General features: G+C 40.6%; 59 protein-coding genes and 1 riboswitch (1 of these 60 only partly in view). Of the genes, 46 read left to right on the top strand and 13 right to left on the bottom strand.

The features are described from left to right. The 12 genes from ACFQ0V_RS02045 to ACFQ0V_RS02100 form a co-directional block, all read left to right on the top strand. Positions 1-138, top strand: a 138-nt coding sequence (locus ACFQ0V_RS02045) for a zinc ribbon domain-containing protein (protein WP_381009370.1), incomplete at its 5' end; no start/stop codon positions are given. A 293-nt stretch (positions 139-431) separates the two neighbouring features. Continuing rightward, positions 432-1,319 carry a LysR family transcriptional regulator gene (locus tag ACFQ0V_RS02050; RefSeq protein ID WP_381009129.1) on the top strand — a complete coding sequence of 296 codons (888 nt, stop codon included), beginning with the start codon at positions 432-434 and terminating at the stop codon, positions 1,317-1,319. A 145-nt stretch (positions 1,320-1,464) separates the two neighbouring features. Then, positions 1,465-2,859, top strand: a complete 1,395-nt coding sequence (locus ACFQ0V_RS02055; protein ID WP_381009131.1) for a YfcC family protein — start codon at positions 1,465-1,467, stop codon at positions 2,857-2,859. A gap of 15 nt (positions 2,860-2,874) precedes the next feature. Then, positions 2,875-4,026 (top strand): M20 metallopeptidase family protein, encoded by a 1,152-nt coding sequence (locus ACFQ0V_RS02060; protein WP_381009133.1) that lies wholly within the window; start codon positions 2,875-2,877, stop codon positions 4,024-4,026. Further along, the gene (locus tag ACFQ0V_RS02065; protein ID WP_381009135.1) at positions 4,023-5,129 is read left to right on the top strand and encodes a mandelate racemase/muconate lactonizing enzyme family protein; all 1,107 of its coding nucleotides are present in this window, start codon (positions 4,023-4,025) and stop codon (positions 5,127-5,129) included. The genes ACFQ0V_RS02060 and ACFQ0V_RS02065 overlap by 4 nt, the downstream gene beginning before the upstream one ends. A 115-nt stretch (positions 5,130-5,244) precedes the next feature. After that, positions 5,245-6,141 (top strand): EamA family transporter RarD, encoded by an 897-nt coding sequence (rarD, locus tag ACFQ0V_RS02070; RefSeq protein ID WP_381009137.1) that lies wholly within the window; start codon positions 5,245-5,247, stop codon positions 6,139-6,141. 69 nt (positions 6,142-6,210) lie between these two features. Continuing rightward, positions 6,211-7,395, top strand: a complete 1,185-nt coding sequence (locus ACFQ0V_RS02075) for an FAD-binding domain-containing protein (RefSeq protein WP_381009139.1) — start codon at positions 6,211-6,213, stop codon at positions 7,393-7,395. Between the two features lie 57 nt (positions 7,396-7,452). Next, positions 7,453-8,064 (top strand): flavin reductase family protein, encoded by a 612-nt coding sequence (locus tag ACFQ0V_RS02080; RefSeq protein ID WP_381009141.1) that lies wholly within the window; start codon positions 7,453-7,455, stop codon positions 8,062-8,064. Positions 8,065-8,119: 55 nt separating this feature from the next. Continuing rightward, the gene (locus ACFQ0V_RS02085; protein ID WP_235961024.1) at positions 8,120-8,605 is read left to right on the top strand and encodes a TspO/MBR family protein; all 486 of its coding nucleotides are present in this window, start codon (positions 8,120-8,122) and stop codon (positions 8,603-8,605) included. 99 nt (positions 8,606-8,704) lie between these two features. Further along, the gene (locus ACFQ0V_RS02090) at positions 8,705-9,634 is read left to right on the top strand and encodes an ABC transporter ATP-binding protein (RefSeq protein WP_381009143.1); all 930 of its coding nucleotides are present in this window, start codon (positions 8,705-8,707) and stop codon (positions 9,632-9,634) included. After that, a complete protein-coding gene (locus ACFQ0V_RS02095; protein ID WP_381009145.1) occupies positions 9,631-11,145 on the top strand; it encodes an ABC transporter permease/substrate-binding protein in 1,515 nt (504 codons plus the stop codon). Before ACFQ0V_RS02090 ends, ACFQ0V_RS02095 begins: the two co-directional genes overlap by 4 nt. A 12-nt stretch (positions 11,146-11,157) precedes the next feature. Further along, positions 11,158-11,613, top strand: a complete 456-nt coding sequence (locus tag ACFQ0V_RS02100; protein ID WP_381009147.1) for a GNAT family N-acetyltransferase — start codon at positions 11,158-11,160, stop codon at positions 11,611-11,613. Between the two features lie 133 nt (positions 11,614-11,746). Here ACFQ0V_RS02100 and ACFQ0V_RS02105 read toward each other — a convergent pair whose 3' ends face one another. Continuing rightward, positions 11,747-11,908, bottom strand: a complete 162-nt coding sequence (locus ACFQ0V_RS02105) for a hypothetical protein (protein ID WP_381009149.1) — start codon at positions 11,906-11,908, stop codon at positions 11,747-11,749. A 93-nt stretch (positions 11,909-12,001) separates the two neighbouring features. Between ACFQ0V_RS02105 and ACFQ0V_RS02110 the strand changes: the two genes are divergently transcribed. Beyond that, a complete protein-coding gene (locus ACFQ0V_RS02110; RefSeq protein ID WP_381009151.1) occupies positions 12,002-12,187 on the top strand; it encodes a hypothetical protein in 186 nt (61 codons plus the stop codon). Positions 12,188-12,307: 120 nt separating this feature from the next. After that, a complete protein-coding gene (locus tag ACFQ0V_RS02115; RefSeq protein ID WP_381009153.1) occupies positions 12,308-13,081 on the top strand; it encodes an IclR family transcriptional regulator in 774 nt (257 codons plus the stop codon). A 35-nt stretch (positions 13,082-13,116) separates the two neighbouring features. On the opposite strand, the gene ACFQ0V_RS02120 is transcribed toward ACFQ0V_RS02115, so the two are convergent. Both ACFQ0V_RS02120 and pxpB read right to left on the bottom strand, forming a co-directional pair. Next, on the bottom strand, positions 13,117-14,106 hold the full coding sequence (locus ACFQ0V_RS02120) for a 5-oxoprolinase subunit C family protein (protein ID WP_381009155.1): 990 nt from the start codon (positions 14,104-14,106) through the stop codon (positions 13,117-13,119). Next, positions 14,103-14,837, bottom strand: a complete 735-nt coding sequence (pxpB, locus tag ACFQ0V_RS02125; RefSeq protein WP_381009157.1) for a 5-oxoprolinase subunit PxpB — start codon at positions 14,835-14,837, stop codon at positions 14,103-14,105. The genes ACFQ0V_RS02120 and pxpB overlap by 4 nt, the downstream gene beginning before the upstream one ends. Before the next feature lie 253 nt (positions 14,838-15,090). Between pxpB and ACFQ0V_RS02130 the strand changes: the two genes are divergently transcribed. From ACFQ0V_RS02130 to ACFQ0V_RS02180, 11 genes are all read left to right on the top strand, one after another. Beyond that, on the top strand, positions 15,091-15,855 hold the full coding sequence (locus ACFQ0V_RS02130) for a LamB/YcsF family protein (RefSeq protein ID WP_381009159.1): 765 nt from the start codon (positions 15,091-15,093) through the stop codon (positions 15,853-15,855). 15 nt (positions 15,856-15,870) lie between these two features. Further along, positions 15,871-17,091: an NRAMP family divalent metal transporter gene (locus ACFQ0V_RS02135; protein WP_381009161.1), complete on the top strand. Its 1,221-nt coding sequence runs from the start codon at positions 15,871-15,873 to the stop codon at positions 17,089-17,091. A gap of 103 nt (positions 17,092-17,194) precedes the next feature. Next, positions 17,195-18,619, top strand: coding sequence for a SulP family inorganic anion transporter (locus ACFQ0V_RS02140; protein WP_381009163.1), 1,425 nt, complete (start codon positions 17,195-17,197; stop codon positions 18,617-18,619). Further along, positions 18,616-19,029: a universal stress protein gene (locus tag ACFQ0V_RS02145; RefSeq protein WP_381009165.1), complete on the top strand. Its 414-nt coding sequence runs from the start codon at positions 18,616-18,618 to the stop codon at positions 19,027-19,029. Before ACFQ0V_RS02140 ends, ACFQ0V_RS02145 begins: the two co-directional genes overlap by 4 nt. A 189-nt stretch (positions 19,030-19,218) precedes the next feature. Beyond that, positions 19,219-20,397 (top strand): amidohydrolase, encoded by a 1,179-nt coding sequence (locus ACFQ0V_RS02150; RefSeq protein WP_381009167.1) that lies wholly within the window; start codon positions 19,219-19,221, stop codon positions 20,395-20,397. Positions 20,398-20,430: 33 nt separating this feature from the next. Next, positions 20,431-21,963, top strand: a complete 1,533-nt coding sequence (locus ACFQ0V_RS02155) for an AbgT family transporter (RefSeq protein WP_381009169.1) — start codon at positions 20,431-20,433, stop codon at positions 21,961-21,963. 91 nt (positions 21,964-22,054) lie between these two features. Beyond that, positions 22,055-23,338 carry a hypothetical protein gene (locus ACFQ0V_RS02160; RefSeq protein ID WP_381009171.1) on the top strand — a complete coding sequence of 428 codons (1,284 nt, stop codon included), beginning with the start codon at positions 22,055-22,057 and terminating at the stop codon, positions 23,336-23,338. A gap of 110 nt (positions 23,339-23,448) precedes the next feature. Then, a riboswitch (TPP riboswitch) is annotated at positions 23,449-23,537 on the top strand. A gap of 123 nt (positions 23,538-23,660) precedes the next feature. After that, positions 23,661-24,680: an ABC transporter substrate-binding protein gene (locus ACFQ0V_RS02165; RefSeq protein WP_381009173.1), complete on the top strand. Its 1,020-nt coding sequence runs from the start codon at positions 23,661-23,663 to the stop codon at positions 24,678-24,680. Between the two features lie 11 nt (positions 24,681-24,691). After that, a complete protein-coding gene (locus ACFQ0V_RS02170) occupies positions 24,692-25,450 on the top strand; it encodes an ABC transporter permease (RefSeq protein ID WP_381009175.1) in 759 nt (252 codons plus the stop codon). A gap of 1 nt (position 25,451) precedes the next feature. Continuing rightward, positions 25,452-26,177, top strand: a complete 726-nt coding sequence (locus ACFQ0V_RS02175) for an ABC transporter ATP-binding protein (RefSeq protein WP_381009177.1) — start codon at positions 25,452-25,454, stop codon at positions 26,175-26,177. Positions 26,178-26,236: 59 nt separating this feature from the next. After that, positions 26,237-26,596 carry a YbgA family protein gene (locus tag ACFQ0V_RS02180; protein WP_381009179.1) on the top strand — a complete coding sequence of 120 codons (360 nt, stop codon included), beginning with the start codon at positions 26,237-26,239 and terminating at the stop codon, positions 26,594-26,596. A gap of 44 nt (positions 26,597-26,640) precedes the next feature. Here the strand turns inward: ACFQ0V_RS02180 and ACFQ0V_RS02185 are convergent, their stop codons facing one another. After that, a complete protein-coding gene (locus ACFQ0V_RS02185) occupies positions 26,641-27,879 on the bottom strand; it encodes a metal-dependent hydrolase family protein (protein ID WP_381009181.1) in 1,239 nt (412 codons plus the stop codon). Positions 27,880-27,898: 19 nt separating this feature from the next. Further along, on the bottom strand, positions 27,899-29,062 hold the full coding sequence (locus tag ACFQ0V_RS02190; protein WP_381009183.1) for a hypothetical protein: 1,164 nt from the start codon (positions 29,060-29,062) through the stop codon (positions 27,899-27,901). 337 nt (positions 29,063-29,399) lie between these two features. Between ACFQ0V_RS02190 and ACFQ0V_RS02195 the strand changes: the two genes are divergently transcribed. Then, positions 29,400-29,969, top strand: a complete 570-nt coding sequence (locus ACFQ0V_RS02195) for a hypothetical protein (RefSeq protein WP_381009185.1) — start codon at positions 29,400-29,402, stop codon at positions 29,967-29,969. A gap of 44 nt (positions 29,970-30,013) precedes the next feature. Here ACFQ0V_RS02195 and ACFQ0V_RS02200 read toward each other — a convergent pair whose 3' ends face one another. After that, on the bottom strand, positions 30,014-31,348 hold the full coding sequence (locus ACFQ0V_RS02200) for a sodium-dependent transporter (protein ID WP_381009187.1): 1,335 nt from the start codon (positions 31,346-31,348) through the stop codon (positions 30,014-30,016). Between the two features lie 285 nt (positions 31,349-31,633). Between ACFQ0V_RS02200 and ACFQ0V_RS02205 the strand changes: the two genes are divergently transcribed. Both ACFQ0V_RS02205 and ACFQ0V_RS02210 read left to right on the top strand, forming a co-directional pair. After that, positions 31,634-32,980, top strand: a complete 1,347-nt coding sequence (locus ACFQ0V_RS02205) for a cyclic 2,3-diphosphoglycerate synthase (protein WP_381009189.1) — start codon at positions 31,634-31,636, stop codon at positions 32,978-32,980. Positions 32,981-33,053: 73 nt separating this feature from the next. Continuing rightward, positions 33,054-33,497, top strand: a complete 444-nt coding sequence (locus ACFQ0V_RS02210; RefSeq protein ID WP_381009372.1) for a nucleoside deaminase — start codon at positions 33,054-33,056, stop codon at positions 33,495-33,497. 183 nt (positions 33,498-33,680) lie between these two features. Here ACFQ0V_RS02210 and ACFQ0V_RS02215 read toward each other — a convergent pair whose 3' ends face one another. Both ACFQ0V_RS02215 and purU read right to left on the bottom strand, forming a co-directional pair. Continuing rightward, a complete protein-coding gene (locus ACFQ0V_RS02215; protein WP_381009191.1) occupies positions 33,681-35,366 on the bottom strand; it encodes a methyl-accepting chemotaxis protein in 1,686 nt (561 codons plus the stop codon). Between the two features lie 194 nt (positions 35,367-35,560). Next, positions 35,561-36,442 carry a formyltetrahydrofolate deformylase gene (gene purU / locus ACFQ0V_RS02220; protein WP_381009374.1) on the bottom strand — a complete coding sequence of 294 codons (882 nt, stop codon included), beginning with the start codon at positions 36,440-36,442 and terminating at the stop codon, positions 35,561-35,563. A 226-nt stretch (positions 36,443-36,668) separates the two neighbouring features. On the opposite strand from purU, the gene ACFQ0V_RS02225 reads away from it, so the two are divergent. Then, positions 36,669-38,117 carry a tryptophanase gene (locus tag ACFQ0V_RS02225; protein WP_381009193.1) on the top strand — a complete coding sequence of 483 codons (1,449 nt, stop codon included), beginning with the start codon at positions 36,669-36,671 and terminating at the stop codon, positions 38,115-38,117. Positions 38,118-38,239: 122 nt separating this feature from the next. Continuing rightward, complete coding sequence (locus ACFQ0V_RS02230) at positions 38,240-38,989, top strand: class I SAM-dependent methyltransferase (RefSeq protein ID WP_381009195.1); 750 nt, start codon at positions 38,240-38,242, stop codon at positions 38,987-38,989. A 50-nt stretch (positions 38,990-39,039) separates the two neighbouring features. Here ACFQ0V_RS02230 and ACFQ0V_RS02235 read toward each other — a convergent pair whose 3' ends face one another. The 4 genes from ACFQ0V_RS02235 to ACFQ0V_RS02250 form a co-directional block, all read right to left on the bottom strand. After that, complete coding sequence (locus tag ACFQ0V_RS02235; protein ID WP_381009197.1) at positions 39,040-39,918, bottom strand: glycine betaine ABC transporter substrate-binding protein; 879 nt, start codon at positions 39,916-39,918, stop codon at positions 39,040-39,042. Further along, positions 39,915-40,574: an ABC transporter permease gene (locus ACFQ0V_RS02240; RefSeq protein ID WP_381009199.1), complete on the bottom strand. Its 660-nt coding sequence runs from the start codon at positions 40,572-40,574 to the stop codon at positions 39,915-39,917. The genes ACFQ0V_RS02235 and ACFQ0V_RS02240 overlap by 4 nt, the downstream gene beginning before the upstream one ends. After that, the gene (locus ACFQ0V_RS02245; RefSeq protein ID WP_381009201.1) at positions 40,571-41,698 is read right to left on the bottom strand and encodes a betaine/proline/choline family ABC transporter ATP-binding protein; all 1,128 of its coding nucleotides are present in this window, start codon (positions 41,696-41,698) and stop codon (positions 40,571-40,573) included. The genes ACFQ0V_RS02240 and ACFQ0V_RS02245 overlap by 4 nt, the downstream gene beginning before the upstream one ends. Before the next feature lie 296 nt (positions 41,699-41,994). Further along, a complete protein-coding gene (locus ACFQ0V_RS02250; RefSeq protein ID WP_381009203.1) occupies positions 41,995-42,348 on the bottom strand; it encodes a GIY-YIG nuclease family protein in 354 nt (117 codons plus the stop codon). A 304-nt stretch (positions 42,349-42,652) separates the two neighbouring features. Between ACFQ0V_RS02250 and ACFQ0V_RS02255 the strand changes: the two genes are divergently transcribed. From ACFQ0V_RS02255 to ACFQ0V_RS02265, 3 genes are all read left to right on the top strand, one after another. Next, on the top strand, positions 42,653-42,844 hold the full coding sequence (locus ACFQ0V_RS02255; protein WP_381009205.1) for a hypothetical protein: 192 nt from the start codon (positions 42,653-42,655) through the stop codon (positions 42,842-42,844). A gap of 103 nt (positions 42,845-42,947) precedes the next feature. Next, entirely contained in the window at positions 42,948-43,946 is a 999-nt protein-coding gene (locus ACFQ0V_RS02260; protein WP_381009207.1) for an alpha/beta hydrolase, read from the top strand. 111 nt (positions 43,947-44,057) lie between these two features. Then, positions 44,058-44,300: a hypothetical protein gene (locus ACFQ0V_RS02265; protein WP_381009209.1), complete on the top strand. Its 243-nt coding sequence runs from the start codon at positions 44,058-44,060 to the stop codon at positions 44,298-44,300. A gap of 105 nt (positions 44,301-44,405) precedes the next feature. On the opposite strand, the gene ACFQ0V_RS02270 is transcribed toward ACFQ0V_RS02265, so the two are convergent. Then, entirely contained in the window at positions 44,406-44,798 is a 393-nt protein-coding gene (locus tag ACFQ0V_RS02270) for a VOC family protein (RefSeq protein ID WP_381009211.1), read from the bottom strand. Between the two features lie 76 nt (positions 44,799-44,874). Here ACFQ0V_RS02270 and ACFQ0V_RS02275 point away from each other — a divergent pair, with 76 nt between their 5' ends. The 13 genes from ACFQ0V_RS02275 to hemA all read left to right on the top strand — a co-directional run. Beyond that, the gene (locus ACFQ0V_RS02275) at positions 44,875-45,381 is read left to right on the top strand and encodes a hypothetical protein (RefSeq protein ID WP_381009213.1); all 507 of its coding nucleotides are present in this window, start codon (positions 44,875-44,877) and stop codon (positions 45,379-45,381) included. A gap of 64 nt (positions 45,382-45,445) precedes the next feature. Then, complete coding sequence (locus ACFQ0V_RS02280; RefSeq protein WP_381009215.1) at positions 45,446-46,534, top strand: helix-hairpin-helix domain-containing protein; 1,089 nt, start codon at positions 45,446-45,448, stop codon at positions 46,532-46,534. Between the two features lie 13 nt (positions 46,535-46,547). Next, complete coding sequence (locus tag ACFQ0V_RS02285; protein ID WP_381009376.1) at positions 46,548-46,793, top strand: DUF3006 domain-containing protein; 246 nt, start codon at positions 46,548-46,550, stop codon at positions 46,791-46,793. A gap of 183 nt (positions 46,794-46,976) precedes the next feature. Beyond that, on the top strand, positions 46,977-47,642 hold the full coding sequence (locus tag ACFQ0V_RS02290; RefSeq protein WP_381009217.1) for a peroxiredoxin: 666 nt from the start codon (positions 46,977-46,979) through the stop codon (positions 47,640-47,642). A gap of 54 nt (positions 47,643-47,696) precedes the next feature. Then, entirely contained in the window at positions 47,697-47,927 is a 231-nt protein-coding gene (locus ACFQ0V_RS02295) for a hypothetical protein (protein WP_381009219.1), read from the top strand. A 152-nt stretch (positions 47,928-48,079) separates the two neighbouring features. Next, positions 48,080-49,102 carry an arsenic resistance protein gene (locus ACFQ0V_RS02300; RefSeq protein WP_381009221.1) on the top strand — a complete coding sequence of 341 codons (1,023 nt, stop codon included), beginning with the start codon at positions 48,080-48,082 and terminating at the stop codon, positions 49,100-49,102. A gap of 124 nt (positions 49,103-49,226) precedes the next feature. Next, a complete protein-coding gene (locus tag ACFQ0V_RS02305) occupies positions 49,227-50,192 on the top strand; it encodes a tetratricopeptide repeat protein (protein ID WP_381009223.1) in 966 nt (321 codons plus the stop codon). 110 nt (positions 50,193-50,302) lie between these two features. Next, positions 50,303-51,598, top strand: a complete 1,296-nt coding sequence (gene tig, locus ACFQ0V_RS02310; protein ID WP_381009225.1) for a trigger factor — start codon at positions 50,303-50,305, stop codon at positions 51,596-51,598. Between the two features lie 121 nt (positions 51,599-51,719). Beyond that, the gene (gene clpX, locus ACFQ0V_RS02315; protein ID WP_381009227.1) at positions 51,720-53,018 is read left to right on the top strand and encodes an ATP-dependent protease ATP-binding subunit ClpX; all 1,299 of its coding nucleotides are present in this window, start codon (positions 51,720-51,722) and stop codon (positions 53,016-53,018) included. A 233-nt stretch (positions 53,019-53,251) separates the two neighbouring features. Then, positions 53,252-55,564, top strand: coding sequence for an endopeptidase La (lon, locus tag ACFQ0V_RS02320; RefSeq protein ID WP_381009229.1), 2,313 nt, complete (start codon positions 53,252-53,254; stop codon positions 55,562-55,564). A 3-nt stretch (positions 55,565-55,567) separates the two neighbouring features. Then, positions 55,568-56,149, top strand: a complete 582-nt coding sequence (gene yihA, locus ACFQ0V_RS02325) for a ribosome biogenesis GTP-binding protein YihA/YsxC (protein ID WP_381009231.1) — start codon at positions 55,568-55,570, stop codon at positions 56,147-56,149. A 21-nt stretch (positions 56,150-56,170) separates the two neighbouring features. Beyond that, entirely contained in the window at positions 56,171-57,220 is a 1,050-nt protein-coding gene (locus ACFQ0V_RS02330) for an SDR family oxidoreductase (RefSeq protein WP_381009233.1), read from the top strand. A 263-nt stretch (positions 57,221-57,483) separates the two neighbouring features. Continuing rightward, positions 57,484-57,671, top strand: partial view of a glutamyl-tRNA reductase gene (gene hemA, locus ACFQ0V_RS02335; RefSeq protein WP_381009235.1) — the 5' portion only. Its footprint extends 1,189 nt past the window's final position; only the first 188 of its 1,377 coding nucleotides appear in the window; it begins with the start codon at positions 57,484-57,486; its stop codon lies beyond the right edge, outside the window.

The raw sequence follows: 57,671 nt of genomic DNA on the forward strand, positions 1-57,671 counted from the left end.
AGATGTTCATGTTGTGGTGCTGAAAAGAGAATGCCCTTGTCTGAACGTACATACCATTGTTCTTGTGGTTTTGTGCTAGAACGTGACCACAATGCCGCAATCAACATTAAAAATGAAGGGTTACGCTTATTAGCATAGAAACAAAAACTCTTGGAACAAGAGGGTTAGCTCGGTCATTTTTCGTTGGCTAATAAAAGCAACGATAAGTCGAGAAGCCCCCACTTCAAGTAGACCGTAAGGTTAACTAAGTGGTGGGTAGTTCACATAGAGCGTAATAAATTTCATCAGGCGAACCTAACCTATGTTAAAATGCATACAGGAGCTATTAGATACGTAGTATGACATTATAAAACGAGGAGTCTAAATGAGAATCTGCCTATGATACGTGGATATTCACGATCGAACAGGATGGTAAAGACTAGAAAGGAAGAATGACCATCGACTTACGAAACTTAAAAACATTTCACGTCGTTGCGCAATGTTTAAATTTTACGAAGGCAGCAGAATTATTAAATTATAGCCAACCGACGATCAGTCAACAAATTAAAGTGTTGGAAGAAGAACTGCATCATCCGCTATTTAATCGCATGGGGAAAAAATTATATTTAACGGAAGTTGGCAAAATGCTTTACACACATACAGGAAAGCTTTTTGCGTTCGTTGAAGAAATTGAGGAAGATTTGCGACAGTTTGATTCACCTTTTGGGCGTTTGACAGTGGCGGCATCTGAATTTTATTGTAGCTTTTATTTAGGGGCAATTATGAGCGATTTTTTGAAGGAAAATATGGATGTTCACTTTTCTCTCGTTTGTGCGACGAGTGAAACGACCGTTCAACTATTGCAGACGAATGAAGCGGATATCGGGATTACCGCAGGCTATTTTGAACTACCAGGGGTCGAACATATTTGCATCGATGAGGAAGATCTTGTGCTCGTGGCGCATGCAGAAGTGGATGCGCAGTGTGATCTTTCTTTATTGTTCGAGCAGTATCCATTCATTACATACGGAATGGTGCCGATGATTCAGCGTTGTTTAGATGAGCTAAATTGCCGGCCGAAAACGATTGTCGAAGTCGGTAGCGAAGATGCGATTAAAGAGGCGGTCATTGGAGGAGCAGGAATTGTGTTGTTGAGCGATTTAATTTTGCAAAAGGAAATCGAATCAGGAACGGTTCAGGTATTAGCTCGTTTTCCGAAACGTTTGCAAACGTATATGATGTATCCTTCTAACATGAAAGATTTTCAAAATGTGCAAGCATTTGTGCAATTAATTGAAAAACGTTGGTCGGTGATTCGACAACAAAGGAGCGTTGAGTAAGTACTCAGCGCTTTTTTAACGTTATTTTCCAACCTTTTAAATTTTTTATCGTAACGATTAGAAAAAGTAATTTCTCTTTCTCTCCGTATTCTTTTACAATGATATGTATAAATATTCAATCGGTAACGACGGAGGAGAGAGTACAATGAGTACAAAAATAAAAGAAAATGAACCACAAACAAAAGGAATTAATGTTTATGTATTAATCTTTTCGCTCATATTATTTGCAGCAGCATTAACATATATCGTACCTGCTGGACAATTTGAACGAACGGAAGTCGGCGGGCGAGATGTCATCGCACCTGGGACATTCGAATATGTTGAATCCAATCCTGTCAGTGTCCTCGGAATATTCAGCAGTATTCATTCTGGAATGTATGCAGGAGCGAATATTATTTTCTTCGTTTTAATTGTTGGCGGAACGTTTGGGATTTTAACGAAAACGGGAGCTTTATCTTCATTTATCGCTATGTTATCTGTGAAAATGGCGAAACGTGAAATGTTATTAATTCCTGTTTTAATGTTGTTTTTCGCTTTTGCCGGATCATTGATGGGCATGTCGGATGAAACGATTGTCTATGTTGGAATATTAGTTCCATTAGCGATTGCTTTAGGTTTCGACTCGATGACAGGATTTGCAATTGTAATGCTTGGAGCTTCTGTCGGATTCTCTTCTGCTGTAATGAATCCATTTACGATTGGGATTGCACAAGAAATTGCTGGATTGCCGATGTTTTCAGGAATCGGTTTGCGAATTGCTTTATTCATCGTTTTATATATACTCGCAACAACATTTGTTATGCATCATGCGAAAAAAGTGAAACAAGATCCTTCTAAAGGAATTTTTGGAACGCAAACGGCTCAAGATGTGCCAAAATTAGAAGGTAAAATGCCGATGCGCCATAAATTAGTCATGTTATTATTTTTATCGAATTTTATCGTGTTAATGTATGGGGTGAAAGTACATGATTGGTATATTACAGAAATTGCTGGGCTCTTTTTAATGTACGGGGTATTAATCGGACTCGTCGGGAAATTAGCTCCTAGTGAAATTGCGGACGCATTCATTGATGGTGCGCGCGAATTAGTGAGTGGTGCACTCATTATCGGGTTCGCTCAAACGATTTTAATTATTTTCAATGAAGCACAATTAATTGATACGATTTTATACGGTGTTGCAGCAGTGTTAGGTTCATTACCAAGTGTGTTAAATGCGGTCGGTATGTTCGTATTCCAAACAGGCTTGAACTTTTTAGTTCCTTCAGGAAGTGGTCAAGCAGCTTTAACGATGCCGATTATGGCACCTCTTTCTGAAATGTTAGGCGTTACGCGTCAAACAGCGGTCCTCGCTTATCAGCTCGGGGATGGGATGTCGAATATGATTTTCCCAACTGTCGGTTATTTAATGGCGAGCTTATCACTTGCGGGAATTTCGTGGAGCAAGTGGTTACGTTGGGTCATGCCATTTATCATTATGGAAATGATTGTAGCGATTATCTTTTTAGTCATCGCACAAATGATTCAGTACGGTCCATTTTAAAGAGGAGGAATTGAGATGATACAACAATATGTACAAGAGGCGATTGCCGATCGTCGCTATTTCCACCAACATCCTGAATTATCAGGAACGGAATATGAAACGACCGCCTATATCGCGAAGCGTTTACAACAGCTAGGTATTGAGCGATTACCTTTTAAAGAGCCTGGCGTCGTCGGCTACATAAAAGGAACGAAAGGAAGTAAAACGATTGCGTTACGAGCAGATATCGACGCATTGCCTGTTACAGAAGAAGCGGATGTGGCCTTCCCATCAAAAAATGAAGGCGTCATGCATGCTTGTGGACATGATGGACATACGGCGATTTTATTAGCAGTTGCGAAATGGCTCGTTGAACATCGAGAGCAAGTCGCTCCAAATGTCGTTCTTATTTTCCAATCCGCTGAAGAAATTACACCGAGTGGTGCAGATGCACTCGTGCGTCAAGGAGTGCTCCAAAATGTCGACGCGATATACGGTTTACATTTATGGCAAGGGATGGAGAAAGGGAAAATAGGTCTCGCTCACGGACCGATGATGGCCTCGATCGACGACTTTGAAATTACGATTCAAGGAGCAGGCGGACACGGTTCAATGCCACATGAAACGGTCGATCCAATCTATATTGCTAGCCATATTATTCAAGGACTACAAAGCATCATTAGTCGTAAATTAGATGCGGTCGATTCCGCTGTCATTTCAGTAGGTCAAATTGAAGCAGGGACGACATACAATATTATTCCAGACCGTGCGAAATTAATTGGAACGATTCGCGCACTTTCTCCGAATGCCGTTGCTCTAGCAAAACGAGAAATCGTTCAAATGAGCGAACGGATGGCGGAAGCATTTGGTGGAACAGCTTCGGTTGAATATATTGTCGGAACACCACCTTTAGTGAACGATGTACAATGTGCTCGTCGCGTTCAACGAGTCATTGAGCGAACATTTGGTGCTGCTCATTTTGAAGAAGTGAAGCCAGTCATGGGTGGAGAAGATTTTGCTTATTATACTGAACGAGCAAAAGGTGCCTTCGTCTTTGTTGGAATGGGTGGAGAGAGAAGTAAGTATCCTCACCATCATCCGAAATTTACAATCGATGAAGAGGTCATCCCTAATGCTATTCAATTCATGATTGAACTCGTTCAATCGTATGAGGAGGAAACGGAATGAACATCGTAAAAGTAGACGTGTTTCAAGCGCGTTTACCGTTAATTGAACCTTTTATTATTTCTTACGTGCGATTGGATGATATGCCGACCATTTTCACACGCATTGAATTAGACAATGGCATTGTCGGGTGGGGAGAAGCGGTTCCCGATCAAAATGTGACGGGAGAAACGTGGCATAGTACATATGACGTCATCGTTCATGAACTTGCCCCTCTTTTAATCGGCAAGAGTCCGTTTCAAATTGATGCCATTCATCAGGAATGGGATGCGCAAATTTTAGGTTCTCCGAGTGCGAAAGCAGCGCTTGATATCGCATTGTATGATGCGATGGGGAAATGTGCGAATTTACCATTGTATGAATTATTAGGAGGACGTGCTCACGATACGTTAATAGTACCGCGTGTCATCAGTATTAAAACACCGCAAGAAATGGCGGAAGATGCAAAGCGTTACGTTGCCGAAGGATATAAGCATATTAAAATAAAAGTAGGAACAGATGTAAAGACGGATATTGCACGTATTTGTCAAGTGCGTAATGCGATCGGAGAAGACGCTTATTTACGTGTCGATGCCAACCAAGGATGGAGTCGAACGGAAGCACTTCAAGTGATAGAAGCGACGCAACATTGTGCGGTAGAATGGTATGAACAACCCGTCAAAGCGCATGATTATCGCACGATGCGTCATATTCGAGAATCGGTCTCGTCCGCGATCATGATCGATGAAGGGGTACAGTCGATGCATGATTTGACGGAAGTCATTCGAGAAGAAGCGGCCGATATGCTCAATATTAAGTTAATGAAAGCAGGCGGTATCTACCGCGCACTCGGTTTAGCAAGTTTGGCGGAAAGCGCTAATATGCCTTGCCAAGTCGGGTCGATGGTAGAATCGGCGATTGCGACGATGGCAGGTGCTCATTTATCGATGAGTCGAACGATTATCGAAACGAATGAGATGGTAGGACCGCTCATGTTTACACAAGATGTCGCAGAAGTACCTTTTAATGGGGAACAGTTATTGTTAACGAAAGCTCCAGGGCTTGGTATCGAGGTCGATGAAACATATGTATCTTCCATCACGGTACAACGAGTATGTATTGAATAATAAAGAAGGAACCGTTCTGAAAAGAGCGGTTTTTTATATGCGAGTCGAATGACTCTATAAAAATTTCGGAAATTGAAATATAATAAAGAAATAGTGAAAGAAAAGAAGGGATACGATGAGTCAACAAAAAAGTGGTATTTTATTTGCAATCGGTGCGTACATCATTTGGGGAATCTTCCCGATCTATTGGAAATTAATCGAAGATGTCAACAGTATGGAAGTATTGTTAAATCGCATCATTTGGTCATTCGTTATGACATTTATTTTAATCGGTTTGATTGGAAAGCTGCCAGCGTTACGCGCAGATTGGGAGTATTTGTGGAAAAATAAAAAACAACTGTTCTCTTTATTTGCAGCTTCTTTAATTATTTCAGTGAATTGGTTTACGTACATTTGGGCTGTTCAAAACGGGCACATTTTACAGACGAGTTTAGGGTATTATATGAATCCATTGCTTTCGATTTTATTTGGCGTCTTCTTTTTCCGTGAAAAATTGTCGAAAGCAGTACTTATATCTGTCGCCATTGCGACAATTGGTGTTTTATACATGGTTTGGACGGCTGGTGTTATACCGTGGGTCGCACTCGTGCTCGCCTTTTCATTTGCGACGTACGGCGTACTAAAAAAACAAATTCAACTCGATGCATTGCGTGGTCTAGCGATTGAAACAGCACTTATCGTGCCACTTGCTTTAATCGCTTACGCATACCTCGCTTCTACAACGCCGACTTCTTTATTCCAAGTCGATGCAAAAACGAATATTTTACTCATTTTAAGTGGGATTGCGACAGCATTACCTTTGATCTTTTTCGCAAAAGGCGCGCAATCGATGCCGCTCTATATGTTAGGATTCATCCAATTTTTAGCACCAACAATTAGCTTTATGCTCGGTGTCTTTTTGTACAAAGAGCCATTTGACAAAACGCAACTCGTGACATTTATCTTTATTTGGACAGCGGTACTCCTCTTTTCAATTTCTGCGTATATGGAATCAAAGAAAAAAAGAATATAAACGGAGCGTCAGTAGCATAGTTGAAAAATGTTTACTGACGTTTTTTTATAATAATTGGAGGTTATGAATATGATTTGGATTCAAACGAAAGAAGCGATGCGGACGAGGGATAATCGGCTCGTTGCTGAGGCAATGGAACATGGGGCGATTGGATTTGTCCATGTCGTTCCAAAAAAGTGGACGATGCGGGATGTGTATGAGATGAAAATCGCCATTGCTTGGAGAGAAGAAATGAAAACATACAATATACCAGTCGTTTTCGTCTCTCATGTTCCGAAAGAGAGTGAAGTTTGGGCATACGGTCATCAAATAGAGCGTCCAAAGCTTGTCGAATGGACACAAATCGTAACAGGAGCAGGCAAGCCGTATCAAAAATTTACCCCTTTTTATAAAAAAGCGAAAATGTATCCTTTTCACGTTGAAGAAGCTTCTGTCACTTGGCGTGTCCAAAAAGAAGTGGAAATCCCTTGGGAAGAAGTCGATGTACAATTACCGAGGTGGAGTGAAACGATCACATTTCCATTACTTTGTGAAGAAGACGTGCTGACGTATTTAGCAACGATTGACTTATCTTGGTATGCAGATGCACGTGATGAAATTGAAAATGAGGCTGTGACGAGACTTAGTCCGTATTTAAGTACAGGACTCGTGACATCTCGCACAGTTATAGCATACGGTCTTCAAGAAGAGGCGTTTGTTCGGCAATTATTATGGCGTGAATTTGCCCATATGACAGCTTGGGCACAGCCTCATGTAACAGAACGTCCGCTGTATGAAAAGTTTCAAACATTTCCTTGGCGAGATGATGAAGTACAGTTTACGCGTTGGTGTCGTGGAGAAACAGGATATCCCATTGTTGACGCTGCGATGCGCGAACTTTGGCAAACCGGTTATATGCACAATCGTCTCCGCATGATTACAGCCTCCTTTTTGACGAAACATTTGCGTATCCATTGGCGTAAAGGGATGAATTATTTTATGGAAACACTCGTCGATGCGGATGAAGCATCGAACGCATTAAATTGGCAATGGGTTGCAGGAGTAGGTGTCGATAACAGCCCGTACTTCCGCATTTTCAATCCGTTAGAGCAAGGAAAGAAATATGCGAAGACCGGAGCGTATATTCGAACGTGGTGTCCAGAAGTTCAAGATGTACACCAGGAACAAAATGGCGCAATCATTATGCATGAAGAAGCGAGAAAACGAGCATTGTTTCATTATGAACAATGGAAAGAACATGACTCGAATAATTAGCATATCATTGGAAATTTCAGTACAATACACGTAATTCAAGAGAAGGGGATGAAGTCTATGTTATCAATTGATCCGAATGAGTTAAGCGAGCGAGACAACTATAAGTTTTTAGTCGGAAGTATAATTCCGAGACCGATCGCTTTTGTAACGACATTGTCAGAAGATGGAGTAGTGAATGGGGCACCTTTTAGTTATTTCAATATCGTAACATCGAATCCACCGATGATTTCCATTTCGGTTCAACGGGTGGGAGGAAAAATGAAAGATACAGCGCATCATGCGATCACGAAAGGAGAGCTCGTCGTTCATATTGTCGATGAACAAAATGTTGAACAAGTGAATGAAACAGCAGCTTCCGTTCCTTCTCATGTGAGTGAAGTACAACTAGCAGGAATGACACTCGTCGAAAGTGAGCGAGTGCAAGTTCCAGCGATTCAAGAAGCGAAAATTCGTATGGAATGTGTCTTAGAAAAAGCGATTGAATTAGGTGGAAATGGGGAAGAAATAGGATGTGACTTATTAATTGCGCGCGTCGTTCAATTTCATATTGATGAAGCATTGTATCATAAAGGGCGAATCGATGCTAAACAACTGAGAGCCGTTAGTCGTTTGGCAGGCGCTTCTTATGCTAAAATAGGAGAACACTTCGAAATGAAACGCCCTAAATAATGTAGACGTTTAATCAAGGAAAGAACGGGGAATTATGGTAAAAGAGGTGATGGATATGAAATGGACAAAGTGGGCATGGACGATTGCGGTACCTGTAGTAGGCGGAATGGCATCAGGATATATTGCAAATCGTTTAAATGCTAAAAATGAGCAAACGAAAGAACAGTATGAACAGATGAAACAGCCACCCTTTTCACCACCGACTGTCGTTTTTCCAATCGTATGGCCTATTTTATATACGACGATGGGCGTCGCACACGGACTTGTAAAGCAAAAAGAAGAGAATGGACCAGCATCTAAATTGTACTATAGTCAACTTGGATTAAACTTTTTATGGTCGTATTTATACTTCGGTAAACAAAATAAGGAAGCAGGTCTTGTCGATATCGCCATGCTGTTAGGACTTGTAGGTGCAACGACTTCTTCATTTTATAAAGTCGATGAAACAGCCGGCCGACTCATGCTGCCTTATCTTGGATGGACCGCATTTGCGACGTATTTAAATGCAGGAACAATCGTTTTAAATCAACCAGAAAAATAAGTGCAATGAAGCATCGTTTACGCGATGCTTTTTTTACGGTTTATCCCTTATAATAAAGGGAAAAATGAGAACATTAGGTAATGGAAAGTAGGCGATGATTTGATACGATTCAAACATGTATCGAAACGATACGGTGATCAAGAAGTGTTAAGTGATTTAAATATGACGATTCAAAAAGGTGAATTTCTCGTTTTAGTCGGTCCGAGTGGTTGTGGAAAAACGACGACACTAAAATTAATGAATCGACTCATTCCTTTAACAGGTGGAAGTATTGAAATCGATGAACGTAATATCGAAACATTAGAAGTGGAATCCCTTCGTTGGAATATGGGATATGTTTTACAACAAATTGCGCTTTTTCCACATATGACAATTGAAGAAAATATCGCACTCGTTCCCCAAATGAAGAAATGGTCAAATGAACAAATTAAAACACGTGTTCAAGAGTTAATGGCTCTTGTCGGTTTACCGTATGAAGAATATCATCAACGCTATCCAGATGCGTTGTCGGGAGGACAACAACAGCGAATAGGGGTAGCGCGTGCTTTAGCTGCTGACCCGGATATTTTATTAATGGACGAACCATTTAGCGCATTAGACCCGCTCAGCCGTGAAAAATTACAAGATGAATTGTTAGCTATTCAAGCAAGTATTCAAAAAACGATCGTATTCGTCACACACGATATGAATGAAGCGTTGAAATTAGCGGATCGCATTTGTTTATTGAATGAAGGGAAGATTGAACAAATCGGTACACCCGACCAATTTTACGATGCACCGAAAAGCGAGTTCGTTGAACGATTTATGCAACGTAAAAAAGTGACCGTTGAACAATTGATGATGCCTGTTATTTCGATGGAAGCCCCTACCATTCAATTGTCTACAAATGTGGAAGAATTGCTTCATTTACTGACGAATACACCGCTCGTACACGTTATCGAAAACGGTCAAAAAATCGGTTCGATTGAACGGGAACACGCATTTCGTCAGCTCGGGCATTACTTAGACGGGCGAGGTGATGTGTCATGATGAATGTTTGGGATGCGCGAAAAGATGAATTGCTCGTTGCACTACTTGAGCATATTGAACTTTCCTTTATCGCTTTGTTTTTTGCAGTAATCATTGCGGTTCCGTTAAGCCTTTATTTAACGAGACATCGTAAAATAGCAGAAAGCGTCATCAATATGACGGCGGTAATGCAAACGATTCCGTCGCTCGCTTTACTCGGATTAATGATTCCGATATTCGGTATCGGAAAAATTCCAGCTTTAATTGCGCTCGTCGTTTATGCTTTATTGCCGATTATGCGCAATACGTACACAGGAATTACAGAAGTCAATGCTTCGCTCATTGAAGCGGCAGAAGGACTCGGCATGAACCGGATGCGACGTTTATTTAAAATTGAACTCCCATTAGCGATGCCTGTTATGATGGCAGGGATACGGACAGCGATGGTACTCATTATTGGAACTGCTACATTAGCTGCTTTAGTCGGAGCGGGGGGACTTGGAGATTTAATTTTGCTCGGAATTGATCGCAATCAACCGGAACTCATTATTTTAGGAGCCGTCCCTGCCGCTTTATTAGCTTTATTTTTTGACGCTTTACTACGCGGGATGGAACGATTATCGTACCGTTCAGCAGGAATCGCTTTTATCAGTATGTTACTTTTAGCTTTTGGTATCATACTTGCTCCACTCTTTATAAAATCATCAGAGTCATCGATTGTAATCGGAGGAAAATTAGGGGCAGAGCCTGAAATTTTAATTGAAATGTATGGGCAACTCATTGAAGAAGAAACAGATCTCTCGGTCACATTAAAACCAGGACTCGGTAAAACGGCCTTTGTTTTCAATGCGTTAAGACAAGGAAGTATCGATATTTATCCAGAGTTTACAGGTACGGTAATTAATGAATTGTTAAAACAACCTCTCGAAACACATGAAGCGCGAGAAGTGTATGAACAAGCGAAAGAAGGAATTGCTTCTGAATATGGACTCGTCTATTTAGAACCGATGGCATACAATAATACGTACGCTTTAGCGATACGAGAAAGCGACGCGAAAGAACTGCAAGTCGAAACGATTTCAGATTTGAAGGCGTATGCGAACCGATTAAAAGCAGGGTTTACATTAGAGTTTTCAGACCGTGAAGATGGTTATGTCGGATTACAGTCGCTTTATGGACTTACATTTTCTGACGTCGTAACGATGGAACCGAAGCTTCGTTATAGAGCGATTGAAAGCGGAGAAATTGATGTGTTAGATGCGTATTCGACCGATAGTGAATTAGCTACGTATCACTTGACAGTGTTAGAAGATGACCAATCTCTTTTCCCTCCGTATCAAGGCGCGCCACTCGTCCGACAAGAAATTATCGAGCAATATCCAGAACTTCCGGCTATTTTAGAGAAACTCTCAGGGAAAATAACAGATGAAGAAATGCAAAAAATGAATGAAGCTGTTAATGTAGGAGGAGAAAGTGCGAAAGACGTCGCAAGAAATTACTTGCTTGAACAAGGATTGATTAAAAAAAGATGAGGAGGATGTGATATGCAAGTGATTGAAACGAAAGATGCTACACTTGTCCATGAGATTATGATGGATGCTTTTAGCGAATATGCTGATGACCCGATTCCAGCAGGAGCATTGAATGAGACGCTCGAACAAGCGAAAGAATGTTTAGCAACGATTGACCGAGCTTACGTATTAGAAGAGGAAGGAGAAGCTCTCGCCTCGGTTCGTTTTCGACAAGAAGATGATTATCTTTACTTTTATCGTTTAGCCGTTCGCCGAAAAGCTCGAGGGAAGGGCTATGCAAAAGAACTTATACGAATGTTAGAACAAGAGGCAGAAAAACTAGGGCTTCGCGCAGTTCGTTGCAACGTGCGTCTCATGATTGCATCGAATATTCAATTGTATGAATCTCTCGGCTATCAAGAAATCAAAAGAAGAGAAGTCGAACGTCACGGAGAAACAATCGTGCTCGTGACGATGGAAAAAGAATGATACCAATGAATAGAAAGTTTCGTTATCATGTAAGATAGTACAGAAATTGATACGTTGATATCACCTTATAAACAACGAAAATAAGGTTATGTTCATAATGAAAGCCGTAGACGGGTGAAGTCTACGGCTTTTGTTAAGCGATCGATTCGTCTTCGAATGGTACACCTGCTGGATAAAAATCGAAAGAGATAATAAATTGACGGTTGATAAAACGCTCTCGTCCACCATCTTTCCAACGGATGAACGTTTCATTGTCTTCTTGCAGAACTCGGAATCTTTGCAGCAGGATCTTCATCTGCTTTGGCTAGTCCACTTGGTGCAGCATTGAATATCGGCAGTGTTTTTAAATGGGAAGGCGGCGTGCAAAATAAACGTTTTAAAGTGATATTTGCAAGCGTTAAATGGTATTTTATTACCGGTCATCGCCATTTATTTAATGATTGTCATGAATAATAAAAAATTGTTAGGAGAGCATCGTAACGGATGGTTCATTAATATTATTGGAACGATCATTACAGGAGTTTGTATATTTTTAGGTGGATATAGTGTGTTAGATGCTTTCGGAGCTTTTTAAAAGTTGAGGCATAGTCGATTTTTATACGACTATGTTTTTTTAGTTGCACTCTATTTTATTTTGAAAATATGGTATGATACAGCATACGAATACAATATTGAGAATGGATGAGGTGAAAGCATGAGTCAAAAAAATAAAACAGTCGTCAAGTCGATGGATATTCTCGAGCTTTTTTACGATCATCCTGCTTTAACATTTCAGGAAATGATCGATATTTCACAAATTCCGAAAAGCTCAGTTTATCGCATGATTCGATCTTTAGAAGATATTGGATTTCTAGAGAAAGGAGACGATGCGAAATATCGTCTTGGAACGCTTTTTTTGAAGTTTGGACATCTCGTATCCAGTCGCATCGATTTAAGACAAATTGCTTATCCTCATATGAATGCTTTACATGAACGTTTCCATGAAGCAGTCAATTTAACCGTGCGTGAAAAAGATGAAGCGGTATATATCGAAAAAATTGACCAATATCAACGAGTGAAGTTGTATACGGCAATTGGGCGTCGAAGTCCTCTTTATGCCGGGGCTTGTCCTCGTGCGATTTTATCCTTTCTAAATGAACAAGAATTGCGGGACTACCTTGAAAGAACGGCTCTTCATCCGATGGCACTTAAAACGATGACAGATGAGACGACGATACGCTATGCGGTGTTACAGGCGAGACGAGACGGGTATACGGTCAGTTATTCAGAACTCGAAGATCATACCGCGGCTGTCGGTGCTCCGATTTTTGATTATCGGGGAGAAGTGATCGGTGCATTAAGTATGGCCGGACTTGAAGCGAATTATACAGAAGAAATTGTTCGTACATATGGCGAAGCAGTAAAGGAAGCGGCTTTTCAAATATCCGAACAGATGGGGTACGACCCTGAACATATTCATTACGTTTAAAAACCTTCAACTGGTTGGCGCAGTTGAAGGTTTTTTTAATTATGGATTTTTAAAGCGATGCCGATTTGAAGTTGATGTAATAACCATTCTCGCTCTAAATAAAGACGTTCGGCTTCTTGAACCGTTATTTTTTTAAATTGAATCGTCTCTCCAGGACGTAGTTGAGCGACACGAGGTAAGTCGACAGAGATCACTTGTCCGATTTTCGGATATCCCCCAGTCGTTTGACGGTCAGCGAGTAATACGATAGGAAGCCCGTTATTCGGAATTTGAATCGTTCCCGCGGTCACTGCTTCAGATAACAATTCTTTTTGTCGTTTTAAACGTAACGGTTCACCTGATAAGCGACATCCCATCCGGTCCGATTGGGCAGTCATCGTATACGTTGTCTGTTCGAGTGCAAGTTTCGCATCTTCTGTAAAGGCTTCATATTGTAGACCCTCTGTGAAACGGATGACACGTTTTTTTTCAAACGACACGAATTCTGAATGACGAATGGACCAAGAAATCGACGTATGTTCTAAAACGTAACGTTTCATTTGTTCGTTTTGTGCATGGAGTAATCCGAATGGAATCGTATCTCCTCGTTGTAAAGCTCGTCCTTTCCATCCACCAAGATGGGCGCGCAAATAAGTACTTTTACTGTTTAAAATGGCCGGAACGAGAAGACCTCCTGCGAAAGAGACGTAGGCGCGCGAACCTTCCAAAGGTGCTTGGAAGCGTAATTCGTCATCGGGCTGAGCGAGTAAAGGACGCCACATCGGAACTTCTTTCCCGTTGAGTAACGGTCGCAAGTTTGCACCAGTAATGGCAAATAACGTTTCTTCATTAAAGCGAAAAGCAGTTTGGAACATCGTCACTTCCATCGTCGCTGCATTTTCATCATTGCCGACTAAAATGTTGGCGAGGCGATGAGACATTAAGTCAGCAGCGCCGCTGACGATTACTCCGTACCGTTGTGAACCGAAACGGCCGCGGTCTTGGACAGTTGCCATAAGGCCAGGATGAATGATTGTAATACTCATCGTTTCACCTCCTCTTCCCATCGTTCTTCAGAAATCGGCTGAAATTGAATGAGATCTCCCGCTCGTAACAAAGTAGGTGGAGTTTGTTCAGGCAAAAATAGTTGCTTCGGTGTACGTCCGATAATTTGCCATCCACCTGGTGTACTTAATGGATAAATTCCAGTTTGCGCTCCAGCGATGCCGACTGATCCCGCTTCTATATGTAAGCGTGGTGTCGCTTTACGTGGAGTAGCGAGCCGTTCATCCATTCCACCTAAAAAAGGAAATCCAGGTGCAAAGCCTAACATATAGACACGATACGTTCGTTCACTATGCATTTGGATCACTTGTTCTTCAGTTAACTGATGATGCTTAGCGACATAAGCTAAGTCAGGACCATATTCGCCACCATATACGACAGGAATCGACACGATGCGCTCGACTTCTTCCACTTTTTCTTCATAGGCGTGTTGCAGCAATTGTTCGATATGTTTGGAAGCGATTTCAAATGGGGAGTGTAAAAAAAGCTCCTTTTTAGAAAAGCGCTTCAATTGTAAAACGGCAATTGGATCATAATAAACAGTCACATTTGTATAAGCAGGGACGTATTCAATCATGCCAGGGAATGGATGCCGATTTAATTGTTGTGTAAAGTGACGAATTTGTGAATAAATTGTGTCGTCGATCGTTTCGCCAAAAGAGACGTAAATGGCGTTCTCACCGAACGGTTTTATGGAAACAGTTTCATTCATCGGCTCACTCCTCCTTTTTAGTACCGATATTCGAAACTTAAGTTTTAAATTTCGGGTATGCCTGTATTATAAATCGTTACATTAAAAAAACAAGTGAAAGTTGTTAAAAAACTAAAAAGTTAGACTTTATTTTTTTATAATGAAAAAGGATGACGAATTTAAAAAATATGTTAGAATAAATTTTAACTTTCAGGATAGTGGTTTCGAATTTCGAAACTGAACGAAAGAAATAAAGGAATGGAGGGCTTATGAAATGACAACGATTGATTTGAATTGTGATTTAGGTGAAAGTTTCGGTCGTTATGAATTAGGGGAACAAGATGAAATTTTAAAATATGTTACGAGTGCAAATATTGCTTGTGGTTTTCATGCGGGAGATCCTTCTGTCATGAGGAAGACTGTTGAAAAAGCTATACAACACGGAGTGAAAATCGGAGCTCATCCGAGTTTTCCAGATTTAATTGGATTTGGCCGTAGAGAGATGGCAGTCCGTCCACAAGAAGCGTATGATATGGTCGTTTATCAAATCGGCGCATTACAAGGATTTGCGCAATTGCATGGAGAATCGATTCATCATGTGAAGCCTCACGGTGCGATGTACAATATGGCAGCGAAAAATAAAAAGCTCGCACAAGCGATTGCTCAAGCTGTTTATGATAGTTCACCTAAGTTAATTTTATACGGGCTCGCAAACAGTGAACTGACGAGAGCGGGAGAGGCGCTCGGATTAACTGTTGCACATGAAGTGTTCGCGGACCGTACGTATCAACCAGATGGAACGTTAACTTCTCGCACATTACCGAATGCAATGATCACTGATGAACAAGTAGCGTTACAACAAATTGAACAGATGGTTTTGCGTGGAAGTGTGATAGCAGTAGATGAAACGGTCGTACCTTTGGAAGCGCATACAATTTGTGTCCACGGAGATACGGTACAAGCAGTGCAATTAGTTAAAAATATTGCACAACATTTAAATGATAAAGAAGTGAAAATCGAGCCAGTCGGGTCGTCTTAGAAAGGAAGTTACATTATGAAGCAACCATTATTAAATGAACAACAATCGTCCGCTACGAAAAATAGCGTATTATTCGGAGCGGCATTTCTCATGGCGACCTCGTCTGTCGGCCCAGGATTTTTAACACAAACGGCAGTGTTTACGCAACAACTTGCAGCAAGTTTCGCCTTCGTTATTATGATTTCTCTCGTTTTAGACGTATTCGCTCAAATGAACGTATGGCGAATTATCGCAGTATCTGGTTTACGCGGTCAAGAAATCGCGAATAAAGTGTTGCCTGGATTAGGGTATGTTCTTGCTGCGTTTATCGTATTTGGCGGACTCGCTTTCAATATCGGAAACGTTGCAGGAGCGGGACTCGGTTTAAATGCGATGTTAGGGATTGACCCCGTACTAGGAGCGGGCATTAGTGCGTTATTCGCCATTTTCGTTTTTGCGGTGAAAGAAGCGGCGAAAGTGATGGACCGTGTCGCACAAGTTGCAGGAGTAACGATGCTCGGATTAATGATTTATGTCGCTTTTAAAACGACGCCACCTGTAAAAGAAGCGTTGGCGAATACGTTATGGCCTGAGCAGATGAGCATTTTCGCAATCATTACACTCGTTGGAGGTACGGTCGGTGGTTACATTACATTTGCTGGGGGTCACCGTTTACTTGACGCTGGAGTGAAGGGGCAAGAAGGGTTACCAGATGTGACGAAAAGTTCGCTCATTGGAATCGGCGTAACGGGTGTGATGCGAATCGCTCTCTTCCTCGCAATTTTAGGAATTGTTTCTCAAGGTTATGTCTTAAATGAAGAAGGTAATCCAGCAGCAGAGGCGTTTCAATACGCGTTAGGAGACGTCGGCATTCAAGTGTTCGGAGTCATTATGTGGGCAGCGGCGGTGACATCGGTTGTCGGAGCGGCTTATACGTCTGTATCCTTTATCCGCACATTTCACCCATTCATTGAGAAATATAGTAATTGGTTCATTATCGGATTTATTATCGTGTCAACATCGGTCTTTTTATTCATTGGGCGCCCAGTGCTCGTCTTAATTTTAGCAGGAGCGGCGAATGCTTTAATTTTACCATTAGCGCTCGGTGTCATGCTCATTGCGGCTCATCGAAAAGACATTGTCGGTACGTATAAACATCCGAAGTGGTTGACGATTCCAGGTATTGTTGTCGTCATTATGATGGCGATCTTTAGCGTGAAAACTTTGATGGAAGAGATTCCACAATTATTTTCATAATGAACAGCTCAACATCTACTAGGTGTTGAGCTTTTTCGTCTGTTCAAAAGAGTGAGCGGATGTTAAGATAACTAGAAGTTGAAAAAGTAGAAAGGAGAATGAAATGATTACGTGGCAACAACAATGGTTTGGAAATATAAAAGGGGATATTCTCGCAGGGATTGTCGTCGGATTGGCACTTATTCCAGAAGCACTAGCTTTTGCGTTTATCGTTGGAGTGGATCCCCGTTATGCGCTGTATGCCTCTTTTACGATGGCGGTGCTCACCGCTATATTTGGTGGTAGACCAGGTATGATTTCAGCGGCGACAGGAGCGATGGCGCTCGTCCTCGTGAGCTTAGTCGCTAATCACGGAGTCGAATACATGTTAGCAGCGACCATTTTAACAGGGGTTATTCAGTGGATTCTCGGTTTATGTGGCGTCGCCCAATTGATGAAATTCGTGCCGAATTCTGTCATGCTTGGGTTTGTCAATGCACTCGGGATTATGATTTTTATGAGTCAATTGCCTTATTTAATAGGAGGGACGATTCCAACTTATACGTATGCGATCGTGACGCTTCTTCTCGTCTATATCATTCCGAGGTTTATTAAAAGTATTCCTGCCCCATTAATCGCGATTGTTTTGATGACGACGATTGCGATATGGAGCGGTGTTTCTTTACAAACGATTGGCGATTTAGGAACGATGCCGAGCACATTACCCGCATTTTTACTTCCCGATATTCCACTAACGTTAGAAACACTTTTCATCATTTTACCTTATGCTTTTGCTTTGTCGATTGTCGGCCTGTTAGAGTCTTTGCTCACAGCACAAGTATTGGATGAAATGACGGATACAGAGAGCGATAAAAATAAAGAAGCACGCGGTCAAGGGATCGCAAATACAGTGAATGGATTTTTTGGAGGAATGGCAGGGTGCGCGTTAATCGGACAGTCGATCATTAATGTGAAGTCTGGCGGAAGAGGTCGTTTATCTACTTTCGTATCGGGTGTATTTTTACTCTTTTTAATACTCGTTTTAGGAGATGCTGTTGCACGTATTCCGATGCCCGTGTTAGTCGGTGTGATGATCATGGTCAGTTTTACGACATTTAACTGGGGCTCCTTCCGCTTTTTACAAAAAGCACCGCTGGCAGAAAGTATCGTTATGCTCATTACCGTACTCATCATTTTATACACGCATAATTTAGCGATTGGCGTCGTGATCGGTGTATTGTTAAGTTCATTATTTTTCGTAGCGAACATGTCGAAATTAACGGTTGTGAAAAAAGATGATGTGTACGACGTACAAGGGCCTCTCTTTTTCGCATCGACGACAGCTTTTATGCAAGCGATGAAACCGTATGAAGCAAATACGATTCGACTAGATTTTCAAAACAGTGCCCTTTGGGATGAATCAGCTGCAAGTACTTTATGGAAATACGTGTCGCAATGTAGAGCGCGCGGAGTTCATGTAGACGTGATAAACTTAAATGAGAGAAGTCGAGCATTATATGACAAATGGAATGAGGAGGTAGGAAAATGAAAATTGGCGTAGCGATGGACGGTTCTTTTCATGCGGAAAGAGCTGCAAAATATGCGATTGAACTCGCAAGTAAAATCGAAGGTGCACGCGTTGAAGTGTTAACGGTTGTTACATACGAACAAATGAAGAAAGAACATTTGCTCACCCCGAGTCACGGAACATTAGATGTACAACGTAAAAAAGTATTCCAACGGGCGGTCGAGTGGGCAGAAGAAGCCAATGTAGAAGTGAAACAAACGGTCTTAAAAGGAGATCCGAGTAAAATGCTCATTCAATATGCTGAAGCAGTTGAATTGGATTTACTCGTCATCGGAAGTCGCGGGTTAAATGCATTGCAAGAAGTAGTACTCGGAAGCGTCAGTCAAAAGTTAGTTAAACATATCGGATGCCCTGTAACTGTAGTGAAATAATAGTGAACATACAAGTGATTCTATCGCAATCGCTTGTATTTTTTTATGCAAAAAAGAAGTGGAGAATTAAAAATATTGCGAGCATTTTCAGATTATTTTCAAAAAAAGCTATTCAAACCGAAAAAAATATGCTATCTTTTAACGACAGTGACGTTAAAGAGTCGTCAAATATAAAAAGAGGTGATCAACATGAAGGTCGAACAAATTGAAACAGCAGTCGAAGAAATTCATCCTCAAGTGATAGCGTGGAGACGTCATTTACATGCACATCCTGAATTGTCATTTGAAGAAGTCGAAACATCTGCTTATGTTGTGGAACAATTGCAAGCAATGGAAGGAATCGAAGTGACACGCCCAACGAAAACAAGCGTTGTGGGACGTTTGAAAGGTTTGGCAGGTTCAGGGAAAACAATTGCAATGCGCGCTGATATGGATGCGCTTCCAATTCAGGAAGATGTGGACGAACCGTATCGCTCTCAAAATGACGGTGTCATGCATGCTTGTGGACATGACGGACATACGTCGATGTTACTTGGCGTTGCAAAGGTGCTTAGTGACGCACGTGAAAATCTTGTAGGAGAATATGTTTTTCTTTTTCAACACGCCGAAGAAGTACCACCAGGTGGCGCGATTGAAATGGTTCGTGCAGGGGTATTAAATGGTGTAGATCATGTGCTCGGTATGCATTTATGGTCGATTGAAAAATTAGGGAAAATGCAATTGACTGTTGGACCGATGTCGGCAGCTTCTGATATTTTTGACGTGAAAATAATTGGGAAATCTGGACATGCTTCAGCACCAGATGATGCAATTGACGCTTTAGCGATCGCTGCTCAAATTGTATCTAACTTACAAATGATTGTATCTCGCAGTCTAAGTCCTTTACAAAGCGGTGTATTATCGATCACACGTTTTAGAAGTGGAGAGGCGTATAATGTCATTCCGCAAGAAGCGATTTTTGGCGGTTCTGTGCGCGCTTTAACCGAAGAAGTTCGCGAAACGATTAAAACGAAAATCGAACAAATTAGCGACATGGTCGCTAAAGCGCACGGTGCAACGATTGAATTTCATTATGAATATGGATATGACCCTGTATACAATGATGAAACATTAATGCCAATCGTCGAAAAAACATTGCGTCAATTTGAAGATTTAGAAATTGAATATATTGAACCGATGCTCGGAGGAGAAGATTTTTCAGCATTTTCTAATGTAGTACCTAGTTGTTACATCGGAGTGGGCGCTTTAAAAGAGAGAGATGGCAAGTACTACCCGCACCACCATCCAAAATTTGAAATTCATGAAGATGCTTTTAAAAATGGGATGCGCTACTTTTTATCTGTCGCAACGACATTAGCGCAACAATAAAGGGCATGTTTGAATGTAGGGGAGGACGATTCAATGTCGACACAAACGAAAAAAGAAAAACAATCATTTTTTGATAAAATGTTAAACCGGATAGAGGTGGCGGGAAACCGTCTCCCAGATCCGATTGTCTTATTTGCGATAATTGCATTAATGATTGTCATAATTTCATGGATGGCATCTATTTTTAAATGGTCTGCCGTAAGTCCTGTAGATGGTGAAACGATTACGGTACACAATTTACTATCGAAAGATGGATTTATTGAGATGCTAACCGGCATGGTGAAAAACTTTAGTGATTTCCCGCCACTCGGAGCGGTGCTCGTCATTATGTTAGGGGTCGGTTTAGCCGATGAGAGCGGTTATTTTAAAACGATGATGAAGCGCGCGGTTGTTTCGACACCGAAGCGCATTATTATCCCGATGATTATTTTAGTCGGGATTATCGGTAACGTTGCAGGAGATGCGACACAAATCGTATTACCACCACTTGCGGCGACGATCTTAATGACATTTGGCTTTCATCCATTCGTCGGTTTGCTTGCTGCGTATGCTGCAACATTAGGGGCTTTCTCAGCGAATATTTTAATCGGAATGACAGACGTTTTAGCGGCAGGTTTTACAGAAATCGGTGCGCAAACTGTGGATCCGAATTTTGTTGGAAATGCTGCGATGAACTACTATTTCTTAGCTGTATCTACCATTTTCTTAATGATTGTTGCTACGTGGGTAACGTATAAATTTACGATTCCTCGTTTTGGAACGTATGATGGACCGCAAGAAGCGCATGAGGCGATCACCGTAGATGAGAAAAGAGGTTTGAAATTTGCGAATATTTCGTTAATATTACTCGTTTTAGCCATTTTAGCGATGGTTATTCCAGAAAGCGGTTGGTTACGTAATCCTGAGACAGGTTCAATTATTCAAGGGTCTCATTTAATGAACTCTATCGTCCCAATTGTCATGATTTTCTTTTTAGTACCTGGTATTTTTTATGGAATTGGTGCCAAGACGATTCGTTCTACGAAAGACTTTGGCGGACATTTAGGCCGTGCGATGAGCACGATGGGTCCTTACATTGCACTCGTCTTTATTTCTGCACAAATGCTCGCATACTTCAATTCGAGTAATCTCGGACAAATTATTGCGATTAAAGGGGCAGAAACATTAGAAGGAATTGGATTTAAAGGAATTCCGTTATTCGTATCATTCATTTTCTTCGTCGCTATCGTCAACTTATTGATCGGAAGTGCTTCAGCGAAATGGGCGATGCTCGCACCTGTATTTGTCCCGATGTTTATGTATTTAGGATATCATCCCGCATTTACGCAAATGATGTACCGAATTGGGGACTCGATTACGAATCCAATTACACCGATGTTCCCGTACCTCGTCTTTATTTTATCGTATGCGCAACGAATCGATAAAAAAGTTGGTCTCGGAACATTGATTGCCGGACTATTCCCGTATACAATATTCTTTGGGGTGTTCTGGATTATTTTATTAATCGTTTGGTATTTGACAGGTTTACCGCTCGGTCCAGGAGCTCCTATTTACTGGAACAACTAAATGAACAAGACTGTGTGAAGACGTCATTATTCGGCGAAAGCGAAAGAATGTGTCATCACTCAGTCTTTTTAGTCTGTATAGGAGGAAGTGTATGTATCAAGTAGGTGTAGTCGGGCCAAAAGGGTCCGTAGAACGTATTGTGAAAATCGCACAACGGAGTGGAACGCCATTAGCGATGAAGCCCATTGTTTATGAAACAGCTATCGATGTTCCTCAAGTGATTGATGAAAAAGGAAAAAACTGCGACTATTTTTTATTTTCAGGGATTATCCCTTATATCATCGGTAAAGATGTGATTGACCCGAAGCGGGCTTTTTATGTGGAGTTGTTAGAAGCGGGTTTTTATCGTGCGATGTTAAATGTTATGCATCAAGTTGACCGCTTGCAAATACGTTTTGGCATTGACTTACCAGAACAAGGAGAAGCAGCGGAACATTTACTGGAGCAATTAAATATGCCGGTTCAATTGAGTTATGTCGAATATTTTGACCCTTATGATGCTTATCAAATTTTGATTGATAAACATACCGCTGCTTGGGAAGCGGATGAAGTAGATGGTGTGCTCACTTGTTATCCAGAAGTGAAGGCTGTCTTGAGTGAACAAGGAATTCCAGTAGAATGGATCAGTACAACGAACCTTGCTACCCGTCAAGTGATTCAAGCGATTGAACAACGAGCAGAGGTCGATTATTTCAAAAGAACTCAAATTGCCGCATGTGCGATTCAAATTTTCGGTTTGGAAAAAAGAGGAGCACTTTCATTTGATATTCAAACTGAAGCATTGCGCATTCAAATGGCAATGTTGCAAATGAGTCGACAATTGAACGGTTCGTTTTTCACATTGGGACATGAGCGTTATATAATTATGACTTCTCGTGGTGAAGTTTATGATCAACTTTCTAAAATGCAATTGCAATTGGAACATATTCATAATGAATATAAATTAACACTACGAGTAGGCATTGGATTTGGAGACTCTGCTTTGCAAGCGGAGCAATATGCAACAGAAGCACTCCATTATTCAAAGACGAGTGAACAATCGATTGCCATTGCTTCCGCAGAAGAGGAAAAAGTGCCACAATTTATAGATCAAGTTGAACAACATGCTATGCCACAGCTTGATTATTTGCACGAACAGTTTCAAGAAAGTAAAGTAGCGCTTCATCATGTCGAATCTTTATATCGTACAATCTTATCAAAAAAATGGACGACCTTTACGACACAAGATGTGATGCTCGAGCTCGCAATTGGAAGTCGCACCGCTCAAAGATTGGTCAAAACTTTAGTAGAAGCTGATGTACTTTTAAAAGTTGGTGAAGAAAAACGCGGAGGAAAAGGGAGACCGAGTCCTTTGTATGAATGGATATTAACGTGATGAAGAAAGATAGAATCACGGGTGAAATAGCGCCGCTCATTTAAAAAAATAAAATTTATATCGACAAATATTTAGACTCGGTTATGATGAACATACAATTACATTACGTTTTTTTCTACTAGGGGTGCCATTAGGCTGAGAATTACTCTTAGAACCTGATCTCGTTAATACGAGCGGAGGGAAGTAGATATTTATTTTTGCATACTTCCTTCTAGGCGTCTCTTTTTAGAAAAAGAAACGATTAGGAGGATTTTTTTATTGAAAAAATAAAAAAAGATGTAATGAAGAGCAGTAGAATAAAAAAGTAGGAGGACAAAAGATAATGAGAACGTGGTATAAAGTACTGTTTCTCAGTTTATTAACACTCGTGCTCGTCGCGTGTCAAGGGGAAGAAGCAGAACAAAAAGAAGACGCGAATTCAGAATCAGGTGAAGATTTAAAAAAGGTACAACTCTTTTTAGATTGGACGCCGAATACGAATCACTCTGGAATTTATGCAGCGAAAGATCAAGGGTATTTTGAAGAGGAAGGATTAGACCTTGAAATTATGCTTCCAGGGGAAGTGCCTACAGAACAAATTGTCGCAACAGGAAAAGCAGAATTCGGAATTAGCTTCCAAACACAAGTGACACAAGCACGGGCTGAAAATATGCCGGTCGTCTCAATCGTTGCAATCATTCAACAACATACAGGTGGTTACTACACGCCGACGGATAAAGGGATTAAAACACCGAAAGATTTTGAAGGACGTGTTTACGGGGCATACGGTTCAGAATTAGAAAAATCGATGTTGCAAGCAGTTATGAAAAGCGAAGGTGGCGACGCGAGCAAAGTAGATGTGGTCCAAGTTGGGAACACAGATTACTTCATCGCGACACAACGTGACGTTGATTTCGTCAACATTTTCTATGCATGGACAGGTATCGAAGGAGAAGTGCGTGGAGCGGATATGAACTTCATTAAAACGATTGATTACGCACCAGAATTAAATACGTATTCTCCAGTAATCATTACGAACGAAGAGATGATTGAACAAGATCCTGAAACGGTTCAAGCTTTCGTGACAGCTGTTTTAAAAGGATATGAATATGCGATTGAAAATCCAGAAGAAACCGCGGACATTTTAATTGCGGAAGAGCCAGATTTAAACCCAGAATTAGTGAAGCGCAGTCAAGAGTGGTTGTCACCACTTTATCAAGAAGATGCGCCAGTATGGGGAACGCAAGAAGAGAAGCGATGGGTCGATTATGCTAAGTTTATGTATGATGAAAACATCATTGAAGTGGAAGTGGATGCAAGTGCAGCGTTTACGAATCAATTTATCGAAAATGCTAAAAAATAAGGAACTACATGATGAAATTTTCTAAAATGTGGCGCCCAGCGCTCGCTTTACTTTTATTTATCATTTTTTGGGAAGTAGCGACGCGACTGTTTGAAATCGAATCTTGGGTATTGCCTGCACCGACTTTAATTGTGAAAGAAATGATTGAAGTCTTCCCGACATTCATGCCACACATTGCATCTACTGTAAAATTAGTACTCATCGGTTTTTCATTCGGAATTTTGGCAGGGATTACGACAGCAACAGTTTTGCACATATTTCCGATTATGCGAGAAATTGTTATGCCATTTCTCGTCATTTCTCAAAATATCCCGATTATCGTACTCGCACCACTCTTTATGATTTGGTTTGGGCTTGGAGACTTTCCGAAAATATTAATTATCGTGATGACGGCATTTTTCCCGATTGCGATTGCCACATTAGATGGCTTCGGACAGACAGATCGAGAGTTGATGCATTACATGAAAATGATGGGAGCAAATCGCAAGCAGATTTTCTTTAAATTACAATTGCCTTGTGCGATTCCATCGATTTTTTCAGGGATTAAAATTGCGGCAACGTACAGTGTAATGACAGGAGTAGTAGCGGAATGGCTCGGTGCGCAAAAAGGGATCGGCGTGTTTATGACATTGTCCGCATCCTCTTACCGTACACCGCGTGTTTTTGTAGCAATTGTCGTCACCATTGTATTGAGCTTACTATTTTTTGGATTCTTTTTATTGTTAGAGAAGTTGTTTACTCGTTGGAATCGTGAAGGAGTGGAAAAATGATATGAGCCTCAAAATCGAATCGTTAAGTAAGTCATTTGGAGACCGTCTCATTTTATCCGACATTACGTTCACATTACAACCGGGTGAATTTGTTTCAATTATCGGACCTTCGGGTAGTGGTAAAAGTACCCTCTTTCATTTGATAGGGGGACTGCTACAACCAGATGAAGGACAAGTATTACTAGAGGACAAAGAAATTACGGGAGAACGGGGGCATATTAGTTATATGCCACAACAACCTTCCCTCTTCCCGTGGCGTACCGTTTTACAAAATGCGACGCTCGGTAGCGAATTAACAGGCGCACCGAACGAAGAGCTTGCGAAACAGTTATTGCAAAAAGCGAATCTCGGAGACATGCTGAAAGCCTACCCACATCAGCTTTCAGGAGGCATGAAACAACGAGTCGCTTTCATCCGCGCCCTGTTGAGTCCACAGTCAATTATGTGCTTAGATGAACCTTTCTCAGATCTCGATTCTTTTACGAAAAAAGATATGCAACGTTGGCTTTTGGAAACGTGGGAACAATATGATAAATCGATATTATTTATAACTCATGACATTGAAGAAGCGCTGTTTTTATCGGATCGAATCATCATTTTATCGACGAACCCCGCCACGATTAAAGAGGTGATTGAAGCACCTTTCTCTCGTCCTCGCTCTGATCAATTGTATTTAAGTGAAGAGTTTTTAAAATGGAAGAAAAAAGTAGTTGAAACACTCCTATAATGTTGAAAAACACGTATACTAATCGTATGCGTGTTTTTTTATGGAAAGGGGGGATTTGTATGAACAAAGAACAACTTTGGCGCACGTCAAAATATGAAGTGCTAGCACATAATGAAGCTTCGTATCGCCACATTCAAAAAAGTCATCAAAATTGGGACATTGAACAGTTGTCTCATGCGATTGAGGAGGCGAAGATGCTTATTCCGACAATCGGTTCTGTCACGAATAGCTATGAACATATGTGGGGTTATTTTAAAAAGAAAGCGACGCAAAAAGAGAAGAATGAGACATTTGATTTACTCTTACAGTTTCAACAAGAAGAAATTGAAGAGAAGGAGCTTTGGAAGTGGTTACGTCACTTGGCACAGAAGTATGAAGTGAATTATTTATTAGAAAGTACCATTTTACAACAAAACTAAAGCGTTCCTTTCCTCTAAAGAAGAGGGGAGGAACGCTCTTTGAATTAAGCGAGTAAGTTTTTCTCAATTACGCCATCTTTCATGACGAGTTGAATGTTTTCTGTATTCGCTAAGCCGTGAATGTCAGCGATTGGATCGTTCGATGAAATAATTAAGTCAGCGAGTTTACCTCGTTCGAGTGTCCCGAGACGGTCTTCCCAGCCGAGACATTCCGCCGCTGTTTTCGTTGAAGCGACAATTGCATCCATCGGTGTCATTTCAGCATCGACCATTAAGCCGAGCTCGCGCAAGTTTGTACCGTGTTTGAATACACCTGCGTCTGTACCCATTGCGATTTTCACACCTGCTTTGTATGCTTTCGTGAAGCTTTCGCGGTGAATTTCGATCACTTCTTTCGATTTTTGAATCGCTGTTTCTGGCATGCCAACTTCATGTGCTGTCTCTAAAACAGCGACAGGAGCGAGCAATGTCGGTACGAGGTACGTGCCGTTTTCAAGCATTAATTCAATCGCTTCGTCGTCGATGAAAATGCCGTGCTCAATCGAATGAACGCCTGCACGAACCGCATTTTTAATCCCTTGTGCACCTTGCGCGTGTGCCATCACTTTCGTTCCTTTGCGGAATTCCGCTTCTTCTACCATAACGCGTAGCTCTTCTTCGGAGAATTGAGCAAATTCAGGATGGTCTGTCGCACTGAGCACACCGCCCGTTGCGTGAACTTTAATCACTTCTGCACCAGCACGTAACATTTCGCGAGTCTTTTTACGAACTTCTTCGACACCGTCACACATTCCGTGTGGCATTCCAGGATAGTCGCTTGCGAGCAAATCAACCGTAGTACCTGAAACAGTATATCCGTCTCCGTGACCTCCTGTAATCGTTAAAGCGTTAATGCTCACTTGCATACGAGGACCGGCGATGAGGCCATTTTCAATCGCTTGTTTCATTCCTAAGTCCGCACCGAGTGCGTCACGAACGGAAGTGACCCCAGCGTCAAGCGTGCGTTGGAAATAGTCGATTGCTTCATAAAATCCGTAAGAAAATGGTGTCGTTAATGCTTGTGCCACCGGTTTGTATTCGAGACGCATATGAACGTGCGTATCGATCATCCCTGGCATGACGGTCCCGCCATTGCCGTCGATTACTGTTTCTTTACCTGTTAATGTATAGCCACTCGCAGGCCCTGCGTATTGAATTTTATTTTCTTCTATTACGACAACTGCATTGGAAACAGGTGCGTTGCCTGTTCCATCGATTAATTGAACATTTTGAATAATATACATATCCTACATCTCCTTAAAATTACAATGTGTTGATTAAAATGCTTGCGATGACGACAGAAGCGACCGTGACAGTCGTGAAACCACCGATGATCATCGGTGCGAGCAATTCGTTGAAAATCATCTTTTTCTCTTCTTCATTTCGACCCGAACTACGGCTCACTTCTTCACATAAAATATAATCTCCTGGGAAGCCGAACAATGCCGTTAATGCGACAGGCATCCCTTTGTACGGATTCCATTTCACAACTTTTGACATGATCGCGCCACCGATTGAAATACCGAGTGTCCCGATTAATAAAATCGCGATGATCGCCGGTAAGTTTTCCCACACTTGTTGTGGAGTGACACCACCCATCGTTCCGATGACGACGAAAATAATGCTGAGCATGACGATCGTAAATGAGTTCGACTTTTCAAGCGTACGTGGTTCGAAAATACGTACACGCAATCCGAAGATCCCGATAGCGAGCGCCCATAAGCTGTAATGAATTCCTGTCCATTCCCCGAGCACGACAGCAATTGCCGCACCGACGAAGACGAAGAACAATTTAATCGTCGAGCTTTGGAATAATGGGTGTTGTTTGCTCACATCAACGGAAGCGAAATCTTCTTCTGTCACCATCGGAACGAATTCACCGCGGTCGATTTGTGCTTGCATTTGCTTCGTATATTTGCGCATAAAATAAGTCGCAAGTGGCATGCCAAGTACTCCTTGGAAAGCGACGACGAGCGCTGGAATGACGATGATCGCACTATATCCTAACTCTGTTAATTTTTCAGAAGTGATGAGAAGTGCGATAATTCCACCACTAATTGGGCCGACGCCGGCAACAGCAGTTGGATAGTCAAACAATAATGTAATAAACATCAAAATTAAAACTCCTGAAACGATGAGTCCACCTAAAGAAATTAAAACAGCTTTAATTTGACTTTTCAGTAAACTCGATGGAATTAATGTACCCATATGTAAAATAGCAGGAGCGATTAAAATAGCACCGAGTGCTGGGAACATCGCTTTATCTAAAATATCTACTGGCAAAATCCCAGTCCACACACAAGTTAAATAACCTACCATCGCCGTAAGTAGCATCGGAACACGAGCTCGCGTTAAAATCGAAATCCATTCTCCGATCGCAATTAAAGCGAAAATTAATGTTGTCGCAATAAGCGGATTGTCAATCATATATTATTACCTCCCTATAGATTAGTTATTGTACTATATTTTAAATAGTCTGTATACTTATTTTCAGAAAATTAATTAAAAACTAGCAATTCCGTCAATTATCCATTCATTGTCAATAGAATAAATGATTTCTCTTGAAAGAAAATTACTGTTTTAAACATGTATCTCGTCTTTGAATAAAATAATTACTAGCTTTAAAAAATATAATTAATATTTTCATCGTAATTAAAAATAGAGATTGTATAACAATTTAAACGAAACGGGAAGAAAGACAGTAAAATGAAATAGTAGATGATATAATAGGAGCATATAAGTAAATAAAAAAGGAGGAATTTGTATGTTTTTATTAGAATTATTGCAAGGGGAACATACGCATAAAATTGGTTTATTCCCCACAGAAGAACAAGTTATTGCTTGGATAGAGCAAATTCCATTCGTTCGTAAAGATCAATATACTATTGATGAAGTTGAATTTGTTACATACGCTTTAATGAAGGAAGAGATTCCAGTATATGCTGAGGTAGAGTGGCAAGGGTATGTGGTCCCTTTCACTCGTTATATGTTACCTGATGATGAGAATGAAGCGATTTTCGTTTGGTATAAAATGCATTGCTTTAATGAACAAACAAAAGAGCGTCAAATGATTGATGGTATGACACGAGTGGATGCTTATACGGTGATGAATGACGAAGTTGAAACGTATATTATGCAGCGTAATGAGCTGTTTGAAGAAGCAAAGCAGTATTTTGAATCACGTGGTGCCACAGTTGAACGTGGAGGAGAAGGTTCTGAAGATGGAGAATACGTATTAGTAGATGGTGCAATTACGTTCCATTTAGATGCCTCATCGTTAGCAGAGAGAGCCTACGCAGAAAACTTCGAACAATTTATCGCAGCTTATCAATAAAAAGAACCGTCTTTTGTAACTATACAAAAGACGGTTTTTGTGTTTTACAGAACGTTGCGAATGCCTTGAATAAAAATGATGACAATCGCAACAGGTGTGACGAAGCGAATTAAGACGAGCCATACGTAATAAAACAATGGATGGGTGTTTAATTCTTGCTTGGAAATTGCTGTTTTATAATAATAGCCCGCAAATAACGAAATGAAGAACGCTCCGATCGGCATTCCGATTCCATTCGTTAAAAAGTCAACCGTATCAAAAATACTTTTGTCCGCAATTTGAATATGAGACCATATGCCGAACGATAAAGTGCTCGGAATTCCGACGATGAAAATGAGCAGGCCACCAATCCAAGCGATGCGTACACGATTCGTTCGACGTTTTCCGATGACGACAGAGACGAGAATTTCCAACATTGAAATAGAAGACGTCAAAGTCGCAAACAACAATAAAATAAAGAACAAAATGACGAATAATGAACCGAGTGGCATTTGTTCAAAGACGGCAGGTAAGATGACGAATGCAAGTCCTGGTCCCGCATCCGGTTGAAAGCCGAGTGCGAAGACGGCAGGGAAGATGACGAGTCCCGCTAAAATCGAAATGAAAATATTCATAAGTGCAACGTGAATCGAAGCACTTCCAATTTGTTCATTTTCCCCTAAATAAGAGGCATATGTAATCATCACAGAGACACCGACGCTTAAAGTGAAGAACGCTTGTCCAAGTGCGAGTAAGACAGTTTCCCAATTCAGTTGATTCCAATCTGGAACGAACATGAAGCGAATTCCTTCCATCGCGCCTGGCAAAGTGAGAGACCGCACAACGAGAATGAGAAAGAAAATGAACAGTGTCGGCATCATCCATTTACTCGCACGTTCAATGCCGCTTTTAATCCCTGCTTGTACGATGCCGATTGTAATGAGTAAAAACATTCCTTGTGCAAAAACAGCTTCCCATGGATTTTGAATAATCGTGTGAAACAATTGTTCGAATGATTCGCTGTCGCCACTTTTTAATCGGAAAGTGAATGCGCGAATAAGATAGCTTAAAATCCAACCTCCTACAACACTGTAAAACGATAATATGAGTGAAGCCATAATCGTCCCTAAATAACCGACGAGATACCAAGGTTTTCCCGGTGCTTGTTGTTTAAAAGATGTGACAGCGTCCGCTTGTCCACGCCGGCCGATCATAAACTCGGCAATGAGCACTGGTAAACTAATAAAAAAGAGAAAAGCGATAAACAAAATAATAAAAACACTTCCGCCATGATTTCCTGCCATATAAGGAAACTTCCAAATCGCACCAAGTCCAACAGCACTTCCGGCTGCGGCTAAAATGAATCCGATTTTGGAGGCGAATTGATCACGTGAAGACATAAAAAGCTCCTTTGCTATACAATTTGCTCGTTTATTATACCGCAATTTAATAATCGATAGGGGAGAGAAAAAGATTTGTATAAATATGATGAATTATACAAAGGAGATATAAAAGAAAGAAAGGTAGGTGTAATCCTAGTTATATCAAGTGTTTCAATGAATTTTTGAGAGAGTATCCGAATGAAAATAAAAATTTTTTCAAAAAAATTAAACAAAAAGGTTGTATTTATATTCACTCGGGTGTATGATTAAAAGCATCTTGTAACACACGAGGGAGCGATTAGGATGAAAACAAAGAAAAACGTAATCATTATCGGAGCAGCAGGACGTGACTTCCATAACTTTAATACATATTACCGAGACAATGAGGACTACAACGTTGTAGCTTTCACAGCAGCACAAATTCCAGATATCGATGGACGTAAATACCCAGCAGAATTAGCAGGAGACTTATATCCAGAAGGGATTCCAATTTTTGCGCAAGAGCAATTAGAAGAATTAATTCATAAATATGATGTTGATGACTGTGTGTTCGCTTATAGTGACCTTCATTACACAAAAGTGATGCAAATTGGAGCACTCGTCAATTCAGCAGGTGCAAACTTCCAATTACTCGGCTTAAAAGATACGCAAATTAAAAGTAATAAACCAGTTATTTCTGTTTGTGCGACACGTACAGGAACAGGGAAAAGCCAAACATCACGTAAAGTCGTGGAAACATTGTTAGACCACGGATTGAAAGTAGTTGCGGTACGTCACCCGATGCCATACGGTGATTTAGTAGCACAACGTGTGCAACGTTTCGCAACGGTGGAAGATTTGAAAAAACATAATTGTACGATTGAAGAGATGGAAGAGTATGAGCCACATGTGGAGCGTGGAAATATCATTTATGCAGGTGTTGACTATGCAGATATTTTAGCGGCAGCAGAAGAAGATCCAGATGGCTGTGACGTCATATTATGGGATGGCGGAAACAACGACTTCTCATTTTACGTTCCAGATTTAGCGATTACAGTACTTGACCCACATCGTGCAGGCCATGAATTAGAATATTACCCAGGTGAAGTGAGCTTACGTACAGCAGACGTATCGATTATTAACAAAATCGACAGCGCTGAACAAAAAGATATTGAAACGGTTGAAAATAATATTAAAGCTGTCGCACCAAACAGCACGATCATTAAAGCGGAGTCGACAATTACAGTAGACAAACCTGAATTAATTAAAGGGAAACGTGTACTCGTCGTAGAAGACGGCCCTACATTGACACATGGTGAAATGAAAATTGGAGCGGGAACAGTCGCAGCGGAACGTTTAGGAGCAGCTGAAATTATCGATCCAAAACCGTTTGGCGTCGGTTCATTATTAACGACATTTGAAAAATATCCACATATTGAAAATGTATTGCCAGCGATGGGCTACGGCGCAGAGCAATTAAAAGACTTAGAAGCAACGATTAACGCTTCTGATGCAGACGTCGTCATCATCGGAACACCGATGGATTTAAACCGTGTCATCAATATTGAAAAACCGACAACACGTGTATTTTATGACTTAAAAGAAGTGACAGAACCGAACTTAGAATCGATTCTTGCACAATTCGTCAAAGATCACAATTTAACAAAATAATCGATGAAAGAGGTATCCTTCCTTGTAGGGATACTTCTTTTTTAGTATTTTGAAAGAAGGAGGGATGAACGTGATGAATTATTTAAAAAGAGCGAATGAATTAGCGATTGCGAACGTCGAAGAAGGGGGACAGCCATTCGGAGCGGTTCTTGTGAAAGGTGGAGAAGTGATTGGAGAAGGTGTCAATGAGTTGCATATTACTCATGATGTAAGTGGACATGCGGAAATGATTGCGATTCGTCGTGCCCAACAAAAGCTTCAAACGGATCATTTACAAGGTGCACGCATGTATGCGAGTGGTGAACCTTGTCCGATGTGCTATGCCGCGATGGCATTTGTCGGCATTGACGACGTTATTTATAGTGCATCTGTAGAAGAAGCGGCAGACAGTGGATTAACTCGTTCAAAAGAAATTTATGACGATTTGAAAAAGTCACATACCGAGCGCAACTTAATTCGAAGCGAACAACAAAAAATCGCAGAAATATCTCCGTTACAAGTATGGCAAAATAAATAAAGACGAGGGAGGGCATATTAAAGCGAATCTTTCCAATCAAAGATTGCACAAATACGAAGCTCCCCGACGTGATTCGCAGTAAATTCAAACCGAATATGACAATGACGAAATGAAAAAGAGTAAAATACACAAAGAAATAAGGCACTTTCTATTCGAAGCTGAATAGAAAGTGCCTTATTTTGGTTACAGTTTAAATTGTTCTACTTCATCACGTAAATCATCTGCTAAACGCGCTAATGTATCAGCACTGTTTGAGATTTCTTCCATAAAAGCGAGCTGTTGATCGGTTGCTTGACTCGTTTCTTCCGCACTTGATGCAGACGTTTGAGCAAGTTCACGTAAATGATCGGTATTCGTTAATACTTCAGCAGCCATCGCTTGAATTTGTTGCACTGCAGCAGAGACCGTCTCGATTTTACTCGTCACATCACCTACAGAAGATTCGATATTTCCGAATAAAGTTAAAGAATCATTTGAGTTTTTCAAGCCTTCTGCGACTTTCGTTTGGCCATCTAAAATAGCACGAACAGCGCGTTCAGAAGCTTGACGAACGTCTTGAATCATCTCTTCAATTTTAGTGGAAGATTTTTGAGATTCTTCGGCTAAATTACGAACTTCTTCCGCTACAACAGCAAATCCTTTTCCGTTTTCACCAGCGCGTGCTGCCTCAATAGCAGCGTTTAAAGCGAGTAAATTCGTCTGTTCAGCAATACCTGAAATGAGTGCCGACACTTCTTGAATTTCCGTTGACTTTTGTGCCATTTCTTCCATCATATTTGTCGATTGACGGATGACCGTGTCGATTGCATTCATCTGTGTTGAAATGCGGTGTACCGCGTCAACACCTTCTGTGACGAATTGTCCCATTTCAGTTGACGACTCTAACATCTCTTCGTTGCTTTCTGCAATTTGGTCAATACCGAGTGTCACTTCATTAATCGATTGGACGGATTGTTCGAGATAGGCATTTTGTTGTTCGTTTTGGCGCAAGTTATCATCTGACGTACGTGCAACTTGTTGACTCGCAGCTAAGCTTTCTTCTGAGTTCGCAGACAGTTCTTCAGACTGTGTAGCGAGAGAAGAAGAAGTATGCCCCATCTTTTGAATGACGTCACGCCATGTTTGTAACATGCGATTTAAAGCATCTGCCATCTGTCTCGTTTCGTCTTGTGTTTTGATATGTAAAGGTTCGATATCTAAATGTCCATCTGCCATTTTTTCAATCGCTTCTGTCGTTTGTTGGATTGGTGTTGCGATATTGCGGCTGATCACAAGTGTCATAATGACTGCAATGATGAGCGCGATAATGCTAATGCCAAAGACAATTATTTCAGATTTCGTTACAGCGTCATGAATGTCTTGCTTTTCTTGTTCGACATCCGCTTGAATCATTTCTTTTAATTCGATGGAAGCTGTAATTAAATTTTCGTTGAAAACGACCATTTGACTAGAAAGATGAGGAGCTGTTGCATCAGGAGCTGAGCGAACAATTGTCATAAATTCTTGGAAGAGTGGCCAATATTCATCGTAGTTTTCTTGCATCGTGTGAAGTAGTGCAAGTTGTTCTTTAGAAGTAATACGTTGTTCTAACTGTTTCAAAGAGTCTCCGGTAGAGCCGATTTCACGGATTGCAGAATCAGCAAGAGGTTCTTTTCTAAAAATCATATATCCACGGTTTTCAGAAATCCCTTTATTTTGAGCGACTAAAATATTATCTAGTGCATTGACATTTTCAATGCTTTGCTCGAGTAAATGTTCATATTGATGATGTATTTGTTCGGATGAGTAATAATTGATACCTGAAATAACCATAATCGTTACAATTAAAACAGAGAAAGCACCAATAAGTTTTTTTCTTATTTTTTTCAAAATTTTTCCTCCTTTATGACAATTTAAAGCTAAAAGTCCTACATGACCATTTTATCATTATAAAGTTTACAAAAATAATATAAATCATTTAAGAATATGACAATATTGCGAACGATAAGCTATTGCATTATAAAAAAGCACTTCTTTCAATACTATTGAAAGAAGTGCTTTTGAAGAATAATAGTTCTTTAAGATTATTGGAAGACGATTGTTTTATTACCTTCAACGATGACGCGGTCTTCTAAATGCCATTTTACGGCACGTGCTAATACACGACGCTCGATTTGCTGGCCGATTTTTTTCAATTCGGCAATAGAATTACGGTGATCCACACGTTCGATATCTTGTTCGATAATCGGACCTTCGTCTAAATCGTTCGTAACGTAGTGGCTCGTCGCTCCGATTAATTTTACCCCACGGTGGAAAGCACGTTCATAAGGGCGTGCTCCGATGAATGCTGGTAAGAATGAATGGTGGATGTTGATGATGCGATTTTCGAAACGTTCGACGAATTCTGGCGTTAAAATTTGCATATAACGTGCCAAAATTAAAATGTCGATGTCGTATTGTTCCATGAGGCGAACTTGTTCTGCTTCGACTTCTTTGCGAATGTCTTTATTTGCCGGGATGTAATGATACGGAATGCCGAGTGCTTCTACCATTTCGCGAGCAATCTCATGGTTACTAATGACGACTTCGATATCCATCGGTAAGTCTCCGTTTTGCCATTCCCATAAAAGTTCAACGAGTGCATGTGGTTCTTGTGAAACAAAAATCGCTGCCTTTTTACGTTCAGCTCCGTATGTGAAGCGATAGTCCATCGAATATGTTGTCGCAATTTCAGAGAACTGCTTCTCAAGCTCTTGACGTTTATTATTTAAGTCATCCAAGTGAAATTCAATACGTAAGAAAAATGTTCCGTTTTCTGGATCGCTTGAATATTGGTTAGACTCGATAATGTTTGCGTTGTTTTTGTGTAAAAATGTAGAAACAGCAGATACAATTCCAGGTTGGTCCTCACAGCGAATGAGTAGACGACCTTGATTTTTGAGCTGTTCTTTTCTTTCATTTGCCATTTGATCAACTTGCTGGCGGATTGACATAACTTTCATCTCCTCTTAAAAATTACATTATACCATTATGCCTTATTTTATCGCTATTATCAAGAGTAGTGATAGCGGGTATCTGTACTAAACATATATCCAAAAAATAATTGTTATAAAACAGTTGTTTACTTTGTCGCTTCAACGTGATAAAGTTAAAATATTGTATTTTCAGAAAATTGATATAGGGGATGAAAACATGTCACAAGTAAAGTTTTACAGTGGAGAAAATATTCCACTCGAAATGCATAAAGTACGTATCGTTCAAAAATTAAATTTACCGACAGTAGAAGAACGTTTAGAAGCGATGAAAGGTGCAGGGTTTAACACGTTCTTACTTCAAAATAAAGATGTCTTTATGGATATGCTCACAGATAGTGGAGTGAATGCGATGAGCGATCGTCAACAAGCAGCGATGATGCAAGCAGACGATAGTTACGCAGGGTCAGAAACGTTCACACGCCTTCAACAAGCGCTTGAAAATATTTTCGGAACGAAATATTTTTTACCGACTCACCAAGGACGCGCATGTGAAAACGTCATTTCTCAAACGTATGTGACGGAAGGTTCTGTCGTACCGATGAATTACCACTTTACGACATCAAAAGCACATATCGTGTTAAACGGTGGACGTGTAGAAGAAGTGTATAAAGACGAAGCGCTCAACATTACGAGTGACGATCCGTTCAAAGGCGATATGGACATTGCAAAATTGCGTGCAGTCATCGAAGAAGCAGGAGCAGAAAATGTGCCGTTCGTACGCATGGAAGCGGGAACGAACTTAATCGGCGGACAGCCACACTCACTCGCGAACATGAAGGAAGTACGCAAAGTTTGTGATGAGTACGGAGTAATGCTCGTTTTAGATGCAAGTTTATTAGCGGATAATTTACATTTTATTAAAACGCGTGAAGAAGCGTATCAAAATAAATCAATTCGTGAAATTACGCGAGAAATTGCAGATTTAGCAGACATCATTTATTTCTCAGCACGCAAGCTTGGAAACGCACGTGGAGGCGGCATTTGTACGAGTAATGAAGAGGCGTACATGAAAATGCGTGAATATATTACATTGTATGAAGGATTTTTAACATATGGTGGAATGTCTGTACGTGAAATGGAAGCGATCGCCGTCGGATTAGAAGAGACGATGGATGAAGAGATGATCAATCAAGGTCCGCAATTCATTCAATTTATGACGGAAGAATTGCAGAAGCGTGGCGTTCCAGTCATTACGCCAGCGGGTGGACTCGGTTGTCATATCGACGCGCGTTCATTTTTACCACATATTGCACAACAAGATTACCCAGCAGGTGCGCTCGCGTCTGCGATTTATATCGCAAGTGGAGCGCGAGGGATGGAACGTGGAACGATGTCGGAACAGCGCAATGAAGACGGTACAGAACCGCTTGCTAATATGGAACTCGTTCGTATGGCGCTTCCGAGACGTGTATTTACGATGTCTCAAGTGAAATACGCAGCGGACCGTATCGCATGGTTGTACGATAACCGTGATTTAATTGGTGGTCTGGAGTTTGTTGAAGAACCGAATGTGTTACGTTTCTTCTTCGGACGCCTTCAGGCAAAATCAGATTGGCCAGAGCAACTCGCGAAAAAATTCAGAGAAGATTTTGGCGATAGTTTATAAAAGGAAGAGAAAGTAGTGGAGAATTCTTCATTACTTTCTTTTTTTATGAGCAGAAAGCATGCATCGATACGGTACATCGTATATCGTTAAAAGAGAATTGTTATCAATTAGGAGGATGTACAATGACACAAGATGCGAAACAATTTTGGAATGAACGAGCAGAAGGGTTTTTTGCGAATCAAAAAATAGGCGCAGAACCGATCCCGAATGCTGTTGCTGGATATATGAATGAACGCGGATGGATGAATCGCGCACACGTATTAGATGTCGGTTCTGGGAGTGGACGTTATACGTTGTTATTTGCACGTCATGCAGACCGTGTGACAGCACTGGACGTCTCAGACAAAATGCTTCAATTTTTGCAAGAGGAAGCGAAACAATCCCGTCTATCGAATGTTGAAACGTTAGAGTCAGGATGGCCAGCAAAGCTTACGAAGCAGTATGATGTACTGTTTGCGGCGATGTGTCCGGCAGTCGGTTCAGAAGAGTCGATTCGTGCGATGGATGAAGCGACGACAAATGTCGTGGCGATTGCGCGTTACGATTACACAGCGGATCAATTTATCGAGACATTGTCAAAAGAAGAGCAAGCGGAAGCATTAGCGAATGACCCGCATAATGATCGTGCGATTATCGATGAAATGGAAGCTCATGCGAAAAACTTAGGTCGTACGCCACAACGTGAACGATTCACAAGTGAAGAAAAAGAAACGATGTCGAAAGAAGCAGCGAAAGCACGTTACAATAAATATCGTGAGCGCCTACCTAAAATCGCGCAAAAATTAGATGAAGCGATTGAAAAGGAAGCGGTCGACGGGCAAGTGGAACTCGTCCGTAAATTTAGCTTAACATTACTATATTGGACAGTTTAAAGATGAAAAAATGCTACCACTCTCATGTCGAGAGGGTAGCATTTTTATTATCACTTTTTCGGAATGAGTTCGCGCTCAATTAAAAAATCACGTGCGACAATTTCGACAAGTTCACCGTCATTATCGACAAGCCCGTTCATCACTTGCATCGCATGTTCATCAATTTCTCCTTCCAACATTTTCAAAATGTCTTCCAGTTCAGGATATTCATGCAACACTTCATTACGGATTAGAGGTAAAGCGTGATAAGGAGGGAAGTAAGCGAGATCGTCTTCAAGTACACGGAGCGGATAAATTTGTAATTGTCCGTCCGTCGTATAGGAGTTAATAACATCGACTTCCCCTGCATTAATGGAGCGGTACATCATACCGTGGTCCATTCCTTTTACACTTTTAAAAGAAAGATGATATTCTTTTTGAAAGCCAGGTAAACCGTCCGGTCGATCAATAAATTCGAAAACCGCTCCGAGTATGAAATCATTCGCATATGGAGCAAAATCTGAAAACGTCACAATGTCTAGTTCTTCTGCGACTGCTTCGTCAAGTGCTAACGTATACGTATTGTTAAAACCGAACGTTTGAAAAGCGGTAATATGATCGCGGGCAACAAGTTCTTGTGTTAAACGCAAAGTTTCTTCAGCAGTCGTCGGTTCTTCATGATAATACGTTGCGACAATTGTACCGGTATAGTCTGGAATAATATCGATATGACCATTCGTCATCGCATTCCATACGACGGATGAACCGCCTAAGTTTTCTTTGTAGGAAATGTCAAGGTCAGTATGCGCTTCAATTAATTGCCCCATAATATGGGAAAGGATGATACTTTCCGTATTGTTACGAGAACCGAGGCGTAAAGAATCTTTTTCGATAAAAATACAGCCACTTAATAAAAACAGTGCGGAACAAATAATTAAAAGTCGTTTCATACGTTACGCAATCCTTTCGGCGTCGACCAACGTTCAATCAACGTAAAGAGTGATTCAATTAAAATGGCGAGCAAAGCTGCGGGAATCGCTCCGAGTAAAATGAGCCCGTCAATACCGCGTGTAATACCTAAGAAAATGAAATCACCGAGACCACCTGCTCCTATAAATGCAGCGAGTGTGGCGTTACCGACGTTAATAACGGCAGCTGTTCGAATACCTGCCATAATAGTCGGTAGAGAGAGTGGTAATTCTACACGAAATAAAATTTGAGCACTCGTCATTCCCATACCGCGCGCAGCTTCAATTGTTGCTGGATCCACCTCTTTAATGCCTGTATACGTGTTACGCATAATCGGTAATAAAGAATATAAAAAAAGTGCGGCAATCGCTGTTTTTACACCGATTCCGAAAATAGGAATCATAAATCCGAGTAAAGCTAAACTTGGAATCGTTTGCAAAATACCAGTACCACCTAAAACAACTGTTTTTAATTGAGGAACACGCGTCACTAAAATACCGAGAGAAACTGCAATAACCGTTGCGATGATCATCGAGAAAAAGACGAGTTGAATATGGACGCTCGTCGCTGTAACGACTTCATCCCAACGCAATTGTGTTTGTTGTACGAGTTGTTGCCAAATAGTTAAATCGTTCATGAGACAACCTCCTCTGTCCATTGACTAGACATTGCAGTTAATAATGAACCGCGTGTCACTAATCCGACGAGATGATGTGCATCGTCGATGATAGGAATTAAACCGGAAGGCGCTTCATCCATTAAAATAATCGCGTCTTTGCTCGTCGCTTTCGTCGTTAAAATCGGCTGACTCGTCGTCATAATTTCTTCGATCGTCTGGATGTGCTCCATTTTCTTAATCAAATCGTACGCTGATACGACACCGAGTAATTTCGTTTGTCTGTCAACGATGAGTAAATCTGTTATTTTTTTCTGGCGAATGAGAGAAAGAGCACGTTCGGGGGACAAGTTCGGGTGTGCAGTCGTAACCGTTTCAGCCATAATTTCAGTGACGGGCATAAGTTCTGGATTTTGAATGATGCGGTGTTTACCCATGAACTGTTCGACAAAACCGTGTGCTGGTTCATAGAGTAATTTTTCAGGTGTATCGAGTTGAAGTAAGCGACCATCTTTCATGATGGCAATACGATCCCCCATAGTCAATGCCTCGTCCATATCGTGCGTGACGAAAACGATCGTAATATCGAGTTGTTCATGCAAAGTGAGCAACTCTTTTTGTAGTTCCTCTCGCGTAATCGGATCGAGTGCACTGAAAGGCTCATCCATTAATAAAATATCGGGCTTTGCTGCAAGTGCGCGAGCGATGCCGACACGTTGTTGTTGACCGCCTGATAGTTCTTTTGGATAGCGGGAAGCATGAAGCTCATGGTCGAGTCCGACTAGTTGTAAAAGCTCCTCTACTCGTTCTTCAATCGCTTTTTCATTCCATCCTTTTAATTGTGGAACGAGCGCAATATTTTGAGCGATTGTATAATGCGGAAAAAGCCCAACTTGTTGAATGACATATCCGATATTGCGACGCAGTTCTGACGGGTTATACGTCGTATTATCTTTACCGTTCACACGAATGGTCCCAGTCGTATGGGGAATGATGCGATTGATCATTTTCATCGTCGTCGATTTACCGGATCCACTCGGACCGATTAAAACGAGTAACTCTCCGCGTTCAATTTGAAAGCTAACATCTTGAACCGCTTGAAATCCTCCTTCGTACTCTTTACCAACATGCTCAAAAATTATCATAAAAATAAATCCTCCTTTTCACATTAAAAATGCAGAATATTCAGTAAGAAATGAGCATTCCTAATGTGACACTACTTAAGCATAGCATGAGGAAATAAAATGCTGAAAAAAGATGAAGAAAATGGAGGCTAAATAAAATGTTTATAACTAAAAAATAAAGAAAATGTCATGTTAATCATTATAAAAAAATAAAAAACAATAAAAATAGGTATTTACAATCATTTAAATTAAGAGCACAAATACCTATATAAAAATATGTAAAAAAGCACAAATCGGACTGATTTGCGCTTTTTATATTAATGGTCAAAAAAGACTTTATCTCGATTGTATTTAGCAAATTTCGTATTAATATAATACGTTTCTAACATTTCACGATGCATCGGATCTTCGATAAACCATACTTCGATTCTCGCAATGTCGTCACGTGCGTCTTTTAAGGGTGACACATTATCTTCTAAGTGGCGCTTGACACGTTGGCGTAATTTACGTGCTTTGCCAACAAATAGTACATTACCTTCTTCATCTGAAAATAAAATGATACCACCACGGTCACGCGGAATATCATGAATGTTTTTATAAAATCCGAATAAAGGTTCATCTGCTTGTTTCATAATTTTCACATCTGGATAGCGTTCTTCAACTGTAATCATGTTTTCTCTCCTTCACTGCGTATTTGCTCATAGTAGACGACAAATACTCTGTTAGTTTACCATAATTTGAACGAACAATGGAAGAAATATTGAAAAAGAGAGTGTATTTCATAATATTCAATAATAGTTCACAAATGAATAAGTAACAATTTCGACTTATATATAGGTAGACACTGAACTAGGATTTAAGTGAAGCCTCTTCCTATTCTTCAAAAATGAAGTATAATAGAAGTGATTGAAAGTTTCCTTAAGCGAAAATTACTTTCGATATTCCTATTTTTATTACAGAAAGGGGAGAATTTTTGTGAAATTCAAATCAATGATTCCAGCACTCATTCTTTTGCTTGCAGTAGTATGCATGCCAAGCTTAGCCTCAGCATCAGAACCAGTGATTGACACGACGACGGAGAACACGGTGACTTTGACAGCGACGGCAATAGGTTTAATTGGTAGCTTAATTATTTTACCAACTTTGATGTTTTTATACCGTGATTAAACTTTAAAAATCTTTCACTTTTACAAAGTGGAAGATTTTTTTATGTTTTAAGAAGTGAGGGAAGGGAAAAGATGAACATTATCTAAAGAATGAGGGATGTTAAATGGCTATTTATGATATTTCGTTTCCATCTGCGAATAAAAGAGATACGGTTATGGCAAATTACTATACACCACTTCAAGAACCGATTGGAATTATTCAAGTGATTCATGGATTTTTGGAACATCATCGTCGCTATTCCCGCATGATTCAACATTTTGTTGATGCGGGATATGTCGTCATCGCAACAGATCATATTGGACATGGATTAACTGCAAAGAACAATAATACATTCGGTAATGTAGGAAAAGGTGGATATGAGGCTGTCATTCAAGATGAAATTACATTGTACCAATTAGCGAGAAAGCAATTTGGGAAAGAGTTGCCTTACTTTATTTTCGGTCATAGTTGGGGATCTTTAATCGCCCGTTGTTTAACGGAAAAATTGCATAATATGTTAGAAGAAGACATCAGTGGAGTTGTATTGTGTGGGACGGTCGTGCCATTTTTAAAGAACGACTCCATGATTGAGCAATTTAGAGAAAAGGTTGAAAATGGTGAAGGAGGAATGTGTGATGATACTCTTGCTGCACAAGTTTTCAAACTATTACTTGCTCGTGTGGAGAAGGTAGTGCATGGGAATGAATGGATCGCTATCGACGAGGGAGTCATTCAAGATCATGTAAGAGATCCGTTGAATATAACAGGAAGTTTAACGTGTGAAACGGTATACAATTTTTTAGCGCTTAATGAATGCGTGAATGCACCTTCTTTTTATGAGAAATTTCCAAAGCATGTTCCAGTTTTACAAGTTGCGGGGGATCAAGATCCAGTAGGGTTGTACGGAGAAGGAGTGTACCGAGTTGCAAATGGATTGAGAAACGCTGGTATGAAAGATGTGACGACAATCATGTTCCCCTCTTATCGACATGAAGTTCATAATGAGCCAAAATTAAGAGATGCGATTATAGAACATTGTCTATCGTTTTATGTTCATTTTAAACGATTTGTCGAAAGTGGACTCACTAAAATAATCACTCTTTTCATCGTGTACAAAGTATAGCGGGGGTTTGAATAAAAAGTCAGAAAAGTAAGAATGAAAAACATTAAAAAACATCTAGCGTATAAAAACAGCTTATATTACGATAATATTTGGAAGAAGAGGTGAAGATGTATGACACCGAATCAGATTGGATTTGCGTTGTTATATTTAGGATTATTTTTACTTATTGGAAAATGGCTACGTGTGAAAGTAAAGTGGCTTCAAAACTTATTCGTTCCTTCCTCTATTATTGGAGGATTTGTAGCGCTTTTAGTGGGTCCACAAGTGTTAGGGAAATTACTTGCACCCCTTGTAGGAGATGCATCATTTTTTGTAGATGGAGTCATTCCTTCGACTTTTATTTCGGTAAGATGAAAGAGTCTGCTTAAAAAAGATGAGAATGTAAAGAAAAATAAAAGACGCATGAAATCAGGTATGAACCTTTTGATTTCATGCGTTTTTTAATGTTTGCATATTGTATCATTCAACGGTAATTTGCCAAGACATTCCGAACTGATCGATGCACCAACCGAATGAACGGCTGAATCCGTAGTTATCTAACGGCATTAAAATAGCGCCGTTTCGCTTCAGTTTATTAAATAAGTCTTGTTGTTCGAAAACAGAATCTGCTGTAATGAAAAATGAAAAGCTCGGTGTGAAATCGAATTTATGCTCGACGGGGCTATCATTAATGAAGAAGCGGTTGCCATCGATTAAAAGTAGAGCGCTTTTCACCGTACCTTCTGGGCCTTCTTCATTCGCCTCGTACAATTCCATCGTCACTAACTCCGTATTGGGCACAGTTTTCAAATAAAATTCAATCGCTTGTTTCGCATTTCCTTGGAACATTAAAAATGGTGTAATTTCTTTCATGTATTCGTCATCCTTTCCTCGTCTCTATATTACTACAACATGGTACAATGAAAACAAAAAAGAAAGGAGCATCATTGTGAAAAAACTATTCATCAGTTTGTTTGCTTTCATGTTCATTGTCGGTTGTTCGCCTAAAACAGAAGGAGTTGACGTCGTCTTCCCATATTTTTATTTTGCGGATTTACCGATTGCAGATATTCAAGAAGACTTCGATCATGAACCGTTTGAAAAAATAGCGCGTAATGAACAGCGCCAAGTCGTCTTTACGATGCCAGAAGAGCGCCGGGAGCAATTAGAGCAACAAACGTATGACAATATGATCGCTTTTTTAGATAAGGATGTCAGCATGTCCTTCCAAAAGATTGAACATAATGAAGATTATACGGAATTCACATTGCATGTCGAAGAACAGAAGTATGTTAACTATCAAGAGGAGAATTTACTATTCGTGTTATTAGAAGATAGTGTATTACATCAAGTGTACAGCAACAAAGATCCAGAAACGATTCGTACAGTAGCGACAATTGTGAACGAACACGGAGAAGAAATTCAAAAAATTACACTAGAAGATGACAATGCGTGATGAAATAATTTTAATTTAGCAAGAAAATGGTATACTGTAAGCAATTCGTAAAGGAGGCATTGTTGTGAAAAAATCATTTATCGTTATCGCTACATTAATTGGCGTAGCGGTCGCTTCTTTATTTTTAGGAAGGCAAGGGAAGAGTGAGCCCCCTGTGACTGAAGAGAAGAAAGATCAACAAACATTATCGAATAAACCGATGTCTGTCCATTACATTGATGTCGGCCAAGGAGATGCTATTTTCATCGAAACGCCGAATGGCAAAACGATGCTCATTGATGGCGGAAAGAAGTCGCAAGGAGAGAAGGTTGTTTCATTCATTAAAGACAAAGGGTATGAAACAGTGGACTACGTCGTGGCGACTCATCCAGATGCCGATCATATCGGAGGACTCATTTCAGTATTAGAACAATTGAATGTTAAACAATTTATCGATAGCGGAAAAGTGCATACGACAGAGACGTATTTACAGATGCTTCAGTTAATTGATGAGAAAAATATCGATTTCGTCGTTCCGAAACTAGGTGATGCGATCGATATGGATCCAGAAGTAGAAATGCTCGTCGTCAACGCTGTTGAAGATGCGTCGAACAATAATGAAGCGTCTATCGTCGTCTATGCGGTGCACGGTCAAACATCGTATTTATTCACAGGAGATGCCGATGTGTCGATCGAGCGTCAAATGATGAAAGATTTTAATATCCCGACGACTGTGTTAAAAGCAGGGCATCACGGCTCGGATACGAGTAGCGCGCTCGACTTTTTACAAACGGTGAAACCGGAAGTTGTCGTGCTTTCTTACGGCGAAAATAATAAATACGGTCACCCACATGATAGTGTTTTACGCAATATCGAAAAAGTGGGTAGCATGATTTATTCGACGGCTGAATCGGGAACGATTACCGTGACGTCTGATGGGAAAGCGTATCGTGTGGAAGCGGAGCCGTGGAACACGTTATCAGGTTTAATTAACATTAACACCGCTTCAAAAGAAGAGCTCCAATATTTACAAGGCATCGGGCCGACGACTGCGGATAAAATTATTCAATATCGTCAAAAGCAACCGTTCCGCACGACCGAAGAAATTATGGAAGTGGATGGCATCGGACCGAAAACATACGAGCAAATTGAATTAAAAATAAAAGTAAAATGAGGTGATCATCTTGATGCTCATGTATACAGTAGATCGAATCGAGGACGGCTACTACGTTTTATTGAAAAAAGGCAACGAAGAAGACGAGTTGCTCATTCCTGTTCATGAAGTGCGAAACGAAGCTGAAGAAGGCGACGTTGTATCGATTGTTGAATTGGATGGAGTCGAACAGAAATACGAATTGCACGTGCGGACAGAAGTCACTTCGAAAATGCGTGAAGATGTGACTGCGCTGTTAAGAAAGCTACAAAATAAATAACTGGGAAGTTGTGGACAATTTGTTCACAACTTCTTTTTTTAGGTTGAATTTAGGTGAGCATATTCATTTACTTCTGCGTGCATACCCTTTAATATAAATAGTGAAGGGGGTATGAGGAATGTTGTTAAATCAACTTTCGAGCCCTCATTTAGAAACGAAATAAAAATAGAGGAGAGATTATCAATGACAGAAGTTCAAAACGAAAATGTAGAAGTACGTTCATTACCACGCATCGGATCACCAGCTCCACAATTCGAAGCGAAAACGACACACGGTGTATTGAAGTTAGAAGACTACAAAGGTAAATGGTTAATTCTTTTCTCTCACCCAGCAGACTTTACTCCGGTTTGTACGACAGAGTTCATTGGATTCCAAGAAATGTATCCAGAACTCCGTGAGATGAACACAGAATTACTCGGACTTTCAATCGACAGTGTACACTCACACATCGCATGGGTACGCAATATCGAAGAAAAGTTCGGCGTAGAAATCGAATTCCCAGTCATTGCAGATTTAACGATGGACGTTGCGCACAAATTCGGTATGATTATGCCAGACGAAAGCGATACAGAAACATCACGTGCTGTATTCGTCATGGACCCAGAACAAGTCGTTCGTGCGATTATTTACTACCCATCAGCAATCGGCCGTAACATGGACGAAATTAAACGTCTCCTCATCGCATTACAAACTGCGGATGAGCACAAAATTGCAACACCTGCTAACTGGACGAAAGGTGAGCGTGTCATCGTACCACCAGCTCCAACACAAGAATTAGCAGCAGAGCGTATGAACAATCCAGAGTATGAGTGTAAAGACTTCTACTTCTGTACGAAAGAAATTAAATAATACGTGACAGGGGGTGAATATGCCTCCTGTTCTTCATTTAAAGGAGGAATTACAATGGCATGTGGAACAGATTTGACAGCATTATCACAATCTGAAAAGGCGATGCTCGCAGTCATCCAAGAAGAAGCGAAAACAGCAGATGACATTGCGAAAGAATCGAAACAACCTATTTTTAAAGTACGCAGCGGGATGCGTTCGTTAGTAGAACGAGAGTTTGCGCAAGAAGAAGGCGAAGCCTATCGCGCGACGGAAAAGGCGATTGCTCGTTTAAAAGAAGAGGCGTAATCGTGTTGCTCTCTGCATTTTATGTAGAGGGCAATCTTTTTGAGCAAATGAATAGCATCGAACCAAACATATGGTATAATAGAAAATAAATACGCATCGGCGTATATTTTTTTACATAAAAATATACCCTTAGGGGTAATGGGGGATTCGTTATGAAAACATTTTGGACGATTTATCGTGCACCAGCAAAATATTTAATGTACAGTGTACCTTTAACTTTACTCATCGGGTTTATCATCGGTTTAAATTTTGATACGACACCGATGAAGTCGACCTTATTAATTGGAACGATCATTATGATTTACGCGACGATGGTCGGCTTTAACTTTAAGCAACTCGCTTCGACAGCCGGCTCGAAAGTGCTTATCTTTTCCGTCATCATCAACTTTGTCATCATTCCGGTGATTGCATTTGGCCTTGGAACATTGTTATTGACCGGGCGTGCGGATAACGGAGCGATGTTCGCAGGACTTGCCATTTCGGCATTACTTCCGACGAGCGGGATGACGATTTCTTGGACGGTCTTGCAAAAAGGAAATGTTGATGCAGCGGTCAAATTGACGATTTTCGGACTCATTTTAGGTTCTTTATTAGCGCCATGGTATTTGCTTGTCATGGTTGGGCAATATGTGCCGATCGACATTTGGGGAACGATGAAAACTATTTTACTCGTCGTTTTCGTCCCGATGATTTTAGGTCATTTCACATTTAAGTTATTATTGCGTAAAATGACGCCACAACATTTTAAGAAGAACGTGAAACCGAAGTTCGGGCCATTGAGTATTTGGGCGATGCTTTACGTCGTCTTCATCAGCATTAGTACAGGTGCAAAGATGATTGTCAATAACTTGGAGCTTATTGCGATTGCGGTCGTCGTCTTATTATTGTTCTATGCGATTAACTTCGCAATTAGTACGTTTGCAGCGCTTAAATTTTTCAATCGTGAAGACGGAATCGCGCTCGTTAACGGAACCGTGTTGCGTAACTTATCCATTGCGATCGGTTTAGCGGCGACATCATTCGGTCCTGAAGCGGCACTTATCGTAACACTTGCATTCATTATACAACAACAAGGAATTGCAAACTACGCTCAAATTTCAATGCGTAAATGGTTTAAGCCGACAGAAAAGCAAGAATCTTCTACATCTGCTCAAGAAAAAACACAAACGACATAAATTTAAAGAGCTCAAACGACATGTTCAACTCGTTTGAGCTTTTTTCGTTACGTTCATCGGCACTATATGTAAGAAAGTTATGCTATTATGAAACAAAAGAAGAGATTTGTGAGGAGGTGACAAGATGAAAAAATATCGACACGTCCAACGTCGAGGCAATCTTGTCGTATTTCCAGGAACGTTAGAACGACTCGTGCAAGAAGCATATACGTATTTTGAACGCGCTCAATTTGCAGAAGCGATCGACTATTTTGAGCAAGTACTTGCACTAGACCCATTTCATGAAGAAGTGATGGGGCCTTATGCGTATGCCTTATACGAAGAAAAACGTTACCCAGAAGCGAAAGAGATTACGGAGCAATTATTGCAAGAAGATGAATATGACACAATTGAATGGATTGAGCTGTATTTAACGATTTGTATTCAATTGCGGGAATATGATTACGTATCGACGGAAATCGAACGGTTGTTACAGGAAGATGCAATCCCTGAACATGCTTTGAAAAAGTTTCATTATTTAAAGGAATTAAATGAGCGACTTGTCCATAAATATGAAGAATTTGAACAACGAGTGCCTGAAGTCAAACTTCTCTCATTCGCTCAATTTTTTGAATTATCTCCTTCAGAACAACAAAATGAGCTCGTGCGCATTCGAGATGTCGGCAAGAGAAGTTTCCCTTTACTGCGTGAAATTGTGACCCAGAGCGAATCTCCTTTTTTGCAAACGAATGCTTTGCTCTTACTGAAAGAGCATGATGATTCAGAACCATTGCTCGTTAAAAAATATGAGATGGAACGACAGATTGTACCCAATTCATTGTCACATCCGTTCGAAAATGATAAAGTACAACAAGTGATCTCGCAAGTAGAGCAACGTTTAGAAAAGTCTCCTTCACTCATCGAATTCACATTCGCGATGATTCAAAAATATAGCATTGCCGCTTATCCATTCCGATGGGAAACGTATGAAGTGGAAGAAGTTGCGAAGGCTTACTGTCAATATGCGCAATCTTTATTTGAGGATGGAGAATTAGGTGAGGATCCGATATTGACACATATTCGACAAGTCGATGCAGAAGAGATCGGATAAGCGAGCACAAAAACTGTTGAAACCATGAAGGACTGTGATATACTGAAGTGGTTATCGATAGTGAAATTAAACATAATGTAATGGAAATACAGATTCGGAGGGTATTAATTATGTCAGTCAAATGGGAAAAACACGAAGGAAATGAAGGAACATTAACGTTCACACTTCCTGCTGAAGATTTCAAAAAAGCGCTCGACGCAGCGTTCAAAAAAGTAGTTAAAACAGTTCAAGCACCAGGTTTCCGTAAAGGAAAAATGCCACGCAAAATGTTCGAAAAAATGTACGGTGAAGAAGCGTTATACAACGATGCATTAGACATCGCTTTACCAGAAGCATACACGAAAGCATTAGACGAGTCAGGTATCGAGCCAGTTGCTCAACCACAAATCGACATCGAACAACTTGAAAAAGGAAAAGATGTTATTTTCACAGCGAAAGTTGTCGTGAAACCGGAAGTTGAACTTGGAGAATATAAAGGTCTTGAAGTAGAACAACTTTCTAAAGAAGTAACAGATGCAGAAGTTGATGAGTTTTTACAATCACGTCAACAAGCATTCGCTGAAATGGTTGTTAAAGAAGAAGGAACAATCGAAGACGGCGATACAGTAACACTCGACTTTGAAGGATTCGTCGATGGCGAAGCATTTGAAGGCGGAAAAGCTGAACAGTACGACCTCGAAATCGGTTCAGGTTCATTCATCCCTGGATTCGAAGAGCAAATGGTAGGAATGGCAAACGGAGAAGAAAAAGACGTTGAAGTGTCATTCCCTGAAGAATACCATGCAGCGGAACTTGCTGGAAAACCAGCTACTTTCAAAGTGAAAGTTCACGCGATCAAAACAAAAGAAATTCCAGCACTTGACGACGAACTTGCAAACGAAATCGACGCAAGCGTTAAAACAGTTGCAGAATTAAAAGAAAAAACGAAAGCAGACTTAGCAGAACAAAAAGCGGTTCACTCAGATAACACAGTGCGTGACGTTTTAGTTCAACAAGCTGCAGACAATGCAAAAATCGACGTACCAGAAGAAATGGTAGAAGCAGAAGTAGACCGCATGGTTCAAGAATTCGAACAAAATTTACAGAGCCAAGGGATGAACTTAGACTTATACTTCCAATTCTCAGGTCAAACGAAAGAGCAGTTACGTGAACAAATGGCTGAAGAAGCGATGAACCGTGTACGTGTATCACTTACATTAGAAGCGATTGCAAACGCAGAATCAATCGCAGCGACAGAAGCAGACGTTCAAGCGGAACTCGAAAAAATGTCTGAGCAGTTCAACATCGATACTGAACAAATTAAAGCAGTACTCGGCGGAACAGCAACGATCGAAAACGATATTAAATTACGTAACACAATCGAATTTTTAGTAGACAACGCAAAAATTACAGAAGCTCAAGAGTAAGACAAATCGAAAACAAGGTGCGTACATCGTACCTTGTTTTCGCTCATACATAATGAAATCGTATTAGTTGCACAGAGACATATAATCTTGTAAGATTGTCATTTGAATAGGGGTGAGCATAATGTTCAAATTTAATGATGAAGATAATTTAAGCTGCTCTTTCTGTGGAAAGAGTCAAGACCAAGTGCGAAAATTAGTCGCAGGTCAAGGTGTATATATTTGCGATGAGTGTGTTGAACTTTGTGCTGAAATCGTAGAAGAAGAAGTAGGCCTCGAAGAGAACTTCGAATTAACAGACGTTCCAAAACCACGCGAAATCCAAGAGATTTTAGATGAATATATTATCGGCCAAAACCGCGCGAAAAAATCACTCGCGGTAGCGGTGTACAATCACTACAAACGAATTAATACGAATAGCAAAGTAGATGACGTTGAACTTGCGAAATCGAATATCGTTTTGATCGGTCCAACAGGTAGTGGTAAAACATTGCTCGCACAAACGCTCGCACGTATTTTAGACGTGCCATTTGCGATTGCAGACGCGACGAGCTTAACAGAAGCAGGTTATGTCGGAGAAGACGTTGAAAATATTTTACTTAAAATTATTCAAGCGGCAGACTTCGATATTGAACGTGCTGAAAAAGGAATCATCTACATTGATGAGATCGATAAAGTAGCTCGTAAATCTGAGAATGCTTCAATTACACGCGACGTGTCAGGAGAAGGCGTTCAACAAGCATTGCTTAAAATTTTAGAAGGTACGGTAGCGAGCGTTCCACCACAAGGCGGACGTAAGCACCCACATCAAGATTTCATTCAAATCGATACGACGAATATTTTATTTATCGTCGGAGGAGCATTTGATGGAATCGAAGAAATTATTAAACGTCGTACCGGTCAAAAAGTCATCGGGTTCGGTTCAGCTGAAGCGAAAGCAATCGATGATGCAACGCTCATGTCAAAAATGATACCGGAAGATTTACAGCAATTTGGTTTAATTCCAGAGTTTATCGGACGTTTACCAGTCATTGCAACATTAGAACAATTAGATGAACAAGCGCTTTATCGCATTTTAACAGAACCGAAAAATGCTATCGTAAAACAATATAAAAAAATGGTAGAACTCGATGATGTTGAATTGAAATTCGAAGACGACGCACTCATTGCGATTGCTGAGGAAGCGATCGAACGTAAAACAGGTGCACGTGGATTACGTTCGATTATCGAAAACATTATGCTTGACGTCATGTACGAATTACCATCGCTCGATGAGGTAACAGAATGTGTTATTACGAAAGATGCTGTACTTGGCAAAGCACAGCCGACATTGTATCGTGCGGATGGAACAATTTATGAATTAGAGCAATTAGGTTTCTCAAATGAAAGAGCGACAGGGACATCTTTAACGAATTCACGATAAGTGAAGATGTGATATTTCATGAATGCACATGAAAGTGTTAACAATTTACTGTGTGAATGACCTGTCACCCTATACGAGTCAAATACAAGGTGGCATCATTCGCGATTTTCAAAAAGAGAAGCATATGACATAAAAGAAAGTAAAGCTGACTTGTGCGAAATCCCTCCTGGAGAAATTGAGTGGATTTTGCTTGTCAGCTTTTTTCATCATGTACATAAGAAAGGATGTCTAACATGGTAGAAATAAAAACAAATGTACCTTTATTGCCTTTGCGAGGACTGCTCGTTTATCCCGAGATGCTATTGCATATCGATGTCGGTCGAGAGCGTTCCATCTATGCATTAGAAGAAGCGATGGCGATGGATGGCTATATCTTTTTAACGACACAAAAAGATACGCGAGATGAAGATCCGACAGAAGAAGAATTGTATACGGTCGGCACGTATGCTAAAGTGAAGCAATTAAAAGAGCTGAAAAATGGGACATACCGTGTCATGATTGAAGGAGTATGTCGCGCGACATATACAGAATATGAAATGGTTGATTTATATCCGACGGTTACATTGACGTTACAGCGTGATGAAGTCGAAATGACACCTCAACTTGAAGCGGAAGTACGCGTATTAAATCAATATTTTGAGTCATACGGAAAAGTATCACAACGCATTTCGAAAGAAACGATTGAATCAGTTGCTTCGATTAAAGAGCCAGGGCGTTTAGCAGACATGATCGCAACACACTTGCCACTCAAACTCGCTGCAAAACAAAAAGTGCTCGAAATGTTTTCTATTTCAGACCGTGTGAAATGGATGACGAATCGCTTAGCAAGTGAGCAAGAAGTGATTCGTTTAGAACGTCGCATTAGCAAACGAGTGAAAGAAGAAGTAGAAGCGACACAGAAAGAATATTATTTACGTGAACAACTGAAAGCAATTCAAAAGGAATTAGGCGACAAAGATGGTAAGAGTGCTGAAATTGTTGAATTGGAGAAGCGTATTGAAGAAGCAAAAATGCCAGAGCACGTTTCAGAAGCGGCATACCGTGAGTTACGTCGTTACGAACATATTCCACAAGCGTCTGCGGAAAGTGGCGTCATTCGTAATTATTTAGAATGGCTCGTTACATTACCTTGGTCAGTAGCGACAGAAGATACGTTAGATTTAACTCGTTCAGAAGAGATTTTAAACCGCGATCACGACGGATTAGAAAAAGTGAAAGAACGTATTTTAGAATATTTAGCGGTGCGTCAAATGACAGATTCGATTCGTGGCCCAATCATTTGTTTAGCAGGACCACCAGGGGTCGGAAAGACGTCACTTGCTCGTTCAATCGCTGAGTCATTGAATCGCAATTTCGTCCGTATTTCATTAGGCGGGGTGCGCGACGAGTCTGAAATTCGCGGTCACCGTCGTACGTATGTCGGAGCGATGCCAGGACGCATTATCCAAGGAATGAAAAAAGCAGGTACGACAAATCCCGTCTTTTTATTAGATGAGATTGATAAAATGTCGAATGATTTCCGTGGAGATCCTTCTAGTGCGATGTTAGAAGTGCTAGACCCTGAACAAAATGCGAACTTTAGCGACCATTATATTGAAGAAACATATGACTTATCGAATGTCTTTTTCTTAGCGACCGCGAACGATATTAGCACAATTCCAGGTCCGTTACGTGACCGAATGGAAATTATTCAACTCGCAGGTTATACGGAAATGGAGAAAAAAGCGATCGCACTCAACCATCTCATTCCGAAACAGTTGAAAGAACACGGTTTGACAAAGTCACAAGTGAAGTTCCGTGAAGACGCAGTGGAAGATATTATTCGATACTATACGCGTGAAGCGGGTGTACGTAATTTAGAACGTGAAATTGCGAACGTTTGTCGTAAAGCGGTGAAACAACTCGTTTCAGGTGAACGTAAATCGATGACGATTACAACGAATACTTTATCTAACTACCTCGGAAAACGTAAATTCCGTCACGGTTTAATGGAAGAGCAAAGTGAAGTTGGTGTTGCGACAGGTCTTGCCTATACACAAGTAGGAGGCGACACACTTCAAATTGAAGTGGCGCTTTCTGAAGGGAAAGGCAAGCTCGTCTTAACAGGAAAATTAGGAGAAGTGATGCAAGAGTCTGCTCAAACGGCACTTTCATACGTCCGTTCGAATGCGAAAAGTTTGAACATCGATCCGAAATTCTACGAAAAGACAGATATTCACATTCACGTGCCAGAAGGAGCAGTCCCGAAAGATGGTCCATCTGCAGGGATTACGATTGTGACAGCACTCGTATCAGCGTTGACGAACCGACCGATCCGTCGTGACGTCGGAATGACAGGGGAAGTGACGCTTCGAGGAAAAGTATTGCCGATTGGTGGATTAAAAGAGAAATCGTTAAGTGCGCATCGTGCGGGCATCCGTACTATTATTTTGCCATATGACAATGAACGAGATTTAGAAGACATTCCTGAAAGTATTCGAGAAGAACTCGAATTCCACCTCGTGAAAGATGTTAAAGAGGTCCTTTCACTCGCTTTGGAGGCGTAGAAAATGAAAGTAAATAAAGTAGAAATGATTATGAGTGCCGTTCGACCAGAGCAATACCCTGATACAGGTTATCCTGAATTTGCATTAGCAGGACGTTCCAATGTAGGAAAATCATCCTTCATTAACCGAATGATCAGCCGAAAATCGCTCGCTCGTACGTCAAGTAAGCCAGGTAAGACACAAACTTTAAATTTTTATGAAATTGAAGATCAACTATATTTCGTCGACGTTCCAGGATACGGTTATGCGAAAGTATCAAAGACAGAACGCGAAGCTTGGGGACAAATGATTGAACAATATTTAACAGGCCGAGATACATTGAAAGCTGTTTTATTAATTGTCGATTTACGTCACGATCCGACAGATGATGATTGCATGATGTATGATTTTTTAGTCCATTACAACATTCCAACAATCGTCATCGCGACGAAAGCAGATAAATTAAAACGTGGACAAATCGCGACAAATCGCAAACGTGTTAAACAAGTGCTTAACATGCGTCCAGAAGATGAATTAATCGTCTTCTCATCAGAGACGAAAGTCGGAATAGAAGATGCATGGAAAGCAATCGAAAAGTATCGTTAATCGTTTTTAGGAGGAACACCATTGTCAATTTTTTTAACGGGAGCAACAGGCTTCTTAGGCGGTCAATTATTAAAAAACTTATTGCGTGATACAGAAGAGGAATTGTATATTTTAGCGCGCGATGTAGAAAAAGCAGAGCAATTAGTGCAGTCGTTTGAGGCGAAAGCACAATCACGCGTTCATGTCGTAGAAGGAGATGTCACAGCACCTCGCTTCGGTATGCAAGATGAGCAATTTGAACAACTTGTTGGCAAAGTGTCACTCGTCTATCATTTAGCGGCGCTCGTTCGTTTCGATGAAGAGTTGCGCGACCTCATCTTCTCTATTAACTATGATGGAACTAAATACGTATTGGACGCTGCGACACAATTAGGTGTAAAACGTTTCATTTATGTGAGCACAGCGTATACGGTCGGAAAAGGTGAGCGTGGTTTAGAACAATTGTACCCGCTCGATCATCCGACACATAACCCGTATGAAGAGAGTAAAGTGAAATCGGAACATCTCGTATTCGATTATGCGGACCGAATGGAAGTGTCGATTTTCCGTCCTGCGATTATCGTAGGAGACTCTCGTACGGGAGAAGCGGATTCAAAGTTCACATTGTACGGCTTTATGCGTGCATTAGACGTTTTCAAGCGTCGTGTCGCATTGCGTAATCCTGATTCGACATACCGCGTCGTTGGAAATGAGCAAGCGACATCGAATTTAGTGCCAGTGAACTACGTAGCGGACATTTTAGCGCTCGCTGCTGAAAAAGCAGAGCCAAATACGGTGTACAACATTACAAATCCAAACCCAGCGATGAACTTTGCGATATTCAAAATGATTAAAGCAGCACTTCAGTTCGATCAATTAGACATCATTCGCCCGAATGAACGTCACGATTTATCTGAATTAGAAGAGCGTATGAACGCAGCAATCTCTGTGTTCGATCCGTATTTGTCACGTGACTTCCAGTTCGATGATGACAATACACAAGCTTTACTGCAAGGAACGCCAGTCGAGCATTTGAATTTGGATGATGATACATTAAATATGATCATCCGCGCGTATTTCAAAACAAAATAAAACGATAAAAAGTGTTGCCCATCCATTGATTGGCAACACTTTTTTTACGTTTTTATTATCTTTCATTTGTAGTATTGTGCTCATTCTATGAATGCTTCATGAAAGAAATGTGACGAATTATTCAACAAAACATGAGGAACCGTATAGAAAAACGAGCGGAGAGACGACGGTAAGAGAGTAAAATATGTTATACTATCAATTGAATATGAACTGAACGTTACGTAAATCATATAAAAAATGAATGTGAGAGGTGTGAACACCCGATGCATACAATCGTAGTCGGTGTGAACTATCGGACAGCGCCGGTAGAAATTCGAGAAAAATTTGCGTTCGCAGAATCTGAATTACCAGAGGCGATGCAAACATTACAGCAGCAAAAAAGTATTTTGGAAAATATCATTATTTCGACATGTAATCGTACGGAAATTTATGCAGTTGTCGATCAATTGCA

The organism is Savagea faecisuis (genome assembly GCF_042675605.1).
Taxonomy (GTDB): Bacteria; Bacillota; Bacilli; order Bacillales_A; family Planococcaceae; genus Savagea; species Savagea faecisuis.

What these genes read in the sequence shown, in the direction of transcription:
- ACFQ0V_RS02235 (WP_381009197.1), bottom strand. Translation starts at nt 39,918, where the DNA reads ATGAAACGACTTTTAATTATTTGTTCCGCACTGTTTTTATTAAGTGGC.
- ACFQ0V_RS02165 (WP_381009173.1), top strand. Translation starts at nt 23,661, where the DNA reads ATGAGAACGTGGTATAAAGTACTGTTTCTCAGTTTATTAACACTCGTG.
- ACFQ0V_RS02130 (WP_381009159.1), top strand. Translation starts at nt 15,091, where the DNA reads ATGACAACGATTGATTTGAATTGTGATTTAGGTGAAAGTTTCGGTCGT.
- ACFQ0V_RS02060 (WP_381009133.1), top strand. Translation starts at nt 2,875, where the DNA reads ATGATACAACAATATGTACAAGAGGCGATTGCCGATCGTCGCTATTTC.
- ACFQ0V_RS02080 (WP_381009141.1), top strand. Translation starts at nt 7,453, where the DNA reads ATGTTATCAATTGATCCGAATGAGTTAAGCGAGCGAGACAACTATAAG.
- ACFQ0V_RS02270 (WP_381009211.1), bottom strand. Translation starts at nt 44,798, where the DNA reads ATGAAAGAAATTACACCATTTTTAATGTTCCAAGGAAATGCGAAACAA.
- ACFQ0V_RS02195 (WP_381009185.1), top strand. Translation starts at nt 29,400, where the DNA reads ATGTTTTTATTAGAATTATTGCAAGGGGAACATACGCATAAAATTGGT.
- ACFQ0V_RS02300 (WP_381009221.1), top strand. Translation starts at nt 48,080, where the DNA reads ATGAAAACATTTTGGACGATTTATCGTGCACCAGCAAAATATTTAATG.
- ACFQ0V_RS02265 (WP_381009209.1), top strand. Translation starts at nt 44,058, where the DNA reads ATGACACCGAATCAGATTGGATTTGCGTTGTTATATTTAGGATTATTT.
- ACFQ0V_RS02240 (WP_381009199.1), bottom strand. Translation starts at nt 40,574, where the DNA reads ATGAACGATTTAACTATTTGGCAACAACTCGTACAACAAACACAATTG.
- clpX (WP_381009227.1), top strand. Translation starts at nt 51,720, where the DNA reads ATGTTCAAATTTAATGATGAAGATAATTTAAGCTGCTCTTTCTGTGGA.
- lon (WP_381009229.1), top strand. Translation starts at nt 53,252, where the DNA reads ATGGTAGAAATAAAAACAAATGTACCTTTATTGCCTTTGCGAGGACTG.
- ACFQ0V_RS02075 (WP_381009139.1), top strand. Translation starts at nt 6,211, where the DNA reads ATGATTTGGATTCAAACGAAAGAAGCGATGCGGACGAGGGATAATCGG.
- ACFQ0V_RS02105 (WP_381009149.1), bottom strand. Translation starts at nt 11,908, where the DNA reads ATGAAGATCCTGCTGCAAAGATTCCGAGTTCTGCAAGAAGACAATGAA.
- ACFQ0V_RS02295 (WP_381009219.1), top strand. Translation starts at nt 47,697, where the DNA reads ATGGCATGTGGAACAGATTTGACAGCATTATCACAATCTGAAAAGGCG.
- ACFQ0V_RS02155 (WP_381009169.1), top strand. Translation starts at nt 20,431, where the DNA reads ATGTCGACACAAACGAAAAAAGAAAAACAATCATTTTTTGATAAAATG.
- ACFQ0V_RS02180 (WP_381009179.1), top strand. Translation starts at nt 26,237, where the DNA reads ATGAACAAAGAACAACTTTGGCGCACGTCAAAATATGAAGTGCTAGCA.
- ACFQ0V_RS02260 (WP_381009207.1), top strand. Translation starts at nt 42,948, where the DNA reads ATGGCTATTTATGATATTTCGTTTCCATCTGCGAATAAAAGAGATACG.
- tig (WP_381009225.1), top strand. Translation starts at nt 50,303, where the DNA reads ATGTCAGTCAAATGGGAAAAACACGAAGGAAATGAAGGAACATTAACG.
- ACFQ0V_RS02205 (WP_381009189.1), top strand. Translation starts at nt 31,634, where the DNA reads ATGAAAACAAAGAAAAACGTAATCATTATCGGAGCAGCAGGACGTGAC.
- ACFQ0V_RS02055 (WP_381009131.1), top strand. Translation starts at nt 1,465, where the DNA reads ATGAGTACAAAAATAAAAGAAAATGAACCACAAACAAAAGGAATTAAT.
- rarD (WP_381009137.1), top strand. Translation starts at nt 5,245, where the DNA reads ATGAGTCAACAAAAAAGTGGTATTTTATTTGCAATCGGTGCGTACATC.
- ACFQ0V_RS02250 (WP_381009203.1), bottom strand. Translation starts at nt 42,348, where the DNA reads ATGATTACAGTTGAAGAACGCTATCCAGATGTGAAAATTATGAAACAA.
- ACFQ0V_RS02170 (WP_381009175.1), top strand. Translation starts at nt 24,692, where the DNA reads ATGAAATTTTCTAAAATGTGGCGCCCAGCGCTCGCTTTACTTTTATTT.
- ACFQ0V_RS02230 (WP_381009195.1), top strand. Translation starts at nt 38,240, where the DNA reads ATGACACAAGATGCGAAACAATTTTGGAATGAACGAGCAGAAGGGTTT.
- ACFQ0V_RS02210 (WP_381009372.1), top strand. Translation starts at nt 33,054, where the DNA reads ATGAATTATTTAAAAAGAGCGAATGAATTAGCGATTGCGAACGTCGAA.
- ACFQ0V_RS02135 (WP_381009161.1), top strand. Translation starts at nt 15,871, where the DNA reads ATGAAGCAACCATTATTAAATGAACAACAATCGTCCGCTACGAAAAAT.
- ACFQ0V_RS02065 (WP_381009135.1), top strand. Translation starts at nt 4,023, where the DNA reads ATGAACATCGTAAAAGTAGACGTGTTTCAAGCGCGTTTACCGTTAATT.
- ACFQ0V_RS02050 (WP_381009129.1), top strand. Translation starts at nt 432, where the DNA reads ATGACCATCGACTTACGAAACTTAAAAACATTTCACGTCGTTGCGCAA.
- ACFQ0V_RS02290 (WP_381009217.1), top strand. Translation starts at nt 46,977, where the DNA reads ATGACAGAAGTTCAAAACGAAAATGTAGAAGTACGTTCATTACCACGC.
- ACFQ0V_RS02285 (WP_381009376.1), top strand. Translation starts at nt 46,548, where the DNA reads ATGCTCATGTATACAGTAGATCGAATCGAGGACGGCTACTACGTTTTA.
- ACFQ0V_RS02200 (WP_381009187.1), bottom strand. Translation starts at nt 31,348, where the DNA reads ATGTCTTCACGTGATCAATTCGCCTCCAAAATCGGATTCATTTTAGCC.
- ACFQ0V_RS02150 (WP_381009167.1), top strand. Translation starts at nt 19,219, where the DNA reads ATGAAGGTCGAACAAATTGAAACAGCAGTCGAAGAAATTCATCCTCAA.
- ACFQ0V_RS02245 (WP_381009201.1), bottom strand. Translation starts at nt 41,698, where the DNA reads ATGATAATTTTTGAGCATGTTGGTAAAGAGTACGAAGGAGGATTTCAA.
- ACFQ0V_RS02115 (WP_381009153.1), top strand. Translation starts at nt 12,308, where the DNA reads ATGAGTCAAAAAAATAAAACAGTCGTCAAGTCGATGGATATTCTCGAG.
- ACFQ0V_RS02190 (WP_381009183.1), bottom strand. Translation starts at nt 29,062, where the DNA reads ATGATTGACAATCCGCTTATTGCGACAACATTAATTTTCGCTTTAATT.
- yihA (WP_381009231.1), top strand. Translation starts at nt 55,568, where the DNA reads ATGAAAGTAAATAAAGTAGAAATGATTATGAGTGCCGTTCGACCAGAG.
- ACFQ0V_RS02160 (WP_381009171.1), top strand. Translation starts at nt 22,055, where the DNA reads ATGTATCAAGTAGGTGTAGTCGGGCCAAAAGGGTCCGTAGAACGTATT.
- ACFQ0V_RS02145 (WP_381009165.1), top strand. Translation starts at nt 18,616, where the DNA reads ATGAAAATTGGCGTAGCGATGGACGGTTCTTTTCATGCGGAAAGAGCT.
- ACFQ0V_RS02185 (WP_381009181.1), bottom strand. Translation starts at nt 27,879, where the DNA reads ATGTATATTATTCAAAATGTTCAATTAATCGATGGAACAGGCAACGCA.
- ACFQ0V_RS02175 (WP_381009177.1), top strand. Translation starts at nt 25,452, where the DNA reads ATGAGCCTCAAAATCGAATCGTTAAGTAAGTCATTTGGAGACCGTCTC.
- pxpB (WP_381009157.1), bottom strand. Translation starts at nt 14,837, where the DNA reads ATGAATGAAACTGTTTCCATAAAACCGTTCGGTGAGAACGCCATTTAC.
- ACFQ0V_RS02120 (WP_381009155.1), bottom strand. Translation starts at nt 14,106, where the DNA reads ATGAGTATTACAATCATTCATCCTGGCCTTATGGCAACTGTCCAAGAC.
- purU (WP_381009374.1), bottom strand. Translation starts at nt 36,442, where the DNA reads ATGGCAAATGAAAGAAAAGAACAGCTCAAAAATCAAGGTCGTCTACTC.
- ACFQ0V_RS02140 (WP_381009163.1), top strand. Translation starts at nt 17,195, where the DNA reads ATGATTACGTGGCAACAACAATGGTTTGGAAATATAAAAGGGGATATT.
- ACFQ0V_RS02095 (WP_381009145.1), top strand. Translation starts at nt 9,631, where the DNA reads ATGATGAATGTTTGGGATGCGCGAAAAGATGAATTGCTCGTTGCACTA.
- ACFQ0V_RS02100 (WP_381009147.1), top strand. Translation starts at nt 11,158, where the DNA reads ATGCAAGTGATTGAAACGAAAGATGCTACACTTGTCCATGAGATTATG.
- ACFQ0V_RS02225 (WP_381009193.1), top strand. Translation starts at nt 36,669, where the DNA reads ATGTCACAAGTAAAGTTTTACAGTGGAGAAAATATTCCACTCGAAATG.
- ACFQ0V_RS02305 (WP_381009223.1), top strand. Translation starts at nt 49,227, where the DNA reads ATGAAAAAATATCGACACGTCCAACGTCGAGGCAATCTTGTCGTATTT.
- ACFQ0V_RS02085 (WP_235961024.1), top strand. Translation starts at nt 8,120, where the DNA reads ATGAAATGGACAAAGTGGGCATGGACGATTGCGGTACCTGTAGTAGGC.